Source organism: Micromonospora sp. II (assembly GCF_001709195.1).
Taxonomy (GTDB): Bacteria; Actinomycetota; Actinomycetes; order Mycobacteriales; family Micromonosporaceae; genus Micromonospora; species Micromonospora chalcea.
The window spans coordinates 173,014-230,684 of record NZ_LYXF01000024.1; the positions used below are offsets into that span (position 1 = coordinate 173,014).

A 57,671-nucleotide genomic window follows, 5' to 3' on the forward strand; every position below is an offset into this window, starting at 1 on the left:
GCACGAGCAGGGCGATGCCGAACACGCCGAGAAGCAGACCGAGGACACAGACCTCGGTGCGGTGCTGGCGCCAGATCAACCACGTCATGCCGCCACCTCCGACGGGACCGCGGCGCCCGGCTCGGACGGCCGGCGCAGGTACGCCAGCACCAGGTCCTCCAGCCCGACCGGCTGGGCCTGCCAGCCCGGCGCGGCCGGGATGCCGCCGTCGCGTACCAGCAGGGTGGTGTGCCGGTCGCTGTGGACGGCGTCCACGACGGCGCCGGCCCGGTCGAGGTCGGTGGCCGTGCGCGGGCCGACGAGCAGCCGGTGCTCGGCGAGGAGGGTGTCGATGTCACCGGTGAGCGTGACCCGGCCGTGGTTGAGCACGACCAGGTGGTCGCAGACACGTTCCAGCTCGTGCACGACGTGGGAGGAGAACAGGACCGTCACCCCGCCGTCGGCCACCGCGCCCATGAGGACCTGCAGGAATTCGCGCCGGGCCAGCGGGTCGAGGCTGGCCACCGGCTCGTCGAGGACGAGCAGGTCCGGCCGTTTCGCCAGGGCCAGGGCCAACGCGACCTGGGCCTGCTGCCCGCCGGAGAGCGAGCCGGCCCGGCGGTCCAGCGGGATGCCCAGCTTCGCCAGCCGGCGCTCGGCCAGCCCCTGGTCGAAGCGGAGGTTGCAGGCCCGGCCGAAGCGGAGCATCTCGGCGACGGTGAAGCGCTTGTACAGCGGGTGGTCCTGGGCCAGGAACCCGATCCGGGACAGGGTCTGCGGGGTGCTGGCGGTGACGTCGTGGCCGAGGACCTCGACGGTGCCGGTGCTCGGCGCCAGCAGTCCGACGATCAGGCGCAGCAGCGTGGTCTTGCCCGCGCCGTTCGGCCCGACCAGGGCGATCACGCCGCCCGCCGGCAGGGTCAGGGTGCAGTCGCGCAGCGCCCAGCCCTTCCGGTACCGCTTGCCCACGCCGTCGGTGCGCAGCGCGATCTCGGTGTCTGTCACGCCACGTCCTCGTTTCTCGTCTGCTGGTGGACGGAGGTGAAGAGCGCGTCGACCGCCTGCTCGTCGAGGCCGGCCTCGTAGGCGCGGCGCAGCCACGTCGCCAGGCCGCGGCGCAGCGACGTGTACGTCGACGGCGACATCGCGGCCGACTGCTGCTCGGTGACGAACGTGCCCTGGCCGGGCCGGCCGGTGACCAGGTTCTCCTGCTCCATCTGCCGGTACGCCTTGGCCACGGTGTTCGGGTTGATGGCCAGGTCCTCGACCACCTCGCGGATGAGCGGGAGGCGGTCGCCGGGTTGGAGGAAGCCCAGCAGCACCGCCTGGCGAACCTGCTGGACGAGTTGCAGGTACGGCGGCACGCCGGAGTGGGTGTCGAGCCGGAAGACGAACACGGTGTCCCTTCGCTGCTTTACTAGTACCGTAGTAAAGCAGCAGGTGGGCGGTCAAGAAGGGCGGGTTGGCCGCGGCTGGGGGATCGACATGATCGCCGATGGCTGTATCGTTGCCGACGCCGCATCCCGCAGGCCGCTTCCACCAAGGACGACCATGACCGCCTCCACCGTCACCGCCGTCATTGACCTCGACCTGACCGGCCCCACCATCTCCCGCCACGTCTACGGCCACTTCGCGGAGCACCTGGGACGCTGCGTCTACGGCGGCTTCTGGGTGGGGGAGGGCTCCGCGACCCCGAACGAGGGCGGGATCCGCCTCGACGTGGTGGAGGCGCTGCGCCGCATCGGCATCCCGAACCTGCGCTGGCCGGGCGGCTGCTTCGCCGACGACTACCACTGGCGCGACGGGATCGGCCCGCGCGAGCTGCGGCCCCGCATGGTCAACTCGCACTGGGGCGACGTGGTCGAGGACAACTCCTTCGGCACGCACGAGTTCATGGCGCTGTGCGAGCTGCTGGGCGCGGATCCGTACGTGTCCGGCAACGTCGGCTCGGGCAGCGTGCGGGAGATGTCCGAGTGGGTCGAGTACCTGACCCGCGGCGACGACTCTCCGATGGCCGCCCTGCGGCGGGAGAACGGGCGCGACGAGCCCTGGCGGGTCCCGTTCTGGGGACTGGGCAACGAGGCGTGGGGCTGCGGCGGCAACCTGCGCGTCGAGCAGTTCGCCTCGCTGGCCCGCCAGTACGCCACCTACGTCCGCGACCACGGCGACAACACCGTCTACCGGATCGCCGCGGGCGCGAACAGCGACGACTACCACTGGACCGAGACGTTGATGCGCTCCTTCGACGACCTGGCAGCGCCGGACTCCCGCGCCTGGCCGTTCCAGGCCGTCTCGCTGCACTACTACACGATGACCCGGGGCTGGTCGTCGAAGGGCGCGGCGACCGGCTTCGACGAGGAGGAGTGGTACCTCGCGCTGCGGAACGCGACCCGGATCGAGGAGCTGGTCTCACGCCACGAGGCGGTCATGGACCGCTGGGACCCGCAGCGCAAGGTCGGCCTCGTCGTGGACGAGTGGGGCACCTGGTGGGACGTGGAGCCGGGCACCAACCCCGGCTTCCTCTACCAGCAGAACACGCTGCGCGACGCGCTGGTGGCCGCGGTGCACCTCGACACGTTCCACCGCCACGCGGCGCGCGTCGTGATGGCGAACATCGCGCAGACGGTGAACGTGCTCCAGGCCATGATTCTCACCGACCCGGAGACGGGCGCGCTGGTGCTCACGCCCTCGTACCACGTGTTCGCGATGAACCGGGCCCACCACGACGCGGCGTCGCTCGCGGTGACCTTCAAGGGCGAGGTCCCGGTGCGCGAGGTGGCGGGGGATCACCTGGCGACGCTCTCGGCGTCCGCCTCGACGCGCGGCGACACGGCGCTGGTCTCGCTGTCGAACCTCGACGCGCGGCGTCCGGTGACCGTCGTCCTCGACCTGCGCGGACGGGACGTCACCGCCCACCGGGCCACGATCCTGACCGCCGACGCGCTCGACGCGCACAACACGCCGTCGACCACGGGCGTCGCGCCCCGCGAGCACGCCGGGGTCACGGACCACCCGCGTGGCCTGGAGGTCGAACTGCCGCCGCACGCGTACGTCACGGTGGCGCTCGACCTCGCCTGACCGCCGGACACACGGCTCCGCGCACGGCCGCGTGACGACAGCGGTCTGGTGACGCCTGCGTTCCTCTCCTCACTCCGGCGCCTGGGGCCAGGAAATTGCCAGTGACCTCGGTCGATCGAGTTCGCCCAGTGGCGCGCTGCTCGGTCCGATAATTTTCGGTGCTGTGTCGGTCGGAACGTCTGCCTCTTGCTCGGTGCTACCGCAGGCAGCGGGGTCGTTGACGGATGGCGGGGCACTTAGTAGCCTCAGCGCACACAATCCTGGCATGTAAATATCTCGATAAGTTTCGGAGACGACGACCTCGCCTGCGGTGCCCACCGCCGGAGGGACCGTCGCGCTGATTCGCCGCGGTCACCCGACCACCGCCGCGCACGATTACCGCATGGAGGGCCGTTGAAACGCGTCCGGAGCACCGTAGTCATCATCGCCACCGCCGCGCTCCTCCTCGGCGGATGTGGCGGATCAGACGGCGAATCCGACTCGAAGACCTTCGAGTTCTGGTCGTTTGCCAACATCAACCAGAAGGCCGACGTCGACGTCTACACCAAGGCGCACCCCGATGTGCGCATCAAGCTCACCGAGGTCGGCAGCACCACCGAGACCGCGCAGGCGCTCACCGCCGCGCTGGCCGGTGGCAAGGTGCCCGACCTGGTGCTCATCCAGGCCGACGACCTGCCGAAGTTCATGCAGTCGCCGGACAACTTCGTCGACCTCACCACGCTGGGCGCCGGCGACATCAAGGGGAACTACCTCGACTGGGTGATGTCGCAGGCGACGACCAAGGACAACAAGATCATCGGGGTGCCGACCGACGTCGGCGGGCTGGCGGTCGCCTACCGTACCGATCTGTTCAAGGCGGCCGGCCTGCCCACCGACCGGGACGAGGTCGCCAAGCTCTGGCCGACGTGGGACGAGTTCATCAACGTCGGTAAGCAGTACGTCCAGAAGACCGGGAAACCGTTCGTGGACAACACGCCGACCAGCGTCTTCTTCCAGGCGGTCAACCAGGGCAGCCAGCGCTACTACAGCGCCGACCGCAAGCTCGACTACGACAACGAGCAGGTCAAGGCGGCGTTCGACGTGACGCTGAAGGCCTTCGAGGCGGGCATCTCCGCCAAGCAGGGGTCGTTCTCCTCCGGCTGGACCGCGGCCATGAAGAAGGGCGACTACGCGGTGGTGTGCTCACCGTCCTGGATGCTCAGCCAGATGAAGACGAACGCCCCCGAGACGAACGGCAAGTGGGACATCGCCACGATTCCCGGGGGTTCGGGGAACTGGGGCGGCAGCTTCCTCGCCATCCCCAAGCGCGCCAAGAACGCGAAAGCGGCGTGGAACTACATCTCCGAGATGCAGTCGCCGAAGGGTCAGCTCGAGCACTTCCTGATGCAGGGGTCGCTGCCCACCACGCCGTCGGTCTACACGGATCCGCAGCTGGTCGGAAAGACCGACCCGTTCTTCAGCAACGCGCCGATCGGCAAGATCTACACCCAGTCGGTGCTGGGGATCAAGCCGTTCTACTTCGGCCCGCAGGACGGCCCGATCGGCACCGAGTTCCTCAACACGCTCACCAGCGTCGAACAGGGCAAGGTGAGCCCGGCGAAGGCCTGGGACACCGCGCTGACAAACGTCAAGAACGCCGTACGCGAATGACCGAGGGCTGACGTGCGGCAGCCGGGCACCGCCCGGCTGCCGCCCATCGCGGAGGTGACGCTTTGACCACCATGCTCAGCCCGGCCACGGCCCCGCCGGACCTCCGGCGCCCCCATCGCAGACGGCGGATGCAGCAGGGCGTACGGGAGTTCCTGGCGCCGTACGCGTACATCGCGCCGTTCTTCGTGCTCTTCCTGATCTTCGGTCTCTTCCCGCTGCTGTTCACCTTCTACATCTCCCTGTTCGACTGGGATCCCATCGGTGAGCACCGTTTCGTGGGGCTGGACAACTTCACCGAACTCCTGCACGACCCGCGCTTCTGGGGCGCGTTGCGGAACACGTTCAGCATCTGGGTGATGTCGACGGTGCCGCAGTTGCTCCTGGCGCTCGGCCTGGCGCATCTGCTCAACCACGCGCGGCTGCGGCTGGCCGCGTTGTTCCGGATGTCGGTGCTCGTCCCCTACGTCACCTCGGTCGCGGCCACGACCATCGTCTTCGCGCAGATGTTCGACCGCGACTACGGCATGATCAACTGGTTCCTCGGGCTGCTGGGCTTCGACCACATCGACTTCACAGCCTCGCTCTGGGGCAGCCACGTCATGATCGCCACGATGATCGCCTGGCGCTGGACCGGGTACAACACGCTGCTGTACCTCGCCGCGCTGCAGTCGGTACCCCGGGAGCTGTACGAGGCCGCCGCCGCCGACGGCGCGAACGGCTGGAAACAGTTCCTGCACATCAGCATCCCGTCGTTGCGGCCGATCATCGCGTTCACCGTCGTGACGTCGACCATCGGCGGGTTGCAGGTCTTCACCGAGCCGCTGCTGGCCAACCCGGTGGGCGGGCTCACGTGCGGGGCGGCACGGCAGTGCCAGACCGTCACCCTCTACCTCTACGAGCAGTCCTTCGGGCAGTTCCACTTCGGCTACGGCGCGGCGGTCGGCGTCGCGCTCTTCGTCATCGTGGTCGCCTTCTCCGGACTCAACTATCTGCTGGCCACCCGCGTCCGCTCGGAGCGCCCATGAAGCCCGCACCCTCGACCGCCGCGCCCGTACGGACCCGGCGGCGCTCGGCCAACCGCGTCTCGATCGCGGTGTACGCGCTGCTCACGCTCGTGGCGCTCGCCAGCGTCTTCCCGCTCTACTGGATGTTCGTGGTGGCGACGACGGACTCCGCCACCGCGACGACCCTCCCGCCGACGATCACACCCGGCGGCAACTTCCTGCACCTGGCGGAGCTGGTCTTCACCATCGTGCCGTTCGTGCAGTCCCTGCTCAACAGCGTCATCGTCGCCGGCACGATCGCCGTGGGCCAGGCGGTGCTCTGCGCGCTGGCCGGGTTCGCCTTCGCCAAGCTGTCCTTCCCCGGCCGCAACACGCTGTTCCTCATCGTCGTGCTGACCATGACGGTGCCGGCGCAGCTGGCGGTGGTGCCGCAGTACCTGATCATGTCCCAGCTGGAGTGGGTCGACACCCTGCAGGCGGTGATCGTTCCCGGTCTGGTCAGCGCGTTCGGCATCTTCTGGATGCGTCAGCACATCGGCAGCACCATCGACGACGAGCTGATGGCCGCGGCGCGTGTCGACGGCGCCACCACCTGGCAGATCTTCTGGCGGATCGCGTTCCCGCTGGTCCGCCCGGCGGCGTACGTGCTGGGGCTGTTCACGTTCGTCTACGCGTGGAACGATTTCCTGTGGCCGTTCATCGTCCTGAAGTCGCCGGAGAACTACACCGTCCAGATCGCCATCAAGGCGCTGCAGCAGAACCGGGACATCGACCTGGGGCTGGCCATGTCCGGCTCGTTCCTGGCCACCATTCCGCTGCTGGTGCTGTTCGTGTTCGTCGGACGCCGTCTGGTGCAGGGAATCATGGAAGGCGCATTCAAGGGGTGAGGTCCGTCTCGGTCCCGTCAGCCGGCCGGCCGGTAGTCGAACCAGTCGAAACCGGCGCTTCCCTCGGTGACGTACATGCCGATGACCCGGCCGGTGAACCCGGAGGCGACCTCGGTGGACAGGTAGCGCCCGTCGAGCTCCGCCAGGCACGACCAGCCGTCGCCGGTCTCGACCTCGAAGCTGATCGTGTCACTGCCGGCCGCCGTGACGCCGACGAGGCCCGCCCGCGCCAGGTCGCCGGACGAGGTGACCGTCGGGGGCAGCACGCCGGTGGTCCGGATGGCCAGCGCCACGGTCACCGCCCCCGCGGGCACCGGGCACTCCCCGAACACCTGCCGAAACGGTCCGACCCGGCCGACGACCCGGGCCTGCCCCCGGGCGAGCTCCAGGTCGTAGTGGTGGGCCTCGTCGATCCTGATCGTCAGGCCGGACCGGCCGGAGCCGGGATCGAGGCGGGCGCTGACCCGGCAGTCGTGGTGCTGCTGGCGGCGGCCGACGACGGTGGCGCCACTGCGGTCGAGGCTGTCGCCGGTCGCGTGCAGCGTCAGCCAGCCGGGCCGGTCGGTCAACGACCACGCCGAGTCGGGCCGGCTACGGGGCGAGATCCACTGTGGGCCGAGCCGCTCGTCGTCGAAGTCGTCCCGCTCGGCCCACCGGCTCGGCCCATCCGGGCCGTTGGCGATCGAGACCGGGTCGACCACCGGCCACCCGTCGACCCAGCGCACCGGCGCCAGGAACGTCTCCCGTCCCAGGACGTGGTAGGGCGGCCACTGGCCCTTCGGCCGGATCCCCAGCAGAACCATCCACCAGCTGCCGTCGGCCGCGTCGACCATGTCGGCGTGCCCGGTCGCCTGCACCGGCCGGTCGGTGCCGCGATGCGTCAGGATCGGATTGGCCGGCCCGGGCTGGAACGGCCCGCGCGGCGAGCGGGCGCGAGCGACACTCACCGCGTGGCCGGTGTGGGTGCCGCCCTCCGAGACGAGCAGGTACCACCAGTCGCCGACCCGGTACAGATGCGGCGCCTCCGGGTACTGGCCACCCGTCCCCGACCACATCGGCACCGGCCCTTCCAGGACCTCTCCGGTGCGCGGGTCGATCCGGTACGACTCGACCCCGGACACCGTCATCCAGCAGGTGCCGTCGTCGTCCCACGCCAGCGACGGGTCCACGTGGGGCAGATCCAGGTAGACCGGGTCCGACCACGGGCCGGCCGGGTCGGTCGCCGTGACGATCAGGTGCCGGTCGAGCGTGACGTTCGTCGTGACGACCCAGAACCGGCCGTCGTGGTGGCGGATCGTCGGCGCGTAGATGCCCCGCGAGGCGAGCGTGTCGGCCGGCAGACGGAGCTGATCGGCGCGGTCCAGCACGTTGCCGATCTGCCGCCAGCTGACCAGGTCACGACTGTGGAAGATCGGCACACCGGGCGCGTACTCGAAGCTCGAACACACGAGGTAGTAGTCCTCACCGGCGCGGCAGATGCTCGGATCGGGCCAGAAGCCCGGGAGGATCGGGTTGCGGTAGCCGTCGTCCGCAGGCTCCGGTTCCATTTCCGCTCCTTCTCGTACGGGCACAACGCCTCCACGAGTGTCGATGTCGCGAACCGTGTCGGACAACCCGCGAGTGCGCGATGACAGTTCTCGGCCGCCTCCTGTCCCGGCGCCCCCGTCGCGACGCGGCCACGGAGTTCCCGTACACCTTCACCGTGCGGCGCGGGCTGCGCGTGCCGATGGACGACGGCGTCGAGCTGGTCGCCGACCTCTACCAGCCGGTCGGCGTGGTGGAACCGCCGTTGCCCACGATCGTCGTCCGCTCCCCGTACGGCCGGCACGGCTCGCTGACCCACGCGCCGGCGCTGGTCCGCGCGGGGTTCACGGTGCTGGTGCAGAGCTGCCGCGGCACCGGTGGCTCCGGTGGCAGTTTCCGGCCCCAGCTCGACGAGGAGCGCGACGGCATCGCCACCCACCGGTGGGTACGCCGCCAGCAGTGGTGCGCCGGCACCGTCGCGACGTACGGGGAGAGCTACCTCGGCTACACCCAGTGGGCGGTGGCCGGACGGATGTGCCGTGACGATCCCGGCAACGCCCCGGACGCGCTGTGCCTGAACGTCACGATGGCCGACTTCGGCCCGATTACCTGGACCAACGGCGCGTTCTCGCTGGAGGGCTCGCTCGGCTGGTCGCGCCGGATGGACCTGCGGGGCCTGCGCGGCGCCCTGGTCCGGGCGTGGCTCGCGCGGCGGCCGGACCGGAAGCTGGCCGCGGCCTTCGACGTGCTGCCGCTGTCCGGTGGCGACACCGCGGTGGCGGGCCACCCGATCAGCTGGTACCAGGACTGGCTGGCCCACGAGAAGCTCACCGACGACTACTGGACCCGGCAGTCGCACACCGCGTCGGTGCCCGACGTCACCGCGCCCGTGTACATGGCCACCGGCTGGTACGACATCTTCCTGCCCTGGCAGCTGCGCAACTACGCCCAACTCGCCGCGGCCGGCCGTCCGCCCCGGCTGACCATCGGCCCGTGGGGCCACAGCAGCGCGCAGAGCCCGTTCCTTCCCGAGTCCATCGCGTTCCTCAGGGAACACTTCGCCGGCGCGCCCACGACCCGGCCGGCACCGGTGCGCGCCTTCCTCACCGGCGCGGAGCAGTGGCACGATCTGCCCGCGTGGCCACCGCCGGGCACCGTGGCGCAGCGGTGGCACCTGCACCCCTCGGGGCTGCTCGACCCGGCCGTCCCCGGCGCGGGCAGCACCCGCTACACCTACGATCCCGACCGGCCCACGCCCGCGCTCGGCGGCCCCGGCATGGGCCCGTCCCCGGGGCCGGTCGACAACAGCGCCCACGAACGCCGCGCGGACGTGGCCGTCTTCCGCAGTCCACCGCTGGCGCACGCGCTCGTACTCGCCGGGGAGCCGACCGCCCATGTCCGGTTCCGTTCGACGGCGGCCAGCGCGGACGTGTTCGTGCGGATCTGCGACGTGCACCCCGACGGCCGCTCGATGAGCGTGTGCGACGGGATCCGCCGCTTCGGCGGCGTCGGTACCGCGGCTACCGACCCGCAACCGGACGAGGACGGGTTCGTCGAACTGGAGGTGCCGCTGTGGCCGGCGTTCCACCGCTTCGCCGCCGGCCACCGCGTCGCCGTGCAGGTCAGTTCCGGAGCGCATCCGCGCTACGCCCGCAATCCCGGCACCGGCGAGCCGGCCGCCACCGCGGCCAAAACGGTACGGGCGGAGCAGGAGATCTCCCACGGCGGCGACCACCCGTCCCGGATCGACCTGCCGGTATGGACCTGAACAGACATCTCCAGAAGGGACCCCCGGATGGCGTCCGTATTCCATGTGGCGACAAGCGGTTCCGATCGCGCCGACGGCTGCGCCGAGCGGCCGTTCCGGACGATCAACCGGGCGGCCGGCGTCGCCCAGCCCGGTGACACGGTGGTGGTGCACGCGGGGGAGTACCGCGAGTGGGTGAAGCCACGCCACGGCGGTCTCAGCGACTCCCGCCGCATCACCTACGAGGCCGCGCCCGGCGAGCACGTGGTGATCAAGGGATCGGAGCGCGTCACCGGCTGGGAGCCGCTCGGCGGGACGGTGTGGCGGGCACGAGTCGACAACGCGCTGTTCGGCTCGTTCAATCCGTTCGCCGAGGAGGTGACAGGTGACTGGATCGTCCACCGCACCGGCACGCCACCCAAGCACCTCGGCGAGGTCTACCTGAACGGCCTGAGCTTCTTCGAGGTGGGGAGCCGCGCGGAGGTCGAGGACCCGCCCCGGCGTACCGAGGTCGTCGACGACTGGACCGGGGTGACCCGTCCGGTCGGCGATCCCGACCAGACCCGGCTCGTCTGGTACGCCGAGGTCGGTGAACAGACGACGATCTGGGCCAACTTCCAGGGCGCCGACCCGAACACGGAACTGGTCGAGATCAACGTACGCCGCAGCGTCTTCTACCCGGAACAGCCGCACCTGGACTACATCACCGTCCGTGGCTTCGAGTTGGCGCACGCCGCCAGCCCGTGGGCGCCACCGACCGCCGACCAGCCGGGCCTGATCGGACCCGGCTGGGCGAAGGGCTGGGTCATCGAGGACAACGTGATCCACGACGCCAAGTGCTCGGCGATCTCGATCGGGAAGGAGGGCTCCACCGGGCAGAACTTCTCCGCTCTGCGCGGCGACAAGCCGGGCTACCAGTACCAGCTGGAGTCGGTCTTCGCGGCCCGCCGGATCGGGTGGGACCGGGAGCACATCGGCTCGCACGTGATCCGCCGCAACACGATCTACGACTGCGGCCAGAACGCGATAGTGGGTCACCTCGGGTGTGCGTTCTCCACCATCGAGGACAACCACATCCACCGCATCGGCCTGAAACGCGAGTTCTACGGGTACGAGATCGCTGGCATCAAGCTGCACGCCGCCATCGACGTGGTGATCCGGCACAACCGGATTCACGACTGCTCGCTCGGCACCTGGCTGGACTGGCAGGCGCAGGGCACCCGGGTCTCCCGCAACGTCTACCACGACAACTGCCGGGACCTCTTCGTCGAGGTCAGCCACGGTCCCTACCTGGTCGAACACAACATCTTCGGCTCACCCGCCGCGTTGGAGCTGTTCAGCCAGGGCGGTGCCTTCGTCAACAACCTGATCTGCGGCACGGTACGGCTGGAGCCGGTGCTGGACCGCGCCACCCCGTACCACCTGCCGCACAGCACGCAGGTCGCCGGGTACGCGGTGATCTACGGTGGGGACGACAGGTACGTGGGCAACCTCTTCCTGGGCGGCGATCCGGGCGCGGCCTACGCGACGGGTGCGGAGGGTCGGGGGACGCCGCTGGGCGGCACCGCCGGATACGACGGCCATCCCGCGTCGTTCGCGGAGTACCTGGCCCGCCTGGACGAGCAGCCGCCCAGCGACCAGAAGAAGTACCTCGACGTGAAACAGCCGGTGTACGCCCGGGCGAACGCCTACGCCGCGGGCGCCCGGCCGTTCGCGGGCGAGCGTGAGCCGTGGGTGCTGGGCGCCGCGACGGTGACGGTCGTCGCCGAGGGCGACGCGGTCTGGCTCGTCACCGATCTGCCCGAGACGTTCGACGAGGCCCGTGTCGGTGTGGTCACCGGCCGGGATCTGGAACGGGTCCGGTGCGCCGACGCGGATTTCGAGGAGCCGGACGGCAGCCCGGCCGTCATGGGCGTCGACCTGGTCGGGGAACCCCGGCAACCGGGACGCAACGGCGCCGTCGGCCCGATCGCGGGCCTCGCGTCCGGGTCGCGCCGCACGCGCGTCCTCTGACGGCGGACCCGCCCGTACGCGAACGGAGACGGTGACGCCGGGCGGCGTCACCGTCTCCGTCTGCCTCAGCCGCGCGCGGCCCAGTCGCCGAGGGCCCAGTCGCGCACCTCGGGCATGTCCTCCAGGTGCTCCACCACGTACGTCTCGTGGCGGTCGAGCTGGCTGCGGCACCACGCCTTGAGGTCGGCGGCGCCGCGTGGGAGGCGCTTGGCGTTGTTGATGGCGTCCATCACGAGGTGGTACCGCGACGCCTTGTTGCGCACCGTCATGTCGAACGGGGTGGTGGTCGTGCCCTGCTCGATGAAGCCACGCACGCGGAACCGGTCCGCGTCCGGGCGGCCGTGGACGAGCTGGTGGATCGCGCCGGGGTAGCCGTGGAAGGAGAAGATCACGTCGACGTCGTCGGTGAACAGCTCGGTGAACAGGGTCTCGCTCATGCCGTGCGGGTGGTCCTTGGGCCGGACCAGGGTCATCAGGTTGACCACGTTGACCACGCGGACCTTGAGCCCGGGCAGCCGCTCGCGCAGGATCTGTGCCGCCGCGACCGTCTCCATGGTGACGACGTCGCCGGCGCAGGCCAGGACGATGTCGGGATCGCTGGTGCCGTCGTCGGTGCCGGCCCACTCCCAGATCCCCGCGCCGCGGGCGCAGTGTTCGATCGCCTCGTCCATGGACAGGTACTGCAGCTGCGGCTGCTTGTCGATGACGATCAGGTTGATGTACGACCGCGACCGGAAGCAGTGGTCGGCCACCGACAGCAGGGTGTTGGCGTCCGGCGGCAGGTAGACCCGGGCGACGTCGCCCCGCTGGGTGAGCACCACCTGGATCAGGCCCGGCCCCTGGTGGGAGAAGCCGTTGTGGTCGTTGCGCCACGCCGTCGAGGTGAGCAGCACGTTGAGGCTCGGCACCTTCGCCCGCCAGGGCAGGTGCTTGGCCTCCTGCAACCACTTGCCGTGCTGCACGGTCTGCGAGGCGCTGACCATCGCGAACGCCTCGTAGGTGGCGAACATGCCGTGCCGGCCGGTCAGGTTGTAGCCCTCCAGCCAGCCGTGGCAGTTGTGCTCGCTCAGCACCTCCATCACCCGGCCGTCGCGGCCGATCGCCACGTCCTCCGGTGTCACCCGCTCCATGAAGGCACGGTCGGAGACGTCGAAGACGCTGCCGAGGCGGTTGCTGTTGGTCTCGTCCGGACAGAACAACCGGAACCGGTCGGCGTTGCGCGTGTAGATGTCGCGGATCATCTCGCCCAGCTTGCGCGTCGACTCGGCCCGCTGCTGCGCCGGCCGGGGCACCTCGATCGCGTACGACCGGAAGTCCGGCAGGTCCAGGTCCCGGGTCAGCAGTCCGCCGTTGGCGTGCGGGCTGGCGCTCATCCGCAGGTCGCCGTCGGGGGCCTGGTCCCGGATCAGCGCCACCGGCGCGCCGGTGGAATCGAACAGCTCCTCCGGACGGTACGACCTGAGCCAGCGCTCGAGCAGCGCGAGGTGCTCCGGGTTGTCCTTGACGCCGGACAGCGGCACCTGGTGCGAGCGCCACGTGCCGGTGACCGGCGTCCCGTCGACGGTGTCCGGGCCGGTCCAGCCCTTCGGCGACCGCAGGACGATCAGCGGCCAGGTCGGGCGGGTGCCGTCCCAGGAACCGTCACGGGCGGCGGTCTGGATGTCGCGGATCCTCGTCCACGCGGCGGCGAGCGCGGCGGCGAAGCGGTGGTGCATGCCGGGCAGGTCGGAGCCCTCGACCTCGATGACGTCGTAGCCGTGGCCCCGCAGCAGGTGGCGTACCTCCTCGGGGTCCTTGCGCCCGAGTACGGTGGGACCGGAGATCTTGGCGTCGTTGAGGTGCAGGATCGGCAGGACGGCGCCGTCGCGTTCGGGGTTGAGGAAGGACACGCCCTTCCAGGAACCCTCGAGCGGCCCGGTCTCGGCCTCGCCGTCGCCCACCACCGCGATGGCCAGCAGGTCGGGGTTGTCCATCACCGCGCCGAACGCGTGGACCAGGACGTAGCCCAGCTCGCCACCCTCGTGGATGGAGCCCGGGGTGGTCACCGACACGTGCGACGGGATGCCGCCCGGGCTGGAGAACTGCCGGAACAGGCGCAGCATCCCGGCCTCGTCCTGGCTGACGTCCGGGTAGATCTCGCTGTAGGTGCCCTCCAGATAGCCGGCGGCCACCAGCGCCGGCCCGCCGTGGCCCGGGCCGGCCAGGTAGATCGCCTGCTGACCGGTGTGCCGGATCAGCCGGGAGACATGCGCGTAGATCAGCGACAGGCCGGGGCTGGTTCCCCAGTGGCCGAGCAGGCGCGGCTTGATGTGCTCGGTCGACAGCGGCTCGCGCAGCAGCGGGTTGCCCTGCAGGTAGATCTGCCCGATGGTCAGGTAGTTGTTCGCCCGCCACCACGCGTCCAGACGGGCGAGTTCGGTGTCGTCGAGTTCGGCGAGCGTACGGATTTCGGATTCGACCGCGGTCACCGTGCTTCCTTTCACTGATCTCGTCATGTCCGGACCCAGGTTAGGCCCAGCCGGGCTCGTTCACCGGGGGCCGCAGACCGCAAGCCGCGGGACCTTCGGCCCTCTCGATCCGTAGTACGCGGCGCGCATCAGTTCCTGCATGTCGCCGAGCATCGGCATCCGCGGATTGGCCGGCGCGCACTGGTCCTCGTACGCGTTCAGCGCCTGCTGCGGCAGCGCGGCGAGGAAGGCCCGCTCGTCCACCCCGACGGCCGCGAACGACGGCTCGATGCCGACCTCGTCGCGCAGGCGCTCGATCGCCGTGGCCAGGGCTTCGACCGCTTCGGCGTCGGTGGCCGCGGGCAGCCCGAGGGTACGGGCGATGTCGGCGAAGCGCTGCGGCGCCCGGTACGTCTCGTACCTGGGCCAGCCGGTGAGCTTGCTCGGCACGGTCCCGTTGTACCTGATGACGTGCGGGAGCAGGATCGCGTTGGTGCGCCCGTGTGCGACGTGGAACGTGGCACCCAGGGTGTGCGACATGGCGTGCACGATGCCGAGGAAGGCGCTGCCGAACGCCATGCCGGCGATCGTGCCGGCGTTGTGCATCTTCTCGCGGGCCGCCGGGTCCGCGGCGCCCTGGTGCACGGCCCGGGCGAGGTTGCCGAAGATGAGCCGGACGGCGTGCAGGGCCAGACCGTCGGTGAAGTCGTTGGCGTAGACCGACACGTACGACTCGATGGCGTGGGTGAGCGCGTCGAAGCCGCTGTCCGCGGTGACCACCGCCGGCAGGTCGGCGGCCAGGACCGGGTCGACGATCGCCACGCTCGGGGTGAGCGCGTAGTCGGCGAGCGGGTACTTCTTGCCGGAATCGGTGTCGGTGATGACCGCGAACGGGGTGACCTCGGCTCCGGTGCCGGAGGTGGTCGGAACGCAGACGAGCTGGGCCAGCGCGCCGAGGGTGGGGAACTTGAAGGCGCGTTTGCGGATGTCGAAGAACTTCTCCCGCAGATCGGCGAAGACCACCTCGGGGTGCTCGTAGCGCAGCCACATCACCTTGGCGGCGTCCATCGCCGAACCGCCGCCGAGCGCGACGATGGTGTCCGGGCGGAACGAGCGCATCAACTCGGCGCCCCGGTCGACCGTTTGTACGCTGGGCTCCGGCTCGACGTCGTCGATGATCTGCAGGGCGACCTGCTCGCGGCGGCGGTGCAGCACGGACAGCACGCGGTCCACGTACCCCAGTCTGGTCATGGTGTGGTCGGTCACCACGGTGACCCGGCGGACGCCGGGCATGTCGGCGAGGTAGCGGATCGCGTTCGGCTCGAAGTAGATCTTCGGCGGCACCTTGAACCACTGCAGGTTGTTCGTCCGCCGGGCCACCCGCTTGATGTTGATGAGGTCGACCGCTGTGACGTTGTGCGACACCGAGTTGTGGCCGTAGCTTCCGCAGCCCAGCGTCAGCGACGGCAGGAAGGCGTTGTACATGTCGCCGATGCCGCCCTGCGAGGCCGGCGCGTTCCAGATGATCCGGACGGCCTTGACCCGGCGGCCGTACGCCTCGGCCAGGTCGGCGTCGCGCGTGTGGATGACGGCGCTGTGCCCCAGGCCGTCGAACTCGACCATCTGCTCGGCGTACTCGAATCCCTGGTCGTGGCCGGTGGCGGGCAGCAGGGCGAGCACCGGGCAGAGCTTCTCCCGGGTCAGCGGCTCGGCCGGGCCGACCCGGCCGACCGGAACCAGGATGATCGAGGTGTCCGGGTCGACCGGGAATCCGGCGTGTTCGGCGATCCAGGTCACCGGCTGCCCGACCACGTCCGGGTTGAGCTTCCCGGAGCCGAAGAGCAGCTTCTCCAGCAGCGACTTCTCCTCCGGCGTCGCGATGTGGGCGTGCAGTCGCCGGAACTCGGCGAGGGCGGCCGGCCGGATCGCGTCGTCGATGATGACGGCCTGCTCGGAGGCGCAGATCATGCCGTTGTCGAACGCCTTGGACAGCACCACGTCGTTCACCGCGCGGGCCACGTCGGCCGACGCCTCCAGGTACGCGGGGACGTTCCCGGCGCCGACGCCCAGCGCCGGTTTGCCGGTGGAGTAGGCGGCCCGGACCATGGCGTTGCCGCCTGTCGCCAGGACCACCGAGACGTCGGGATGGCGCATCAGCTCGTTCGTCGCGGCCACCGACGGCTCGTCGATCCACTGGATGCAGTGCTCCGGCGCGCCGGCGGCGACGGCGGCGTCGCGGACCGTGCGGGCCGCTTCCTGGCTGCACCGTTGCGCCGCCGGGTGGAAGGCGAAGATGACCGGGTTGCGGGTCTTGAGGGCCAGCAGCGCCTTGAAGATGGTGGTCGAGGTCGGGTTCGTCACGGGCGTCACCGCGGCCACCACGCCGACCGGCTCGGCGATCTGGGTGATGCCCGTGATGTCGTCCTGAGCGATCACCCCGACCGTGCGGACGTCGGCCATGTGGTTGGTGACGTGTTCGCAGGCGAAGATGTTCTTCACCGCCTTGTCCTCGAACACGCCGCGACCGGTCTCCTCGACCGCCAGCATCGCGAGTTCGGCGTGCCGGCCGAGCGCCGCCACCGACGCCTTCTTCACGATCCCGTCGATCTGTTCCTGGCCGTAGGAGTCGTAGGCGGCCAACGCCGTGAGACCGTTCTCCACCAGGGTTCCGATCATGCTTCCGCCCTCCATCGGTCGTCACCCCGAACATAGATCCGCGGTGATCGATGCGACTATGGCCGGTGGGCCCGCGAGGACGGGACCACCGGCCCGCGCTTGGCCCGCTGGATCTGCTCGTAGACGTGGGTCCGCAGTTCGGTGAACCGGGGCAGGGCCCGGGTGGTGAGCTGATCGCGTTCCGCCGGGAGGTCGATCACCAGGTCCTCCTGCACCCGGGTCGGTGAGTTCGACAGGACGAGCACGCGCTGGCCCAGGTAGACGGACTCGTCGATGTCGTGCGTCACGAAGACGGTGGAGATCCCCCGGGTCAGGTGCAGTTCGCGGACGAGGTCCTCCAGGTCCGCGCGGGTCTGCGCGTCCACCGCGGCGAACGGCTCGTCCATGATCAGCACGTCCGGCTGGTACGCGATGGCGCGGGCGATCGCCACCCGTTGCTGCATTCCGCCGGAGAGCTGCCACGGGTGGCTGCGCGCCGACTGCGGCAGCCCGACCGCGTCGAGGGCGTCGGCGACCAGCCGGGCGCGTTCGGCGCGGGAGAGCTTCTTGTGGCGGAGCGGAAGCTCCACGTTGCCGCGGACGGTCAGCCACGGGTAGAGGCTGCGGCCGTACTCCTGGAAGACCACGGCCATCGCCGGGCTCGGCCCGGTCACCGGCGAGCCCTCCATCTCGACCAGGCCGCTGGTGGGCCGCAGCAGTCCGGCGAGGCATTTCAGGAGCGTGGTCTTGCCGCAGCCGGAGGGACCGACGACGCACAGCAGCTCACCGGGATCCATGGTGAAGCTGAGATCCCCGATCGCCTCGACCTCGCCCCGGCCGGAGGCGTAGACCTTCCGCAGGTGCTCGACCCGCAACAGGGGGGTCCCGTCAGGCACGGGTGATCTCCTTCATTCCGTGGTACCAGCGCAGGACGCGGCGTTCGACGACACCGAAGGCCACGGCGAGGAAGACGCCGATGAGACCGAGCAGGAGGATGCCGCTCCACATCTCGGCGATGAGGTAGTTCCGCTGGAAGTAGGCGATCCGGTAGCCGAGGCCCGCCGACGACGCGAACATCTCCGAGATGACCATGAGGATCAGGGCCACCGAGAGCGCCTGCCGTACGCCGGTCATGATGCGCGGACTCGCCGCCGGGAGGATCAGCAGCCACAGCCGGTCCCACCGCGAGATCCGGAACGAGCGCGCGGTCTCCAGCATCACGCTGTCGGTCGACCGGACGCCTTCGATCGTGTTCAGCAGGATCGGCCAGATCGCGCCGGAGGTGATGACGACGACCTTCATGGTGTCGGTGATGCCGAGCAGGAGCATCGCGACCGGGATCAGCACCGGCGGCGGAATCGCGCGGAAGAACTCCAGCAGCGGTTCGAGCATCTCGCGTAGCGGGCGGAGCCGACCGATGACGACGCCGGCGGCGACGCCGAGCAGGATCGACGCGAACAGGCCGATCAGGAGCCGGTACACGCTCGGCAGGACGTCCTCGACGAACGCCGGGCCGATCCAGGTCTGCCGGAACGCGTCGAGGAGCGTGCCGGGGCCGACGAGGAACCGGCTCGTCGACCGGGTGGACCAGACCGCCCAGAGGCCCACGGCCAGGATCGGAAGGCCGACCGCGAACAGGAGGTTCTCGGCGACCCTGACGCCCAGGTCACGAGGGCGGGCCTTTGCCGCGCCGACGGCGGTCATCGGGCCGCCTCGTCCGCGAGCACCGACTGGTGCCAGGCCAGCGAGCGGCGTTCGACGAAGCGGAACACGACGTTCACCAGCAGGCCGAGCATCCCGGTGACCACGACGAGGCCGTACAGGCCGACGGCGTCACCGGCGGAGCGGGACAGCTCGATCATCCGACCGAGGCCGGGGTTGCCGATCACCATCTCGGCGGTGACGGCCAGGATGAGCGCGACCGCCGCGCCGAGGCGCAGGCCGGTCATCAGGTACGGCAGAGCGGTCGGCAGGATGAGGTAGCGCAGCCGCTCGGCGCGGGTGAGGCCGAAACTCCGCGCGGTGTCCCGGGCGACGCTGTCGACGTCGGCGACGCCGTAGATCACCTGCACGAACACCTGCCAGAACGCCGCGTAGACGATGATGACGAGCGCGGCGCGCATCTGCAGGCCGAACATCAGCACGGCCAGCGGGATCAGCGCGACCGACGGCACCGGTCGCAGGAACTCGACTGTCGTGTGGGTCGCGCGACGCAGGAACGGCACCATCCCGACCACGGTGCCCAGCGCGACCGCCGCGAGCGTCGCCACCGTCAGACCGATCACCCACGACGTCATGGTGAGCCGGACCCGACGCCAGAACGCCAGGTCGCGGACCTCCTGGGCCAGCCGTCCGAACACGTCGGTGGGGTACGGCAGGTAGTCCGGGTCGACCAGCCCCAGCGCCGGGATCAGTTGCCAGACGACGAGGAACCCCAGCAGGCCGACGGCGCCCAGCAGGATCTTGCGCATCGGCCGGCTACTGCTGCTGCTGGATGAGGCGGTCGAAGTCGGGGCGCCGGTCGAGCACGCGGTACTTCTGGGCGAGCGTCGCCAGTTGCTCCAGGCCGGCCCGGTCGAGCTCCCACCCGAACGACGGGAGCCGCACGGAGTCCGCCACCGCCTCCGGCAGTTCGAGGTTGTCCTTGATGGCCTGGCGCAGATCCTTCTCGTTGGCCGGATCCTTGGCCCAGGCGAGCGTCTTCTTCATCGCCGCCGAGAAGTCCGCGACCAGGGCGGCGTCGGAGTCCTTCAGCTTGCTCGACGTGATCGTCGTCAGGGTGGTGAGTCCGGGGACGGTGGCCTGGTACGGGGCGACCACGAGGACGTCGCCGCGCTTGCGCATCTGGGTGATGAACGGCTCGGTCACCCAGGCGGCGTCGATGTTGCCGGCGGCGAGCTGGGCGGGCGCGTCCGGGAAGGCCACCTCGACGAACTTGACCTTGGTGGGGTCGCCGCCGTCCTTCTCGACCGCCGCCATGATCGTGACGTCGCCGGCGGCACCCAGGCTGTTCACCGACACCTTGCGCCCGGCGAGCTGGGACGGCCGGGTGATGCCGGATTTCGCCGACGCCAGCACGGCGTTGATGTCGTCACCGTCGGCGTAGGACGACGCGTAGTTGCCGATGATCACCACGCCGAGGTTCTGCAGGTCGGCCCGGAACGGGCCGAACGGCTGACCGATGGCGAAGTCGATGTCGCCGTTGATCAGGGCCGGGATGGCCTGGGCCCCGCCCTGTGCGGGCACCACTTCCACGTCGAGCCCCTGCTCCCGGAAGATGCCCGCCTTGATGCCGCCCCACAGCGCGGCGGTCTCGCTGATGGGCAGCGCCGCCACGCGGACCTTGCGCAGCTCGCCGCTCGACCCGGGGGACGGATCGGTGGCGTCGGAGTCGGTGCAGCCGGTCAGGGCGATCGCGACGCTGGCGAGAACAGCCAGGGCGGTGACCTTCTTCATGGACGAGCCCTTCCGTGCGAAGCGCTGGTGCATCCGGAGGAGTGGGGGCGGGCGAACAGAGGTGAACCATCCGACCGCGTCGATCAGCGTCGTGCAGAGTTGATTGATTGTCAAGAATTCTGATAAGGCCACTCGCATTGCGACCGAAGTGGTCCGACCTCGATGACAATGCGTCTTGACGAACGACGATTTTGTGACCAAACTGTGCGGTGGCGGAGGGGGCGACGACTTGGCGATCGTGATCGTGGGCGCTGGTATCGGTGGCCTCACCACCGCGCTCAGCCTGCACCGGGCCGGCTTCCGTGACATCGCCGTCTATGAGCGCGCCGACGCGCTGCGCCCACTCGGCGTCGGGATCAATCTGCTTCCGCACGCCGTCCGAGAGCTAACCGAATTGGGTCTCGGAGAACGCGTGGAAAGGCTGGGCGCCGCACCCGGCACACTGGCTTACTACAACCGGCACGGTCAGCAGATCTGGAGCGAGCCGCGCGGACTGGACGCCGGATATCGCTGGCCGCAGCTTTCCGTGCACCGCGGCCGGTTCCAGATGGAACTGCTCGCCGTGGTGCGGGAACGGCTGGGCGCCGACGTGGTGCGCACCGGGCACCGGCTCGTCGGCGTCCACGACGGCGTCGCACGCTTCGCCACGGCAGCGGGAGAGGTGAGCGTCGCGGCCGACCTGATCGTCGGCGCGGACGGCATCCACTCCGCGCTGCGCCGGCAACATCAGCCCGACGAAGGGCCGCCGATCTGGAACGGGCTGACACTGTGGCGGGGGACGGCCCGGGCACCCGGATTCCTGGACGGGCGAACCATGATCATGGCGGGGGACGCGGAGCAGAAGTTCGTCGCGTACCCGATCGGTCCCGGCGTGATCAACGTCGTGGCCGAGCGGCGCGGCCCCGGCTTCGCCGGGCCCAACGCGGACTGGAACCGGACCGTCGACCCCGCGCCCGTCGTCGCGCTCTTCGCGGACTGGCGTTTCCCGTGGCTCGACGTGCCGGAACTGCTGGCCGCTGCCGACGAGATCCTCGAATACCCCATGGTGGACCGCGACCCCATCGACACGTGGACCCACGGGAACACGACACTGCTCGGAGACGCGGCACACCCGATGTACCCGAACGGCTCCAACGGGGCGTCGCAGGCGATCCTGGACGCGCGTACCCTCGCCTTCCACCTCGCCACCGCGACGACGGTCCCGGCGGCGCTGGACGCCTACGAGGCGGACCGGCGGCCGGCGACCACCGCGCTCGTGCTGAGCAACCGGCGGCAGGGCCCGGAGCAGGTGATGGTGCTCGCCCGCGAGCGCGCGCCGGACGGGTTCGCGCACATCCACGACGTCATCCCGCCGGAGGAGCTCACCGAGATCGCCACCGGCTACAAGAAGGCGGCCGGCTTCCTGCCCGCCGATCTCAACGAACGCGCCTCCCTGACGCCGACGGTCTTCTCCGGTGTCCTGCCGTGACCGGCCCCGAATCGGCCGAACTGGACGCGGCACGCCTGGCCTCGGTCATCTCACCGCTGCGCCGCACGCTGCTCGCCGCCGCCCGGGCCGCCGAGCACCTGCCGGAGATCCCGGACGCGCAGATCGAGATCGTGCGGGCACTGCCCCGCGGCACCGTGTCCGGCCCCGGTGAGCTGGCCGAACGACTCCGCCTGAGCCGCTCGACGGTCAGCAACCTGCTCACCACGATGGAGGGCAACGGCCTGGTCGAGCGCCGCCCCCGTCCCGGCAACCACCGCCACGTCGACGTCCTGGCCACCCCGAAGGCCCTCGACCTGTTCGACCGCTTCGACCTCGCGAGCGGAGACCTGGTCGCCCGCGCCGCGGCCACCCTGTCGGCGGCGGACCGCGCGGCCCTCGCCGCCGCGGTGCCCGCGCTGGAGCGCCTGCGCGACGCGCTCGCGGACACCAAGGACACCCCATGAGTACGCGTCGACCCGCGGTCAGCGCCCCGGCGGTGCCCGGACTGGAGGCCGCGTTCGACGTGGAGGTGCGGCTCGGCGCGCTGGAGGACCACGGGGTGACCCGCGCGGGCCACCGGCGCGTGGTGCCTGTCGTCGGCGGCCGGGTCACCGGCCTGTTCGACGCCGACATCCTGCCCGGCGGCGCCGACTGGCAGCTGGTCCGCCCCGACGGCGCGATCGAGATCGACACGCGCTACTCGGCGCGCACCGCCGACGGCGGCCACGTCTACCTCCGGACGTTCGGCGTCCGCAGCGGCCGCCCGGAGGTCCTCGCGGCGTTGTTGCGCGGCGACGCGGTCGACCCCGCCGAGTACTACTTCCGCCTGGGCGTACGACTGGAGACGTCGGTGCCCACGCTGGCCGCGCTGGAGCAGTCGATCTTCGTGGCGTCGGCGATCCGCGAGGCCGACCGGGTGCGCTACACCGCCTACCGCGTCACCTAGGTGGTCCCGGGCGGCGGGTTGTGCGCGATCGCCCTCCCCGTGCCCGGCCCCTGTGCTATCCCATCTACTATGCGCCTGTAGTAGATGCTCGAGCCTGCGGAGGGGGTGGGATGGGACGCACTCACCCCCTGCTGCGGCTGGCGTTGTTCGTCGCCGTGGCGTTCGGGGTGTTCGGCATGCACACCTTCGGCCATCCGGCCGGACCCGACGCCGCCCACGCGAGCGCCGCACACGGGAGCACCGGCCACGGCGTCGGTGCCGCCCACGAGATCGCCGCCGCGCCCGGCGTCGCACACGAACCGGACGGCTCGCCCGGGCATCGCGACGGGGCGCACGCGTTCACCGTGTGCCTGGCGGTGCTGGGTGGCGCCCTGGTCCTCGGCGTCCTGGCCCTGTTGCGCCGACGCCACCGGGGCGCCGGCACACCGACTGGCCCCTGGTCCCGGATGAACCGCCCGGACCGGGGCCCACCCCGCCCGACCATCGGGCTGCGACTGCGAGCCGTAACGGTCCTGCGGACGTGAGGAGAGCACGGTCCGGCGTCTCGCCCGGACCCGACGACTCCGTTCCGGAACACCTCACGACAAGGACCACGTACTGATGAAACCGACCATCCTGCGCCGCGCCGCCCTCGCGGGCGTCGCCCTGTCCGCCCTGCTCGGCACCGCCGCCTGCGGCGGCGCGGACGACACCGGCGGCATGACGCACGGCACCGGCAGCAGTTCCGCAGCGGGCGCCTCGCCCTCGGCCGACGCCACCGTCAACGACGCGGACGTGATGTTCGCCCAGATGATGATCCCGCACCACCAGCAGGCGGTGACGATGGCCGACCTGGCCCCGACGCGCGCGAACGACCCCGAACTGAAGGCCCTGGCTGCCAAGATCAAGGCGGCGCAGGATCCGGAGATCGCCACCATGAAGGGGTGGCTCACGGCCTGGGGCAAGCCCACGGACCTGCCCAGCGACCACAGCATGCCCGGCATGAGCGCCACGCCCGGGCACGGCATGCCGGGGATGGACTCGGGGATGCCCGGCATGATGTCCGAGCAGCAGATGAAGGACCTCGCCGCGGCGAATGGCGCTGCCTTCGACAAGATGTTCGCCGAGATGATGATCGCCCACCACAAGGGTGCCATCGACATGGCCAGGACCGAACAGGCCGACGGGAGCAACCCCGAGGCCAAGGCGCTGGCCGCCAGGATCGCCTCGGATCAGGCCGCCGAGGTGCAGACCCTGCAGAAGATCCTCGACCGCCTGTAGGCGACCGGGTGCGGCCGGCCCTGGCGTCGGGACCGGCCGCACCGCCACGACACCTGACGTACCCTGACCGGCACGAAGGGAGAGCGCGTGGCGGAACTGGGCCGACTCGAATCGGCAGTGATGGACGTCCTGTGGCGTGCGCCCGAGCCCGTGCTCGTGCGCGACGTCCTCGACGCGGTGACCACCGACCGGGTCCTGGCGTACACGACGGTTCTGACCGTGCTGGACAACCTGCACCGCAAGGGCTGGGCCGTACGGGAGAAGGACGGCAAGGCCTACCGCTACCGTGCCGCCGGTACCCGCGAGGAGATCATCGCGCGGACACTGCGCCGGGTCGTCGAGACGAGCACCCACCCCGACCTGGTGCTCCTGCACTTCGCCCGATCCGCCTCCGACCGCGAGCTGCACATCCTGCGGCAGGTCCTGGACGAGCGGGAGTCCGGGAAGTGAGCCTCGCGCTCGCCCTCGTCACCGGCGCGGCGATGGTCGCCTGGTGTGGCCCCGCCGCGTTGCGGCTGTGCTTCCGGCACGTCGCCGACCCCGTCGCGATGCTGCTCGGCTGGCTCGGCCTGATCGTCGCGGTGTTCGCCACCTTCGTCCTCGCCACCGTGATGCTCCTCGCGCCGGGCAGCACCCGGCAGTGGGCGCTGCACGATCTCGCCCGCATCTGCTGGCACTGGGCGCAACCCAGCCGGCCGCCCGCCGTCGACGAGATCGTCGGGGCGACCGGCGCGCTGCTCCTGCTGGCCCTGCTCGCCCGGTTCACGGCGACCTGCACCCGCCGGGCGCTGCGCGCCCGCCGTGCCCGCCGCGCCCACGCCGACCTGCTCACGCTCGCCGGCGACCCGCCGGAGCGCGGCGAGGCGGCGGTGCTGTGGATCCCTCACCCGACCCCGATGGCCTACAGCCTCGGCGGATCCGGCGGGCTGACGGTGCTGGCCAGCGCCGCCGGTGACCTGCCGGCCGAGCAGCTCGCCGCGGTGCTCAGCCATGAGCGGGCACACCTGCGGGAGCGTCACCACCTCCTGGTGGCCGCCGTGGATGGGCTCGCCGCCGCCGTACCGTGGCTGCCCCTGACCCGCCAGGCGCCCGCGGCCGTGCGCCTGCTCGTCGAACTGCGCGCCGACGCCGCCGCCGTCCGCGAGTGCGGCCCGACCGCCGTCCGCGACGCGCTGCTGACCTTCGCCGGCGCGCCGCACCCGCCGTCCGCGCTGTCGATGGCCGGTGCCGATGTGGCCATCCGGCTGCAGCGCCTCCAGGGGCGCCGCCCGCACCGCCGTAACCTGCTCGCCCGTGCCGTGCTCGCCTCGACCACCCTGGCGGCCCCGCTGGGCGCCGGTGTGGTCACCGGCATCCTGTTCTGCCTGTAGACCCCGGGACCACCCGGGCGTCGCGGCCTACGTGCCGGTGTTGACCAGGATCGCGGTGGCCAGCAGGACAGCCACCATCAACACCGCCTCCGCCAGCACCGTGCGGCGCAGGCGACGCATCCCGTCCGGGGTGGGGTCGTCCAGCCGGGGCACCACCCGCCTGCTGTTGTAGAGCCCGACGACGGCCACGACCGCCACCAACGCGACCTTGACCAGGAGCACCCGTCCCCAACCGGTGCTCACCAGGTGACCGGGCCGGTCCAGGATCGCCACTGTCAGTGCGACGCCTGCGACACCCGTCAACGCCACGGCGGCGCTGGCCGGAACGGAGAATCGCACCGCCATCTCGGCGGCGCCCGTCGGCACACCGAGACGCGCACGCCCGAACAGCAACGCCGCCAGGAGCAGAACCCCGCCGACCCACACCGCCGCGGCGAACGTGTGCGCGACGTCCGCCGCCACGACGATCATCCGCGGTCCCGCGGTGACGGTGTGCCCGTCGAACAGGAACGAACCGAGCAGCAGCGCCACTGTGACACCGAGGAGCACCGGCCGGACCGCTCGCGCGCGTATCCGCTGCGCCTCGCCGCCGCTCACGTCACCGGCGGGCGGCACGACCAGGGGACGAGGGGCGGTCGGGATCGCGGCGACCGTCGCCACGGCGTGCCGCCCGACCGCGTGCCGGCCCCGGATCAGCGCCGCCTCCAGGGAACCGGCCACGAGTAACCCGGCCGCACCGGCGAACCGCAGGCCCAGCCCGGCGGCCACCGGCGTACGGCCGAGCGCGGTCAGCGCCGGTACGCTGACCGCCGAGGTGAGACCGCCCCCGCCGAACACGGCCGCCAGGGCCGCCAGTTCGAGCACCACACCGGCCGCCACAGTCAGCCCGGCGACGCGTACCCAGACCTGGACCAGCCGGATGTCGCTGCGCGTACCCACCAGTGTGGTCAGCGCGAAGACCAGACCACCCACACCGAGCAGGATCGCCCCGTAGGACAGCCACCGCCCCGCCGTGCCGACGAACCGCACCGAACCCTGGTCGGCGTCAGCCGTGTGACCCACCGCGTGCCCAGCGGAATGGGCCGGTGGGGACGCCGACGGAACGGCCGGTCCACCGTGACCGGTGTGCCCGTGCGAACCGGCCGTGGGCCGGGGGGTGGCCGTCGCGCCCGGTGGCGCGTCGGCCGGGACCACGGTGAACGTGACATCGCCGGTCAGGGGATGGGCGTCCGGGGCGGCCACGCTCCAGCGCAGCGTGAACTCCCCGTCGGTCAACGCGGCGGAGGGGTGGACCAGCCAGGTACGGCCCCCGTCGGGGGTGTGAGTGGTCACCGGAACGGCCGCACCCTCGCGGGAGAGCCGGAAGCCGGCCGCGGTGGGCGTGCCGGGGGCGCTGAACGTCAGCCGGATCTCCGCGACCGCGGCGTCCACGCGCGTGCCGTCCGCCGGTACGACCTTGAGCAGCTTGAAGTGCGCGGCGGCGGGCGACGCGAACCCGAGCACCACGAACACGGCGGGACAGCACGCCAGCCACACCAGCAGCACCCACCGTGCCGCGCCGCGCGCCGGTGACCGATGACGCCCCGGGAAAGGCACCGCTGATCCCTTCGTCGAGGAGGCGTGGAGCCGGCGCCCATCGCTCCGACCTGATGCGGTCGCCATCCTAAGGGAACTACTAGCAGTTGGTAGTAGAGAGCTGGCCTGGTCAACGGAGCAGTGCGTCTTCGTGGCGTCGGCGATCCGCGAGGCCGACCGGGTGCGCTACACCGCCTACCGCGTCACCTAGGTGGTTTGCGTTCCGGGCCTCAGGCCTGCGCTCCCGCGTAGATCCACGGCACGATCAGCGCGTACCCGAGCAGGAGCGCGCCGACGGTGACGACCGGTGAAGGTCATGTGGGTGCCGGGTACGCCAGGGCGCGCTTGTCCGGCTTGCCGCTCGCCGCCACCGGAACCCGCTCGATGGCCTGGATCGTCTTCGGTGCCGACGAGTCGCCCAGCGCCTCCGTCACCACGGCACGCAGCCGCCCGGCATCGATGTCGTGACCGGCGGCCGGCACCACGTACGCGTGCACCGCCTCCCCGGTGACGTCGTCGGGACGGCCGACGACGTACGCCTCGGCGACCGTGGGATCGGCGGCGAGCACCCGCTCGATCGGGCCGGCGTACACCAGGTTGGCATGCACGATGATGACGTCCCGGATCCGGCCGAGCAGGTGCAGATAGCCGTCGCCGGCGAGCCGGGCCAGGTCGCGGGTGCGCACCCAGCCGTCGACGAACACGTCGGCGGTCTCGGCCGGGTCGCCCCAGTAGGCGGTGGCCTGCGCCGGTGTCCGTACGAACAGTTCCCCCTCGGTGGCGGGCCGGCCGTCGGCGTCCCGGATGGACAGCGCGGTCACCGCCGGTGGGCGGCCGACCGAGGCGAGCGCGGCCGGGGACGCCAGCATCTCGGCCGGCGTCACCATCGTGATCATCCCCGTCTCGGTCTGGCCGTAGCCGTGGAAGACGACGGGGCCGAGCACGTCGAGCGCCTCGGCCAGCCGGCCCGGTGGGAGTGGGGAGCCGGACACCAGCAGGGCCCGCAGGCTGCTCAGGTCGACCGGATCGGCGCGCTGGTCGCGCACGAGCTGGTACAGCTTGCCCACGGTGATGACGCTGGCGGTCGCCCGGTGCCGGGCGATCATGCCGGGGAAACCCGGGGGCCGGGCCGCGACGAGGGTGCCGCCCGCGGCCAGGGTGAGGATGCCGTACTCCAGCATCACCTGGCTGCTCAGCGAGCCGAAGACCAGGTAACGCTGGAGCCGGGTGGCGAGGTCGGCGATCGCCGGGGGCCACCGGTCCGGGTACGGGGCCCAGGCCGCGCTCATCGCCGCGTACGTCTGCGCGCAGCCCTTCGGGCTGCCGGTGCTGCCGCTGGTCCAGACGATCCGGGCGACGTCGTCCGGGCGACCGGCGGCGATCAGCGGCCTTCCGTCGTCGGGGGTGCCCGCCAACTCGGCGACCCGGGCGTCGTCGACCAGCAGCGTGTTCTCGCCGAGTTGCCAGGCGCTGTGGGCCGGTGTCAGGTCGGGGCGGATTCCGGATACCCGGGCGCCGACCGCGAACGCCGCGATGATCGCCGCGAACGCCTCCGCGGTGACGCCGAGCCGCAGGGCCACCCCGACGCCGGGGCCGGCCCCCGCGGCCCGGAGCCCGGCGGCGATGCGACGGACCAGCCGGTACATCTGGGCCGTGGTGACCCTCCGGTCGCCGTCCTCGAAGACCGGCCGGTCGTCACCGGTGGCGAGCAGGTCCAGCACGGGCTGCGGCCAGACCTCAGCCGGCATCGGAGAGCACGCCCTTGACGAAGAGCACGAGCGGCTGGTGGTGCACGTCCGGCAGATTCCAGTGGTTCTCGAGGTTCTCCGCGAGGTGGTGCGTCGCGACGACCCGGCCGCCGCGATGGACCCGGACGACCGGGTGCAGGTAGCTGGCGTCGTGCGCGTGCGCGGCGTCGTTCTCGGCGATCCGGGGCACCGTGACGTCGAACGGGTCGACCTGGTCGTGGTCCGGCCCGTACTCCAGGGTGACCACGAACGCGAACGGCTCCGGGCCCAGGCCGCCGTCGTGCACGTACGCGACGGGCACCTCCTCGTGGTAGCGCGCGGTGTCGCCGTCGACGACGACGACGTCGCCGAGGACCGCGAACTGCTGCCACAGCGCGGAGGTGCGGTTGATCCGGGCGATGACCGCGTCGGCGATCGCCTCCGGGGTGGGTTCCAGCGGCGTGGCCGGCCACGGGGTGTCGTGGTGGCGGGCGCCGAGGATGCGGTGCAGGGCCCGCACGCCGTACCGGAAGCCGTGGATGAACCCGTTCGTCGAGCGCTTGAAGTCGCGCTGCTGGGTGAGGGTGCCGGCGAAGTAGAGGCCGGGCACGTTCACCGACTCGTACGCCGGGGTCTGCTCGGGGAAGCGGTCGTTGATGACCAGCCGCGGCCGGGCGGACGGGTCGAAGATGCTCGCGTCGAACCGGAATCCGGTGCAGAGGATGACCCGGTCGTAGTCGATCTGCCGGATCGCCTCGACCGTGCGGGCGTACCGGAAGTCGATCCGGTAGCCGCCGTCGTCGCGCCGGGCGATCCGCTCGACGACGCCGTCGAGGACCGCGTTCTGCGACTTGAGCTGGTACGTGTCGAGGAAGTTGTTGTTCACCGCTCGCAGGTGCCCGACGTAGTGCGACTGCCACGCCAGCTTGATCGAGTGCGGGCCGGCGACGTGGATGACAGCGGCCGTCTCGACCAGGGCGTCAGCGGTCTCGAAGGCCGAGTTGCCCTTGCCGATGATGAGGACGCGCTGGTTCGTGAAGTCGTCCGGGTCGACGCTGACCGTGTCGTACCGCTCGGCGAGCGCGGCGCCCTCGATCGGCGGGACGTACAGCTGGGACACGCCGGTGGCGACGACCACCCGGCGGGCGGTGAGGGTGTCGTCGCCGGTGTCGACGGTGAACAGGTCGCCGTCGCGCGCGATCCGGGTGACCCGGGTGTCGTATCTGACCCGGAGGCCGCGTGCGAAGTCGGCGAGGTAGCGCACCAGGTCGGCCGCGTCCGGGAAGTACCGGCGGCTGTAGTTCTTGAACAGCAGCGCCGGATCGTCGGTGAGCAGCGAGTTCCAGTCCGCGCGCAGGTTGAACTCCGGATCGTCGGACCCGGTCCAGACCTTGTTGATCGAGATGAGTTGCCGGTGCCGGGGGTAGGTGGTGAAGAACGTGCCCGGCGCCGGGCCGGCCTCCAGGACCAGGTAGTCGCGGCCGTCGCGCTCCAGCAGGTGAGCGAGCTGCAACCCGGCCGGTCCGGCTCCGATGATCAGATAGTCGACCGTCATGCGCCGCAACGTAGCGACTCGATCTCAGAGCGTTCTGAGAATTCGTCTCTAGGGTGCGATCGCATGACGACAGAGGTGGACCTCGATGTCCCACTGCGGATCGCCGACCTCCGTGCCGCCCGTGACCCGGTCAAGGTCGTGGTCGGAGCACAGGCCAGGGAGCGCGTCACGGCCGCCCGTACCTTCCTGTCCGCGGTGCTCGGCGACGACCGCGCGGTGTACGGCGCGACCACCGGCTTCGGCGCTCTCGTCGGGTACGCGGGCCGCGCCGACCTGCGCGACCAGGCCGACAACACGCTCGCCCACCTCGGCGCGGGGCAGGGCCCGGAACTCGACCCGGAGGTGGTCCGCGCGACTCTGCTGCTGCGGGCGGCGTCGCTGGCCCGGGGCGCGTCGGGGGTCTCGCCGCACGTCATCGACGCGCTCGCGGCGATGCTCGCGACCACGTTCGTCCCCGTGGTGCCCCGGCTGGGCTCGGTCGGTGCCAGCGGTGACCTGATCCCGCTGGGCGCCGCCGCCCAGGCGTTACGGGGCCGGGGGCACGCCTACCTGGACGGGGTACGGCTACCGGCGGCCGAGGCGCTGCAGCGGGCCGGCCTGGAACCGCTGCCGCTGGACGGGCGGGACGCGCTCGCCCTGGTCAACGGCACGTCGCTGACCACCGCGGCGACGGCGCTGGCGCTGGACGCGGCCCGCTGCGCGCACCGGGCGGTCCAGGTGCTCACCTGCCTGCTCGCCGATCTGCTGGGCAGCGACACGCAGTTCCTCGACGCCCGGCTGCTGGCCGCGTACGGCCATCCGGGCGCGGTCGACGTGGGCGCGCGGATGCGGCGGGTCGGCGCCGGGATCGTCGCGTCCGGGGCGCGCCCGTTGCAGGAGCCGTACAGCATCAGGTGCGCGCCGCAACTGCTCGGCGCGGCCGAGGACGCGCTGCGCTACGTCGACGCCGTCGTCGGGGCCGACCTCGCGAGCGTGACCGACAACCCGCTGTTCTTTCCCGACGAGGACCTCGTCGTGCACGGCGGCAACTTCTTCGGGCAGCCGGCCGCGTTCGCCGCCGACGTGCTGTCGATGGTCGTGGCGCAGGTCGGCAACCTCGCCGAACGGCAACTGGATCTGCTCGTCGACCCGAACCGCAACGGCGGCCTGCCGCCGATGCTGGCCGCCGGCCCGGGACAGCAGCACGGGCTCCAGGGCGTGCAACTGGCGGCGACCGCCCTGATCACCGAGATCCGCCGGGACACCATGCCCGCGAGCATGCAGAGCGTGCCGACCAACCTGCACAACCAGGACGTCGTCCCGCTCGGCACCCAGGCCGCGCTGCGGGCGCTGGACCAGACCCGGCTGCTGCACCTGATCGTCGGATCGCTCGCGGTGGGACTGCGCCAGGCGGCGTACGTCGGCGCGCGTGCGCCGACCGCGCCCGGCTGCGCCGAGGCGCTGGCCGCGGTGGCCGCTGTCGTACCGCCGATCGACCCGGACCGGCCGCTGGACGCCGACGTGCGGCGCGCCGCCGATGTGATCGCCGATTTCTCCGTTTCCTTCTCCTGAGGTGGACGCACATGACGCTTGACTACCTGATCGTCGGAGCCGGACCGGCCGGCCTGCAGCTCGCGGCCCTGCTGGAAGCCGACGGCAAGCGCGACTATCTGGTCCTGGAACAGGCGGGGATACCGGGGGCGTTCTTCGCCACCTTCCCCCGCCACCGGCAACTGATCTCCATCAACAAGCCGCACACCGGCTCCGACGACCCGGAGCTGAACCTGCGGCTGGACTGGAACTCGCTGCTCAGCGACGACCCGGCTCTGCGGTTCACCGGCTACACCGAGCGGTACTTCCCCGACGCCGACGTGATGGTCCGCTACCTGGCCGACTTCGCCGCGAAGACCGGGGCGCGTGTCCGGTACGGCTGCCGCGTGACGTCGGTCGGCAAGGTCGACGGGGTGTTCGAGGTCCGGGCGGGGGAGGAGGTGTTCCGGGCGCGACGGCTCGTCGTCGCCACCGGCGTCTCGCAGCCGTACCGGCCGGAGATCCCGGGCCTGGAACTCGCCGAGCAGTACGCGGAGATGTCCGTCGACCCGCGCGACTACCTGGACCAGAAGGTGCTGATCATCGGCAAGGGGAACTCCGCGTTCGAGACCGCGGACAACCTGATGGAGACCACCACGCTGATCCACGTGGCCGGGCCGAGTTCGATCCGGATGGCCTGGCGCACGCACTACGTGGGACACCTGCGCGCGGTGAACAACAACTTCCTGGACACCTACCAGCTGAAGTCGGCGAACGCGATCCTCGACGGCGACGTCAAGCGGATCGAGCGCGACGGTGACGGCTTCACTGTGACCTTCTCGTTCTCCCGCGCCGACGAGGTGGTCAAGGAGCTGCGGTACGACCGGGTGCTCGCCTGCACCGGGTTCGCCTTCGACGCGTCCATCTTCGACGACACCTGCCGTCCGCAACTCGCCATCCGGGACCGCTTTCCGGCGCAGACCCCGGAGTGGGAGTCGGTGAACGTGCCCGGCCTCTACTTCGCCGGCACGATCAGCCAGGAGCGGGACTTCAAACGCTCGACGAGCGGCTTCATCCACGGTTTCCGGTACGCCGTCCGGGCGCTGCACCGGATCCTAAAGCGGCGGTACGGGGACACGCCGTGGCCGGCGGAGAAGCTGGACGCCACCGGGGAGCTGATCGCCGACGCCGTCGTCGCGCGGGTCAACCGCACCTCCGCGCTGTGGCAGCAGTTCGGTTTCCTCGCCGACGTGGTCACCGTCGCCGGGTCCGACGCGCGCTACCACGAGGAGGTGCCCGTCGAGTACTTCACCGGCACCGGCCTGCGTACCCCCGACCACGACTACGAGCACGCCTTCGTGGTCACCCTGGAGTACGGTCCCGAGCACGACCAGGTGGACCCGTTCGACGTCACCGTCAACCGGGTCGCCCAGGACGTCGCCGGCCAGGCCCACGACGCCGCCTATCTGCATCCGGTCGTCCGCCATCACCGGGCGGGCCGGGTCGTCGCCACCCACCACCTGGCGGAGAACCTGGAGAACCGGTGGGACCGGCCGGAGACCCACGTCGCGCCGCTCGTCGCGTTCGTCGACAGCTGCCTGAGCAGTGCCGAGAGCTGAGATGCGCCCGCTCGACGCGGCGCTGGACGGTCCGGCGCTGAACCTGGCCGAGCTGGCCGCCGACGCGCGGGGCCGCCTGGACCCGGTGCACTGGGACTTCTTCTCCGGCGGAGCCGGCGAGGAACGTACGGTGCGCGCCAACGAGGCGGCCTTCGCCCGGCGCTACCTGGTGCCCCGCGTCCTGCGCGGCGCCGCCCGGCGCGACCTGCGGGTCTCCCTGTTCGGCAGCCGGATCTCGATGCCGGTGCTGATCGCGCCGACCGCGTTCCACCGGCTGGCCCACCCCGAGGGCGAGGTGGCCACCGCCCGCGCCGCCACCGAGGCGGGCACGATCATGGTGGTCAGCATGGCGGCCACCCGCCCGGTCGAGGAGATCGCCGCCGCGGGCGGGCCGCTCTGGTTCCAGCTGTACCCGCAGCCGGACCTCGACTTCACCGCATCGGTGGTACGGCGGGCGGAGGCGGCCGGGTGCAGCGCTCTGGTCGTCACCGTCGACTCGCCCGTGTTCGGCCGGCGCGAACGCGACCTGCGGCACGGCTTCGTCGACCTGCCGGCCGGGCTGAGCTGCGAGAACATGCGCGACGCGACCGGCCGGGTGCGGGACATCGAGATGGACGCCGGGCTGGACTGGGCCCGGATCGCCCGGCTGCGCGAGATCACCGCGCTGCCGATCCTGCTGAAGGGGGTGCTGCATCCGGCGGACGCGGCGCTGGCCGTCTCGTACGGTCTCGACGGTCTGCTGGTCTCCAACCACGGGGGCCGGCAGCTCGACGGCGCGCTGGCCACCCTGGACGCGCTGCCCGCGGTGGTCGAGGCCGTCGGCGGGCGGCTGCCGGTGCTGCTCGACGGCGGTGTCCGCCGGGGCGCCGACGTCCTGGTGGCGCTGGCGCTCGGCGCGAGCGCGGTGCTGGTCGGCCGTCCGGTGCTGTGGGGGCTCGCGGTGGGCGGCGCCGCCGGGGTACGCCACGTGCTCGACCTGCTCCACGCCGACCTCGACCGGACGCTGACGCTGGCCGGCGTCACCGGGCCGGCCGACCTTCGCGACGACCTGGTCGCCACGGTGGCGTGCGGATGAGCGCCCTGATCGTCCTGCTGGTCCTGGCCGGGATCGGGTGGACCGTGCCGTACTGGCTGCCCCGCACCGTGGTCCGGCTGCGGGAGTGGGTGTTCGTCAGAGTCAACGGTGTCGAAGGTGTTCCGGTGCCGGGCCCCGTCGTCGGCATGGAGCACTTCGAGCGGGTGTACGCCGATCCTGCGGCGGACGGACGCAGCCGCGGGGCCGGGCTGTCGGACCTGTTCTGGTACTGGCTGGCGCCCGGACCGCACATGCACCAGGAACATCTGGAGCCGGGGGAGCGCTACCGCACCGTCGCCGCCACGACCCGGCGGGTGCTCGCGGTACGCCGCGAGCGCTGCGACGCTCTCGCCACCGCCGCCACCCGGCGGGTGCTCGACCTGTTGCCGGCCGACCGGACCAGCCACGTCCGGCTGCGTGACCTGATGATGCCGGTCTGGGCCGAGGTCTACTACGAGCTCGTCTTCGGCGAGGCGTGCCCGCCGCACGCGCGGGCGCTGATCGTCGCCAACGCCGACGACGTGGTCAGCGGGCTGAAGTGCACCGGACTGCGGCACATGCGCCGGCGCGAGCGGCTGACCGGGTATCTGCGCGACCGGATCGAGGCGGGCACCTGCCCGGTGACGCTGCCGCCGCCGTTCACCGCCCAGGAGACGGCCTGGTATCTCCAGGGCGCGTTCTTCAACACCGCCGTGGTGCAGATGTCCGAGGCGATGGCGCACGTGCTGCTCGCCCTCGCCACGCACCCCGACGTGCAGCGCGGACTGGACGGTGACGACGCGCTGGACCGGGTGATCGACGAGACGCTGCGGGTGCACCCGCTCTTCGGCGTCGCGCACCGGATCACCTCGGCGCCGATCACGCTGCCCACCGGCGTGTCGCTGCCGGCCGGAACGGTGCTGCTCTTCAACTACCTGGCGTTCCACCGCGGTGGGGCCGCCGGTGACGACCGGTTCGACCCGGACCGGTGGCTGACGCTCAAGCGCGGCGACGCGCACTTCATCCCGTACGGGGTCACCGCGAACCGCGCCTGCCCGGCCCGCGGCGTCGCGCCGGTGATGATGCGCGCCGCGACCCGCGAGGTGCTGCGCCGCTACGTGCTGACCTCCTCCGTCTCACACACCCGGTCGCTGCCCAGCCGGGGCCCGGCGTATCTGACACCGGTCGGGAGCCCCCCGCCGGGGCGGCTGCGGCTGGCCGCGATGCGGTCGCGGGACCGGTGGGCCGACGTGGGCCGCAGTATCCGGCAACTGGTGTTCGGCACCTGGATGGTGGTCGACGCCCGCCGGCAGCGGTTGTGCACCGACTACTTCGAGAGGGCTGTCCGATGACACCAACGGAGCTGGCGCCACGGTTCTTCATCGCGGTCACGGTGATCCTGATCTTCTGCAAAGGGGTCGCGTGGCTGCTCGGCAAGGCGGGCCAGCCCGCCGTGGTCAGCGAGATGCTCGCCGGCGTACTGCTCGGCCCGTCGCTGCTCGGGCTCCTCCTGCCGGACGTGCAGAACGCCCTGTTCCCGGCCCCCCTGCTCCCGGTCCTCTACATCGTGGGTCAGGTCGGCCTGGTGCTGTTCATGTTCCAGGCCGGGTACGCGTTCAGCAGCCATCGGGTCACCGGGCTCGCCGGCACCGCCGGCGTGATCTCGCTGGCCGGAGTCACCGCGCCGCTGCTGCTGGGGGCGCTGCTGGTGCTGGTGACGGCGGGCGTTGTGCCGATCCAGGCCGACGGGACGTCACTCGGGGTCTCGGCCGCGTTCGTCGGCGTCGCCCTGGCCATCACCGCGTTCCCGATGCTGGCCCGGATCATCACCGAGAAAGGGCACGCCGGCACCCGGCACGGCACGCTCGCCCTGGCCAGCGGCGCGATCGACGACGTGGTCGCCTGGATCATGCTGGCCGCCGTGCTGGCGGTCGCGTCCGGCCGGGCCGGTCCGGCGATCGTCACCGCGGGCGGAGCGGTCCTGTTCGGGCTGGTGCTCTGGTTCGGCGGGCGTACGGCCGCCGCCACGCTGATGACCCACCGGGCCCTCAACGACCGCGCCCGGCTGCTCGGCACCGTCGCCCTGCTGTTCCTGGTCGCCTGGTACACCGACGAGATCGGGCTGTACGCGGTCTTCGGCGCGTTCGCGGTCGGCGTGGTGATGCCGCGCACCGACAATACCGACAAGGTGGTGGATACGCTCACACCGGTCGCCGCGACGCTCTTCCTGCCGTTGTTCTTCACCTACTCGGGCCTGCGTACGGAGTTCGGCCTGCTCGCCTCGCCGCCGGTGCTGTTGTTCGCGCTGGCCTGCGTGACGGCGGCGATCGCCGGCAAGTTCGGCGCCTGCTGGGCGGCGGCCCGGCTGCGGGGTGAGCCGTCGAGCGTCGCGATGCGGGTCGGCGCRCTGATGAACGCCCGTGGCCTGATGCAGCTCATCGCGCTGAACGTCGGGCTGGAGGCGGGCATCGTGAGCCCCGCCCTGTTCACCGTGCTGGTGCTGGTCGCGCTTGTCACCACGCTGATGACGACGCCGGCGCTGAGCTGGATCGAGCGCCGGGAGGCGCGGCAGCCCGACGGCGTACGGACGCCCGCGCTGGCGGTTTCAGATAGTTGAAGAGGCAAGTACTGACCCTTCCATCGTCAACCATCTATGAGATCGTTAACATATGCGGGGCGGAACATCGAACCGGCTGTTGCTGGTCGAGGACGACGCGGATCTGACCGAGATGCTCACCGAGACGCTCGGCCACGAAGGTTACCTGGTCGACCAGGCCTTCGACGGCCAGCGCGGGCTGCATCTCGGGCTGACCCGCCCGTACGACGTGATGGTCATCGACCGGATGCTGCCGGCGCTCGACGGCCTCGACCTGGTCACCCGCCTGCGCGCCCGGGCGGTCCCGGCCCGGACCTTGATGCTCACCGCCCTCGGCACCGTCGACGACCGGATCGCCGGGCTGGACGCGGGCGCCGACGACTACCTGGTCAAACCGTTCGACCTCGACGAACTGAGCGCCCGGGTCCGGGCGCTGTGCCGGCGCCGGCCCGAGCCGACCGACGTGCTGCGCATCGGCGCCGGGCGACTCGACCTGGGACCGCGCGAGGCGGTGCTGCCCGACGGCACCCGGGTGGCGCTGTCCACCCGCGAGTTCGAGCTGCTGCGGGTGCTGGCGGCCCGGCCGAACGCCGTCCATCCGCGAGCCGTGCTGCGCCGCAAGGTCTTCGAGGAGGCTGCCGGCGCATCGATAGTGGACACGTATGTCTACTACCTGCGGCGCAAGCTCGGCCGCGCGGTGGTACGCACCGTGCACGGTCTCGGCTACCGCCTCGGGACCCTCTGATGGAGGCGGTCGAGAAGGCGATCGTCAGACGGGCCCGGCTACGGATCGGCCTGCTCGTCGGCCTCACCATCGGCGGCCTGCTCCTGCTGGCCGGTGGCATCTCCTACGCGGTCCTGGTCCGCGGCCAGGAGGCGCAGATCCAGCGTGAGCTGGCGTGGGGCACGGAACACGGGACGATCGCCGGGCCGCCCGCATGCAGTTGGATCTTCCGGTACGACGGCGCCACCGTGCGCACCGGCGCGAACCCGCCGCCACCGGGCTTCCCGTTGCACGACACGCTGGCCACCGTGGCGGCGAACCGGACCACCGAGATCACCACCGTCGCGCGTAACGGCACCACGTACCACGTACGCACCGAGGCGCGCGGCGACACCGTCGTCCAGGCGGTGTTCGACGCCCGCTTCCAGCTCTCCGACCGCCGGCACCTCCTGCTCGCGTTCAGTCTCGCGGCGGTGGCCGGGCTGCTCGCCGCCGTGCTCACCGGTGTGCTCGTCGGCCGCCGTGCCGTCGCGCCGCTCGCGGAGGCGCTGACCCGGCAGCGCCGCTTCGTCGCGGACGCCAGCCACGAGCTGAGGACGCCGATCGCCCAGGTGCACACCCGGGCCCAGCTGATCGCGCGCCGGGCACGCAACGACGGCGCCGCCACGAACCTGGACGACCTGGAACGGCTGATCGGCACCACGCGCCGGCTCGGCGAGATCGTCGACGACCTGCTGCTCTCCGCCCGGCTCGCCGCCGCGCCCGCCGACCGGGAGCCGGACCCGCCGGTCGACCTCACCGCGCTGATCGGTACGACAGTCGCCGCCGAGGGTGACCGGGCAGCCGAGCGCCAGGTCACGCTCGTCCTGGACGTCCCGGGTGACCCGCTGCCGGTGCCGGGTGTCGAGTCGGCCCTGCGCCGGGTCGTCGGCGAACTGCTGGCGAACGCGCTCGCCCACACCCCCGCGGGAGGCCGGATCACCGTGACGCTGCGGGCGGTGGACAACGCCGCGGAGTTCGTGATCGCCGACACCGGCAAGGGCTTCGACCAGGCGGACGCCCGGCGGATCTTCGACCGGTTCCACCGTGGCGCGGGCGCCGGAGACCGCCGCTTCGGCCTGGGACTGGCGCTGCTTCAGGAGGTCGTCACGAGCCACCACGGCACAATCGAGGCGGAGGGTCATCCGGGCCGGGGAGCCCGCTTCACGGTGCGCCTTCCCACGGCGGGATCGTCGGCTACCACGGGTCGGGCCGCGCGGATCAGGAACCTTCGGATGTGGCAGCTCGGCGCCGGTACGTGATCGCCGGACGGGACGGATTGCCACACCGGGACGCCGCGTGGTCGCTCCGAGCGCACTGGCCGCCAGTGCGCTCGGAGCGACGGATGAGATCGCCGGTGCGAACCCGGGCATCCCCCGGCCCGCGGTGCCGGGTCAGATGCCGAGCGACCTCCGAGTGGCCCGCACCGTGTCGGACAGTTCCTCGTAGCAGTCGAATCCCCGCTCGATGCAGTCCATGTCGACCCCGCATTCGCGCTGCCGCGCCCGCAGCAGTGACTCGTCCGCCACGTACACCGGAAAGGTCAGGAAATCGACGTCGGGAACCCGTTCCCGGAGCACGGCTACCTCGTCCTGCCCGTCTTCCCTGACCTGGAGCCAGCCGTTGAGGTCATCGTGGACGACCGCGCCGGCGGCGATCCCCTTCGTCCAGCCGGTGAAGAGCGCGGCGAGGCTGGTGGCGGCACGAGCCGAACCCCAGACGTCGGGGGTGAACTCGTAACGCCAGATCTCGCCCTCGTACTCGCCGGCGAGCACGAACGTGTAGACCAGATGCTCGAAGTTGAACAAGCGCACCTGGTGCCGCCACGGGAACGGCGTGCCGATCGAGATGGCCAGGGTGTCGAGTTCCTCGCCCCCGTCGGCCGGCCACGGCATGATCCAGCCGCCGTTGGGAAGCAGCCGCCGGGGCGGCCAGTTCTGTGACTGGAACCAGGTCAGCTGCTCCGCGACGTGGTCCACGCCGAAGATGCGGTAGACCGAGCCGGGCGGCTGCCCGGCGGGCGCCTCGGCGTGCTCGGGCCAGTCGAGGCCGGCCGCGGTCGCCGCCGCACGGTACTCCGCGACGGCGTCACGCAGTACGCGCATGTCGTCGAGCATCAGGGAGCCGCCGCCGGCTTGGGGCTCATGCACATGCTGGCCCCGCCCTCACTGACCCGGAACCCGAAGCTCGGCCCGTTCGCCGCGACCCACGGCTTCACCGGCAGCACGATGAACCGCTCTCCGTCGGCGACCTCGCACTTGCGGAAGAACGCCGACATCTCGGTGCCCTGCGGGCTCGACTCCGACGGTGGAACCGGCTTCAGGGAAGCGCGCTCGCCCGACAGGTTCACCGCCTGGTTCGTCACCCAGAACGGGAACTCGTCGCACACGGTTCCCGGCGCGCGCCCGGTGCACTCGTTCGGCGTGAAATGGGTGTTGAACCACCGGCGTGGATAGCCGGCGTCGATGGCGGCCCGACCGCCCTGGCTGCGAGCCGGGTAGAACCACTGGGCCCGCGTCGGTGGCTGCGGATATCCACCGTCACCCATCGCCGTCACGATGTGGGTCCCGGTCTCCTTCATGGGCCGGAGGTCGTAGGACACGCCACCTGGGACGTAGACGGCGAAGCCGTTGTCGCAGCCGGCCGTACCCTGGGTGCCACGCTGGGCGGTGCACGCCGCATCGATGATCCGCTTGAGCCGGCCGTCCTCGGCGTTGGTCCAAGCGAAGGGAATGCCGTCCCGGTCGGCCACCAGCTTCGTCGTCTTGATCACCTCCGCGTAGATCTTCAAGCTGTTGTACCACTCGCCCTCGTCCGCGCCCCAGTTCTCGAACGTGTCGAAGTCGGTGTCGTGGCGGATCGGGTACTCGAGGATGCCGTGGATGCCGATCTGACCGGGGAAGAGGATCTCGAGCAGCGCCCAGAGCGCGAGTCCGATGCCGATTCCCGAGAGAGCGACGACGACCCAGGAGGTGCCGACGGCGGCAGCGGGCGCGACTGCGACGAGCCGGACGGCCTGCGCGGCAGGCGCCAGCACGAGCGTGCACGTGGTGGTGTTCTGGGCGCACCAGGTGATCGGCATCGTCGCATTGCCCGGATCGAACAGCGTCGAGACGCGACCGGGGACCGGGTCCACCGAGGAGATCACCGGACCACGGCCGGGCGGTGCCGCCGAGAAGAGAAGCTGGGTGAGGCTGTCCGCGCAGTTGACGAGCTTCTCCCCGGACGGCGGTAGGAAGGCGTCCAGGCAGCTGTCGTTCGAGACGGTGTAGCAGCCCGGGAACAGCTCCGTGCTGCCGGCCGGCACCGTGACACTGGTACGCGAGTCCGCAGCGAGGTAGAAGTCTCCGCCGCTCCCGGCGCACTGAGAGCCTTCGCTTGCCGCCTGCTGGGTGGCGGCGGGAGACACCTCGTCCGTATTGATCATGGTGGTGAAGTCGGCGGAGAGCTCACGGGCCACCGTGCGGTCGGCGCGTAGCGCCTCGACCCGGAACGTGTACGGCGTGTACTCCTCCAGGGGGCCGATCGGAAGGGCGATGCTGTTCCCCGCCGTGCACGGGTTCGCCGGATTGCCGTCGGCGTCCTGGCAGAAGTGGGTCAGCGAGAACTCGTCGTACAACTGGCCGTCGAGGTAGGCGCGGTAGCTGGTCTCGGTTGCGGGGTCGGGATGCCATGTTGCCGTGGCGGCACCCTGCTCCGGGTCGAGGACCAGGTCGGCGTCGGGATCCGGTGGCGGCGGGGCGGCGGCCGTCGTGAAGGACGCCGTGGCGCGGGTCGCGGACTTGTTGCCGGCCAGGTCGACGGCGACCACGGAAACCGTGTGGTTGGTGGACGGCGACAGCCCGGTGATGGAGTACGACCGGGTGCCGATGGTGGTCCGGTGCGGGGTTCCGCCGTCGACGGTGATCTCGTACCCGGCAAGGCCGTAGTTGTCCGTGGCCTCGCCCCAGGTCGCCTTGGCCGTGGTCGCCGTGATCGCGCCGACGGTCAGGTCCGGGACGGCGCTCGGCGGGAGCAGGTCCACCACGGTGACGGACCGCAGGATCCGGGCGTAGCGTCCGGGTTCGCGTTCGGCGCGGGCGCACACCTCGTTCTCGCCCAGTTCCGCCGGGCGAAGACTGGCGGTCCACGACGCCGACCAGTCCGACACACCGGCCGGCGGCGGCCCGAGGGTGATGTCGGTGGTGGTCAGCCGGCCGACCGAGACGTCGACCATGGTGGCGTTCTTGTGCAGGAAGCCGCTGAGAGCGATCTTCCCGTGCTCGTCAACCGCGACCTCGGTCCCGGTCGTCGGCCCTTCGAGCCGGATGGAGGCGTGGTTGACGTCCTCCGGCACCGACGGGTCCGCGCACGCGGGAAGTTGCTCGGCCGGAGTCGCCTCGGCAGCCGGCTGGCTCACCAGGCCGACGGGGAGGATGAGCGAGACGGCGAGCGCCGTAGCTCGTAAGAATCTGCTGAAATGCCTGTCGTGCCCATGGTTGGCCATGCCTACCCCCGTATGAATGACGCCAATCAATGGTTGGGCGGACATTAGCAAGGCGCGGTCCATCGTGGTGGCCCCCTCGTCGCCCGGTCGCACCAGGCGACGTGGCCGGAGCGGAGGTCACTAATCGGTTGCCCGTCGCGGTGAGGGCTGCCTAGATTGCCGATCATGTACGACATCGACGGGCGTTCCGGATGAGCAGCCGTCTCCGCGAGATCGCCCGGCAGACGGTCGCGATCGCCGAGTCGGGGCGCTACCGCAACAATGCCGGCGAGGACATTACGATCGAAGCGGCGGTACGCGCCGCGGTCGACGGCACCCGCGAGCACCTGCCGGACGAGGTCCTCCACCTGGACGGCGCGAAGCCCGGCGCCGACACCGTCGAGGTGACGTACGAGTCGACGTTGCAGGCGGCCCGCCGGCTCGGACCCGGCGCGGCGTGTCTGGTGTTCGCGTCGGCGAAGAACCCGGGTGGCGGGTTCCTGGGCGGGGCGAAGGCGCAGGAGGAGAGCATCGCCCGCTCGTCGGCGCTGTATCCCTGTCTGCTCGCCGCCCCGGACTTCTATGCCTTCCACCGGGGGCAACGGGATCTGCGCTACAGCGACCGCGTCGTCTACTCCCCGGGCGTGCCGGTGTTCCGTGACGACAAGGGGAACCTGCTCGACCGGCCGTACACGACGTCCTTCCTGACCGCGGCGGCGCCGAACCTGGGCGCGATCGTGCGCAACCAGCCGGAGCGCGCGCCGGACGTGCCGGCGGTGCTGGGCCGGCGGGCCCGGCGGGTGCTGGAGGTGGCGGCCGCGCACGGGCATCGGACAGTGGTGCTGGGCGCGTGGGGGTGCGGGGTGTTCCGCAACGACCCGGCCGTGGTGGCCGGCGCGTTCGCCGACGCGCTCCGGGTGGTCGACCGGTTCGACCTCGTGGTGTTCGCCGTGCGCGACGGGCTGCCGGGCACACCGGTCTACCGCACGTTCGCGGAGCGCTTTCGGTAGGTTCGTCGCATGAGTGAGGACACGCTCCGGTCGGTGGAGATCGAGCGCACCAGCGTGGGCAGGTACGTCGTGCGCAACGCCCGTGGCGGCGAGCTGTCGATGGGTACGGGGGAGGACGCGACCTTCACGCCCGTGGAACTGCTGCTGGCGGCGCTCGGCGGCTGCACCGCCGTCGACGTCGACCTGGTGACCAGCCGGCGCGCCGAACCGACCCGGTTCGCCGTCACGGTGAGCGGTGACAAGATCCGCGACCCGGAGGCCGGCAACCGGATGGAGAACCTCACCGTCACCTTCGCGGTGGCGTTTCCGGCCGGCGCGGACGGTGACCGGGCCCGCGAGGCGCTGCCCCGATCTCTGCGGCAGTCACACGACCGGCTCTGCACCGTGTCCCGCACGGTGGAGCTGGGCACCCCCGTCACCATGGTGGACGCGAGCGACAGGGGCCCGGCCGAGCCTCGGTGACCGCCGGAGACCCGGTGCCACCCGGGCCGATCCGCCAGGTCTGTTAACGCTAACCATTGCCGAGGCAGTGTCCCGGCATGGGTCGCCATCCGGCCACAGAAAAGCCTTCGGAAAGCTTCGACCCCCCGATTACCTTGACAGCCGTCTATGTTATCGAAAACATGACTGGTAACCCGGACGTAACGCCGCTGCCATGATCGCTCGCCCCGTCTCGTGATCTCGGGAGCGGAAGCGACCAAGCGCGGGAGGTTTCGGTGGCACGGACCGCTCAGACGACGCGGACGGTTGCGGTGGTGGTCTCGGCGACCCTGGCACTCGGCGCGGGGGCGCTGGCCGGGGTGCCGCCCGCGTCTGCGGCGACGGTGGACACGACCGCGTCGTACGTGTTCGTGAACCTGCACAGCGGCAAGGCGATGGACCTGTACGACTGGTCGACGGCGGAGAACGCGCCGGTGAACCAGTGGACGCGCAACGACCTCGCGGTGCAGCAGTGGCAGTTCGTGGACGCCGGTGGCGGCTTCTACAAGGTGCGGTCGCGGCACAGCGGGAAGGTGCTGGAACTGCCGAGCGGCAGCGACGGCACCCAGCTGGTGCAGTCCACCGACAGGTCGTCGGCCACGCAGCAGTTCCGGTTGCAGGACTCCGCGGGCGGGTTCGTGCGGTTCGTGAACCGCCAGTGGAACAAGGTGATCGACGTGTGGGGCTGGTCGACCGCCGACGGCGGCCGGCTGGCCGGCTACTCCGACCTGGACGGCGGCAACCAGCAGTGGCAGCTGATCCGCCTGGGCGGCGGGACGCCGACCACCCCGGCACCCACCACTCCGGCGCCGGCGTATCCGCAGCCCGGCCGGGTCACCGGCGACATCGGCGTGCACGACCCGACGGTGGTCAGACGACCCGACGGCACCTACCTCGTCGCGCACACCGGTGACGACATCGCGTTGAAGACCTCCACCGACCGGGTGGCCTTCCGCAACGCGGGCACCGTCTTCCCCGGTGGCGCGCCGTGGACCACCACGTACACGGGTGGCGCGCGCAACCTCTGGGCGCCCGACCTGTCGTACCGCAACGGGCGCTATCACCTGTACTACTCGGCGTCGACCTTCGGCTCCAACCGTTCGGCGATCTTCCTGGCCACCAGCGCCACCGGAGCCTCCGGGAGCTGGACCAACGAGGGGCTGGTCGTCGAGTCGCGGACCACCGACGACTTCAACGCCATCGACCCGAACCTCACCGTCGACGACCAGGACCGCTGGTGGCTCACCTTCGGCTCGTTCTGGTCCGGCATCAAGATGATCCCGATCGACCCGGCCACCGGACGCCGGCTCGGCACCGCCATGTACGGTCTCGCGAACTACGGCCCCGGCATCGAGGCGCCGGTCCTGGTCAAGCGCGGCGCCTGGTACTACCTGTACGTCTCGTTCGACAGATGCTGCCAGGGCGCCGCCAGCACGTACCGGATCATGGTCGGCCGTTCGGCGAGCCCGACCGGGCCGTTCCTGGACCGCGCCGGCCGGGACATGCTCGCCGGGGGCGGCACCCAGATCCTCGCCTCGCACGGCAGCGTGCACGGGCCCGGCCACCAGGCGGTCCTCGCCGACACCGACGGCGACGTCCTCTTCTACCACTACTACGCCGACAACGGCGCGTCGCTGCTCGGCGTCAACCGCATCGGCTACGACGCCGACGCCTGGCCCTACGTCTACTGACCCGGGACCACCGATACCTGGCCCACCTGGGAGGGCACATGCCGCTTCGACACCTGCTCCGCACGGCCCACCGGGCCGGCGCGGCGCCCGCACGCCGTCGCCTGCGGCCGATGCTGGCCGCGGCGCTCGCGGCGATCGCCGTGACCGCCGGCCTGCCGGTGGCCGGACCCGCGCAGGCCGCACCGGCGGTGAACCACACCAACCCGCTGGTCAACCAGCGTGCCGATCCGCACATCGTCAAGCACACCGACGGCTACTACTACATGACCGCGACGGTGCCGGAGTACGACCGGATCGTGCTCAGGCGGGCCACCACCCTCCAGGGACTGGCCGGCGCCGCGGAGACGACGATCTGGCGCCGGCACACCAACGGAGAGATGGGCGCCCACATCTGGGCGCCGGAGATCCACTTCATAAACGGCAGGTGGTACGTCTACTTCGCCGCCGGACGCACCGACGACGTGTGGCGGATCCGGATGTACGTGCTGGAGAACGCGAGCGCGAACCCGCTGTCCGGCTCGTGGACCGAACGCGGCCGGATCACCACGCCGTGGGACACGTTCAGCCTGGACGCCTCCACGTTCGTCGTGAACGGGGTGCGGTACCTGACCTGGGCCCAGCAGGAACCCGGCGTCTCCACCAACTCCAACGTCTACCTCGCCCGGATGGGCGCCAACCCGTGGCAGATCACCGGCACGGTGACCCGGCTGGTGGTGCCGACGTACGACTGGGAGACCCGGGGTTACCGGGTGGCCGAGGGCCCGACGGTGATCCAGCGCAACGGCCGGGTGTTCCTCACCTACTCGGCGAGCGCCACCGACGCCAACTACTGCCTCGGCATGCTGACCGCGTCCGCCGGCGCGAACCTGCTCGACGCCGCCGCCTGGAGCAAGAGCCCGACCCCGGTGTTCGCCAGCAGCGCCGCCACCGGCCAGTACGGCCCCGGACACAACTCCTTCACCGTCTCCGAGGACGGGCAGAGCGACATCCTGGTCTACCACGACCGCAACTACCGGGACATCAGCGGCGACCCGCTCAACGACCCGAACCGGCGGACCCGGATCCAGAAGCTGTACTGGAACGCCAACGGCACCCCGAACTTCGGCATCCCCGTGCCCGACGGGGCCACCCCGGTCCGGCTGCGGTCACACGACCTGACGACGAGCTACGTCCGGCACTACGACTACCGCGCCCGCGTCGAGCCGAACGTGACGAAGCTGGCCGACTCGCAGTTCCGCATCGTCCCCGGCCTCGCCGGCGGCGGATCGGTGTCGCTGGAGTCCACGAACTTCCCCGGCTACTACCTGAGGCACCGCGCGTTCGCCCTCTACGTCGAACGCGACGACGGCTCCGCCCTGTTCGACAACGACGCGAGCTTCCAGCGCCGTCCCGGCCTGGCCGCGCCCGAGGCGCTCTCGCTGGAGTCGCAGAACTACAGCGGCCGGTACGTCCGCCACCGCGACGGACTGCTCCAGCTCGAAGCGGTGGACACCAGCGCCGACCGGGCCACTGCCACCTTCCACCTGGAGTAGGCGCCCGCAAACCGGCGTACCCCCTTTGGAGGTCCACGATGCTCAACCCCGCAGTGACGTCGCCGCCCGGCGCCCGACGGCGCCGGCGGGCCGGCCTGGTGCTGGCCCTGGTGGCGGCGGTGGCCGGCGCGATCGGCGTGGCGGCGGTGGCCGCGCCGCCGGCGCAGGCCGCCGCGATCGACACCAGCGCCTGGTACGTGCTGGTCAACCGCAACAGCGGCAAGGTCCTCGACGTCCGGGACACCTCGACCGCCGACGGCGCGGTGATCCAGCAGTGGTCCCGCAACGACGGGGCCTGGCAGCAGTTCCGCTTCGTCAGCTCCGGCAGCGGCTACTACCGGCTGCAGAACCGCAACAGCGGCAAGGTCGTCGACCTGTGGGAGTGGAACACCGCCGACGGCGCCGAGTACCGGCAGTGGCCCGACCTCAACGGCACGAACCAGCAGTTCCAGGTCCTCGACTCGGACAGCGGCTACATCCGTCTGATCAACAGGCACTCCAGCAAGGCCCTGGAGGTCTGGGAGCGGTCGACCGCCGACGGCGCCCGGATCAGCCAGTACGCCGACCTCAACGGGTGGAACCAGCAGTGGCAACTGGTGCCGATCGGCGCTGGCAGCCCCGGCACGCCCCAGACCGGGCTGGTCGGCTGGGCCACCCAGAACGGCGGCACCACCGGCGGCGGCAACGCCGCCGTCACCACGGTGACCAGCGCGTCCGCCCTGTCCAGCGCGCTCGGGTCGTCCAGCGCCGCGGTGATCCGGGTGTCCGGCACCATCTCCTGCTCCGGCATGCTGCGGGTCCGCTCCAACAAGACGATCCTCGGCAACGCCGGCGCGACGATCTCCGGCTGCGGATTCACCGTCAGCGGCGACCGCAACGTCATCGTCCGCAACCTGAACTTCCGCAACTGGAACGATGACGCGATAAACGTCGAGCAGTCGGCCACCAACATCTGGATCGACCACAACAGCTTCACCAACGGGTACGACGGCGCTGTCGACATCAAGCGCGGCTCCGACTTCGTCACCGTGTCCTGGAACCGCGTCTACGGTCACGACAAGTCGATGCTGCTGGGCCACAGCGACGACAACGGCAGCCAGGACGTCGGGCACCTGCGGGTCACCTACCACCACAACTGGTTCGACGGCTCCAACCAGCGCCACCCGCGGGTGCGCTTCGGCAACCCGGTCCACGTCTACAACAACCTCTACAGCAACGTCGGCGGCTACGGGGTGGCGTCGACGATGAACGCCGGGGTGCTCGTGGAGGGCAACTACTTCGAGAACACCGCCGACCCCTACCACCGGGGCGAGGGCTCCTCCGGCCCCGGATCCCTGGTCGCACGCAACAACTGCTTCGTCAACTCGGGGGCCGGGCAGGCCGGAGGCAGCGTCGCCGGCATCCCGTACCCGTACACGATGGACGCCGCCTGCGACGTGAAGTCCGTCGTGACGGCGGGCGCCGGCGCCGGCCGGATCAGCGTCTGACCGCGCGCCGCCTGGCGCCACCACGTCACCGGCTGGGCCGGCCCGGGCTTTCTCGGGCCGGCCCAGCCGCCGGAAGCAGGGCCGGGCCGGGCTCTCATTGCGGGGCCGCCGAGGGGGTGACGGGATGAACTATCGGAAGAAGTTCCGGAAACAGAAAGCGCTAACAGAACACAGATGTACTGGTCGTCGACATTGTCACTAGAACGCTTCAACGGATAGTCTGTGCCGGTCGGGCGATCGAAGTTCGCCGAAACTTTCGACAAGCTACCGCTACGGAGAAGCGACATGACGACCGCAACAAAGAGCCCCGAAACAGCCGGGCCCCACGGCGGCGAGGTGCGCGGCCGTCTGATCCGAAATCCGGTTCTTCCCGGCTTCAACCCCGACCCGTCGATCTTGCGCGTCGGCACCGATTACTACATCGCGACGTCGACCTTCGAGTGGTACCCGGGTGTCCGCCTGCACCACTCGACCGACCTGGTGCACTGGCGCCCGCTCGGCGGCGTCCTCACCGAGCGGCGTCTTCTCGACCTCACCGGAGCGGGTGACTCCTGTGGCGTCTGGGCGCCCGATCTGTCCTATGTGGATGGCGAATTCCATCTCCTCTACGCCGACGTCGCCAGCTTCGCCAGCGGGTACTGGGATCCCCAGAACTACCTGGTGACCGCGTCCGACCTGGCCGGGCCCTGGTCGGATCCGGTGGTGCTGCACGGGCGCGGGTTCGACGCGGCGTTGTTCCACGACGAGGACGGCACGACCTGGATGCTGTCAATGACCGCGGACTGGCGGCCCGGCCGCGACCGGTTCGCCGGCATTCAGATCCAGCAGTACGACCGTGAGGCCCGTCGCCTCGTCGGCACCGAACGGGTCATCTTCCACGGCACCACGGTCGGCGTCACCGAAGGGCCGCACCTGTACCAGAAGGACGGCTGGTACTACCTGGTGACCGCGGAGGGTGGCACGTCCTGGACGCACCAGGTGACAGTGGCCCGCTCGCGTAGCCTGTTCGGGCCGTACGAGGTCGATCCGGCCGGCCCGATGCTCACCTCGCACGGTCGTCCCGAGCTGGAGCTGCAGAAGGCCGGCCACGGCAGTCTCGTGTCCACGCCGGACGGGCGTTGGTACCTGGCGCACCTGACCGCCCGGCCGTACACCCCACTCGGCCGGTGCGTGCTCGGCCGGGAGACCGCGATCCAGGCCGTGCAGTGGCCGGAGGGGGAGTGGCCGCGCATCGAGGGCGGGGTACCGGCGGTGACGGTGCCGGTGCCGGGCGAAGCCGAGCCGGCAGAGGATCCGACGGAGGACCGGGACGACTTCACCGGGCCGGTGCTCGGCCCGGAGTGGTCGACGCTGCGCCGCCCCGCCACTGCGGACTGGGTGGACCTCACGTCGCGTCCGTCGTACCTGCGGATCCAGGGCGGGCAGTCGCCGGTCGGCCGCCAGCGTCCGAGCCTGGTCGCGCGCCGTGTGACCGCGCAGCAGTGCGAGCTGACCGCGCACATGCGCTTCGAGCCGGCCAACTACCGCCAGCTCGCCGGCGTCACCGCCTACTACAACACCCGCAACTGGCACTTCGCCTACGTGACCGCCGACGACGACGGGCGGCCGGTACTCGAGGTGATGTCGTCCGACAACGGCCGGCGGGCCATGCACGACGCGTGCCGCGTCGAACTGCCGGAAGCGGGGGAGATCACGCTGCGGGTCACCTTCGACGGTCCCCGTGTCACGTTCGCCTATCAACCAGCCGGCGCGGCGCACTGGATCGGGCTGCCGGCGGAACTGGACGCCACCATCCTGTCCGACGAGTACGCGGCGACGCTCGTGGACGGTGAGCCGGAGGGCTGGGGCTTCACCGGCGCGTTCGTCGGCCTGTGGGTACAGGACCTGGGCGCCGAAGGCGGATACGCGGACTTCGACTGGGCCTCGTACCGCTCCTGGTGACTAGTGGCCGGCCTGATCGCGGCCGGGTGTGTGCGCCGTCCCCGGCGTCCGCGCCCGGCCGCGTCGCGTTGCGCACCCGGTCGGTCGACGTCTCGGCGCGGCACGTGGAAACATGGTCGACGTACGTCGATCGATCGAACGGGGGATCATCGTGACGACGCAATTGTCAAAGGCCGCCGTCGTGCCGGGTCCGGCCGGGCATCCGCTCCTCGGCATGCTGCCGGCGCTGCGCCGCGACCTGCTGGGCACGATTCTGGACGGCTTCCACACGTATGGCGACGTGGTGGCGTACCACGTCGGACTGCCCCAGGGGCCGCGCGCCGTCAGCATGGACGTGGTGAACGTGCACCACCCCGACGGCATCCACCAGGTCCTCACCACGCCGCAGGTGTTCAGCCGCCGCGCGAGCGCGTACGAGATCCTCCGCGAGTTCATCGGAGAGGGCCTGCTGACCAGCGACGGAGACCGGTGGCTGCGACAGCGGCGGACGCTGCAACCGCTGTTCACGCCGCGCCGGGTGGCCCGCTACACCGAGCTGATGACCGAGGAGGCAGCCCGCGTCGCCGACGACATGGCGCTCACCACGGGATCCGTCGTGGACCTCTACCAGGTGATGCAGCGCTACACCATGCGTGTCGTCGGCCGGGCGCTGTTCGGCGACGACATCGACGAGGTCGTACCCCGTCTGCAGGAGCTGATGCCGATTCTGGGCGACCTCGCGCTGGCGCGCGCCCTGCAGGTGGTCAAGCTGCCGCTGAGCTGGCCGACGCCGCGGGCACGCCGGATCGGGCAGGTACGCGCGAGTCAGTACGAAATCGTCGACCGCATCATCGCCGACCGACAGGGCCGGGCGGTCGGGGAGGGTAAGGAGGATCTGCTCAGCCGGTTGTTCGCGGCCGAGGATCCGGAGACCGGGCAGGCGCTGTCCATCGAGGAGATCCGGGACCAGGTCCTGGTGTTCCTGCTCGCCGGCCACGAGACGACCTCGGCCGGGCTGGCCTTCACCATGCACCTGCTGGGCCGCCATCCCGACGTGCAGGAGCGGGTCGCGGCCGAGGCCGCCACGGGCGACGGGGAACTGGTGCGGGCCGCGGTCCTGGAAGGCATGCGGCTGTACCCGCCCGTGTACAGCATGGAGCGGATGTCCGAGACGGACGTCGTCGTCTCCGGTCACCGGATTCCCGCCAACACCAAGGTGGTACTCGCTCCCTGGGTCACGCACCGGCACCCGGAGTTCTGGCCCGACCCCGAGCGCTTCGAGCCCGACCGGTTCCTCGGCCGGCAGGAGCGGCCGCGCTATGCGTATTTCCCTTTCGGTGGCGGGCCGCGTAGCTGCATCGGGGAACACTTCGCGCTGCTGGAGATGACCGTACTGCTGAGCGCGTTGCTCGCCCGCTATCGCGTCGACACGCGCGACGAGAGGCTGGAGCTCGTACCGATGGTCACTCTGCGTCCGGCCGGCGCGGTCCGGGCCACGCTGACCGTCCGGTGAACCGGCGCCCTGGCTGATCCGACGGGGTCAGCCAGGGCGCGTCCGGCTCCGGTGAGGGTCGGTCGCTACGTGACCCGCGACCCTTCGCCCTTCGCGGCGGGCACCGCCTCGACGGCTGGTGGAGCGCCAGTCACCGCGGCGGGCCGGGGATCGGCGGCACGCCTGCGGGACCTGGCGAACCGGCGCATCATCGGCCGTTCCACGCTGACGTGCAACAGCGACGCGAGGCCGAGCGTCACCAGGTACGCGCCGACCATGACGGCCAGCGCAGCGGCGACACCGAAGCCGTTCGCGGACATGTTGCCGGCGCCGTACAGCACCAGGATGTGGATGAGATAGAAGGCGAAGGACGTGTCGCCCAGCCAGCCGGCGACCGGCCCGCGCAGTGGTGAGCGGTGCCCCTCGACGTCGGCCCGGGCTGCGGCGGCCACCAGCAGCGCGAGCGGGACGACCATCGCCGCGACGACCGAGTAGAGCAGCGGCACGACCTCGGAGACGCCGTAGAAGGCCAGCGTGACAAGTGCGGCGGCGGGCAGGCTCAGCCGGAACCACAGGCCCTGCATGACGAGCCGGGCGATGACGATCCCGAGGAGGAAGTCCAGCATCCGGATCAGCGGAAACTGTTGCACGAACCAGAACTGCGGAAATGCCGCATCCGCATAGGTGTACGTCGGCTCGGCGGGAAGGAACGCCGTGGAGACGACGGGGGCGACGAGCATCGCGGCGACGATGCCACCGGCGATCCACCACAGCCAGGCGGCGGAGAGCCGCCGGAACCCGGCGAGCAGCCACGGGAACGACGCATAGAAGAAGATCTCACAGCTCAGCGACCAGCTCGGCGGATTGATTCCGTTGAAGATGAACTCGTCCGGAATCCAGCTCTGCACCAGCGTGATGTTCGCCAGCGTCGGCCACAGCGGCGCGCCGCCCCGGATCAGGACCATGAGAACGACGACCGCGGCGCACACGACCAGATGGTTCGGCAGGATCCGGGCGGCCCGGCGGCGCCAGAACTGGCGCTTCGGCTCGTGCTCCGGAGCTGACCAGGTCAGGACGAAGCCGCTGAGGATGAAGAAGAAGCCGAGGGCGGCAGAGCCGGTCCGGCTGAGGACGGCGAACCACCAGTCGTCGATCCGGTCGTCGGCGAAGAAGCCGAACAACGTCGTGTGGGAGAAGAAAACCGTCACGGCCGCGATCCCCCGCAACCCGTTGAGCGTCGGCAACTGCCGGGCCATGCGGCCCGCCTGCTGTGTCATCGGCGGCCACCCTCCGTGGTGTCGGACAACTCCTGTCGGCGTACCGGCCGGCGCGTCCGGAACGCCTGCTCCGCGATGTCGGCCGCGCGCCGTACGCCGTCCAACTCCGCGATCCTGCGCTTGTAGTGCTGGGCCTTCGCCCGGTAGGCGGGGTCGCCGCTCACCCTGTCGACGGCCGCACGAAGCCGCCCCGGAGTCACCTTGTGCACCGGGATGAACTCGCCCGCGCCGAGGTACTTGAGCCGGGCCGCCACGCCCGGCTGGTCGTTGCCCACGGGTAGCGCGACCATCGGCACGCCGTGGGCGAGGGACTCCAGCGTGGTGTTGATTCCGGCGTGCGTGATGACGAGGGACGCCCGCGCCAGCAGGTCGAGCTGTGGTGCGTACCGCACCACGATCGGGTTGCCGGCCAGGTCGGCCGGCGGCTCGACATCCGTGCTGCCGAGGGAGACGACCAGTTGCGCGTCGAGTCCGGAGCACGCCTGGGCGATCGCCCGGAAGATGTGCGGGAGGCGGTTCTGGAGGGTGCCCATCGACGCGTAGATCAACGGGCGACCGTCGAGCTTCTCCCACGGGAAGGACACCGGCTCGGTGCTGTCCTCGTCATGGAACGGCCCGGTGTAGTGGAACGTGTCCGGCAACCGGGTGCGCGGGAAGTCGAAGAACGGCGGCTGCTGGGTGATCTGGGCGAGGTCCGAGCCGTCGTTGACTCCCTTGACCGGCGGCAGGCCCCATGCGGCGCGACGTTCGTTGATCCGTTGCACCACCGGCCGGATGACCCAGGCGATCACCTGGTCGCCCAGCATGTTGCGCACGCGCGCGAGCAGTGAGGGATGGTACGGCCACGCCGTCATGAACGGTGGTACACCCGGCTCGGTGTTCAGCGCCAGCGCGTTGCAGACGTTCACGACCGGAAGGTCGAGGTGTTCCGCGACGGAGTTGCCCGCGCCGTAGACCTGGTCCACCAGCAGCGCGTCAATGCCGTGCCGCTGCACCAGCCCCGGTAGGTCCCGCAGGAGGACCTCGACCTCCCGTACGTAACCGCGGACGATGAAACGGATCGCGGCCAGACCGGTCAGCCGGCCCTGTTCCTCGGAGAAGCGGGCCAGTGTGCCGACCGGAAACTCGCGCTCGCCGATCGGTGCGAAGGCGAACCCGGCCGTGAACGACCTCGTCCCGGCGTCCGGCAGGGAGACCAGGGTGACCCGGTGGCCGCGTCGGAGCAGTTCCCTGCCGAGCGTCGCCATCGGGCTGAGCTGACCGGTGTAGTCGGGGACCACCAGTCCGATGTGGAACGTGTTCGGGGCAGGCACGTCTCGCTCCCTCGCTGGGCTCATACCACAGTCGTCAGACGCGACTGATGTATCGAAAACTCGGCCGGGGTACGTCCGACGATCTCGCCGTCCACCTCCACCGGCAGCGGGCTGTCCGCGTCGACACGCACGGTGCGCACCTCCTGCCGGTGGATCGCCGGGTGTCCCGCGGCGGCGCCGCGGAACACCCGCCACATCAGCCCGGCCACGCCGGCCCGGCCCACGCCGGCCACCCGCACCGCGTCCAGGTAACCCGCCCGCGGCGGCTCGGCGCGGCCGAAGGTCAGCCCGCCGGCGAAGTACGGCACCTTGAGCACGGCCAGATTGGTGATGATCTGGTGCGACGGTTCGCCGTCGAGTTCCAGCCGCACCGCGACGGGCCGCCAGCGGGCGAGCGTCCGGATGCTGGACGCCGTCTCGGCGAGTTGGAGGTTGAGCCGCTTGAGGACCCGGTTGGCGGGTGTCTTCTCGGTGAACCGCTGGCCGATCACGCTGATCAGCCCGACCGTGCAGCTGACGAGGAAGTACCTGTGGCCCCGGGTGCCGTCGGGCCGGGTGAAGGTCACCTCGCCGACATCGGTCTCCCGGTCGCGGGCGCGGTCGAGCAGACCGCCGAGGTCGGCGACCGGCCGCAGGCCGCGGGCGAAGTCGTTGCAGGTGCCGGCCGGCACGTACGCCAGCCGCACCTTCTCCCCGCCCGCCACCAGCACCCCGTTGGCGACCTCGGACAGTGTGCCGTCACCACCGACCGCCACCACCGTGCCGTACCCGTCCTCCACCGCCTGTCGCCCGAGCGCGATGCCGTGCCCGGGGTGGCGGGTGAACCAGCAGTCCGCCTCGGGTAGCTCGGTGGCGATCCGCTGCTCGATCGTGCGCCCGCGCTGGACCCCGGAAGCGGGGTTGACGATGCAGACGGCCGGGCCGCGCTCACCGGCCGCCATGTGCCTGCTCCTTCGTCAGGTCCGCCAGGGAGTGGCTCAGCGCCTCCGCGAAGCCGACCCGTGGTGAATAGCCGATCGACCGGATCCGGCCGACGTCGTACCGCATTCCTCCGGCGACGGACCGGACCGCGTAACGGGTGAGCAACGGCCGGCCCGACCCGGTGCCGATGCCGGCGAGCCCGGCCAGTTCGGACAGCGCGCCCACGGCCAGCGCCGCGCCGAACGGGACCGACGAGGTCGGTGGCCGTGCCCCGATCCGCTCGGCCACCGCGACGAACAGCCGCCCCAGGGTCAGGCCGTACGAGTCGCCGACGATGAACCGCCCACCCGCGCACCCGGGTGCGGTGCCGGCCAGCACGATCGCGTCGGCCAGGTTCGCGCTGTACGTCAACTCGATCGGGGGCGCGCCGCGGTCGAACTGGACGAGCTTGCCGTCTCGCAGTCCGCGCACGAGCTCGGGCAGGAAATTGCGGTCACCGGGTCCGAAGACCCAGGCGGGGTACACCACAGTGACGTCCAGGCCGTTTCCGTGGTACGACCACGCCACGTCTTCCCCGGCAGCTTTCGACAGCGGGTACGGGTATCGCGGCACCCGCCGCGGTGACGCCTCGTCGATGACCTTCGCGGCGTCGAAACCGAAGACGTCGACGGTGCTCAGGTAGACGAACCGGGAGACGCCGCAGCGTCGCGCCTCGTCCAGCACCGCCCGGGTGCCGTCCCGGTTCACCTGCCAGATGCGAGGGCCGGGCCGCCAGTCGGTCAGATCGGCGGCCGCGTGCACCACGAGGTCGACGCCCGCGCAGGAGCCACGCAGCGAGTCCGGATCGGTCAGGTCACCGAGGTGCGCCGCGTACGTCGCGTGGTCCGGTGCGGGCGTCCGCACCAGCCCTCGTACCGACCAGCCGTTCTCCGCGAGCGCGGCCGCGACCGCGCGGCCGACGCAGCCGGTGACACCCGTCACCAGCGCGACACGGGACCCCATCACGAGCCGCCCGTCAGCAGTGCACGCAGGTCGGCGAGCAACGACCCGGCCGGGTCGAGCGCCCGCATGCGCGGCAGCAGGGTGCGCAGGTCCCGGCGCTGGCCTGACTCGTCGATCAGCAGCAGTTCCGGGCCGGCGACGAACTGTCCCACGTGCGCGGGCTGGAGGCCGCGCTCCGACATCGCCCGGGAGCATCGCTCCGCGTCGGCCGGATCGATCGCGTACAGCAGCTCGAATTCGCCCCACTCCGCGGCAGCCGAGCACCACCGGGGCAGGCGGGCCGCCTCCGCGACGGCGGAGGCGATCGGCGCGTACACCTCGTCGTGCAGCACCACCTCGACCCCCAGGCCATTGAGCTCGGCCAGGCTGACCGCCGCGCTCAACAGGCCGTCGCTGGTGTCGATGCACGCCCGGGCGTACCGGCGCAGTGGATCGCCCGCGGCCACCCGCGCCTCGGGCAGCCACGGATCGCCCGCCGCCGTGCCGCCCAGCGCCAGGGTGCGGAATCCGACCGCGTTGCCGGCTCCGACCGGACCGGTCACGTAGAGCGCGTCACCGGGCCGGGCGCCGAGCCGGCTCAGGACGGAACCGCGGCGCAGCGTACCCAGGGCACACGAGGTGAAGCTCTCCTCGTTGGCCCAGTTCGTGTCACCGCCAACGACGTGGCAGCCGTAGCGTTCGGCGGCCTCGGACGCGCCGCGCCCGAACTCGCGGGCGTCCTCGAGAGTCCATCTGTCCCGGCGCAGCGAGCAGGAGACGAGCACGGCGACCGGGTCGGCGGCCACCGCGGCGAGGTCACTCACGCTGACGGTGGTGGTCAACCACCCCTTCGCGTACGGCGTGGTGGCGGTGGCCAGCTCGGCGCCGTCGTTCAACGTGTCGACGGTCAGTGCCAGGAGCCCGCCGGCGCCCAGATCGAGGAGTTCGGCGTCGGCCTCGAAGGCGTTGTTGAGCTGCCGGGGCGACCGGACCATGCACTCGCGTATCGCAGTGATCAGGCTGCCCTCGGCCGCGTTCAGGGACAGCCGGTTCCAGGCGGTGGAGGTCATGTCATGCCTGCCGGGAAGACTGGGTCGCGCGCAACGTCAGCTCCAGATAGGCCATCATCGGAACGGCGACGACGAGGAAGAGCGTCGGCCGGTGCAGCGCGCCGAGCGACAGGAAGAACAGCGTGGTCGCCCTGATGAACCAGACCAGCG

48 protein-coding genes (2 of these 48 only partly in view) are annotated in these 57,671 nt (G+C 71.1%); 27 read left to right on the forward strand and 21 right to left on the reverse strand.

Features of this window, described 5'->3' with window-relative positions; translation table 11 throughout:
* The 3 genes in view from A8711_RS12710 to A8711_RS12720 are tightly spaced (each overlapping or abutting the next) and all read right to left on the reverse strand, a layout consistent with a single transcriptional unit that may run on beyond the window.
* On the reverse strand, positions 1-88 hold the start of the coding sequence (locus tag A8711_RS12710; RefSeq protein WP_064445471.1) for an ABC transporter permease subunit. It extends 878 nt beyond the left edge of the window; the window shows 88 of its 966 coding nt (coding positions 1-88); the start codon lies at positions 86-88; the stop codon falls past the left edge of the window.
* Positions 85-984, reverse strand: a complete 900-nt coding sequence (locus A8711_RS12715; protein WP_064445472.1) for an ABC transporter ATP-binding protein — start codon at positions 982-984, stop codon at positions 85-87. Before A8711_RS12715 ends, A8711_RS12710 begins: the two co-directional genes overlap by 4 nt.
* A complete protein-coding gene (locus tag A8711_RS12720) occupies positions 981-1,376 on the reverse strand; it encodes a GntR family transcriptional regulator (RefSeq protein ID WP_043322934.1) in 396 nt (131 codons plus the stop codon). The genes A8711_RS12715 and A8711_RS12720 overlap by 4 nt, the downstream gene beginning before the upstream one ends.
* A gap of 154 nt (positions 1,377-1,530) precedes the next feature.
* Between A8711_RS12720 and A8711_RS12725 the strand changes: the two genes are divergently transcribed.
* From A8711_RS12725 to A8711_RS12740, 4 genes are all read left to right on the forward strand, one after another.
* Positions 1,531-3,057 carry an alpha-N-arabinofuranosidase gene (locus tag A8711_RS12725; RefSeq protein ID WP_069088315.1) on the forward strand — a complete coding sequence of 509 codons (1,527 nt, stop codon included), beginning with the start codon at positions 1,531-1,533 and terminating at the stop codon, positions 3,055-3,057.
* A 393-nt stretch (positions 3,058-3,450) separates the two neighbouring features.
* Complete coding sequence (locus A8711_RS12730; protein WP_069088316.1) at positions 3,451-4,707, forward strand: ABC transporter substrate-binding protein; 1,257 nt, start codon at positions 3,451-3,453, stop codon at positions 4,705-4,707.
* A 128-nt stretch (positions 4,708-4,835) separates the two neighbouring features.
* Positions 4,836-5,732 carry a carbohydrate ABC transporter permease gene (locus A8711_RS12735; RefSeq protein ID WP_069088317.1) on the forward strand — a complete coding sequence of 299 codons (897 nt, stop codon included), beginning with the start codon at positions 4,836-4,838 and terminating at the stop codon, positions 5,730-5,732.
* Positions 5,729-6,598, forward strand: a complete 870-nt coding sequence (locus A8711_RS12740) for a carbohydrate ABC transporter permease (protein ID WP_043322941.1) — start codon at positions 5,729-5,731, stop codon at positions 6,596-6,598. Before A8711_RS12735 ends, A8711_RS12740 begins: the two co-directional genes overlap by 4 nt.
* 17 nt (positions 6,599-6,615) lie before the next feature.
* On the opposite strand, the gene A8711_RS12745 is transcribed toward A8711_RS12740, so the two are convergent.
* Positions 6,616-8,145 (reverse strand): glycoside hydrolase family 43 protein, encoded by a 1,530-nt coding sequence (locus A8711_RS12745; protein ID WP_083296999.1) that lies wholly within the window; start codon positions 8,143-8,145, stop codon positions 6,616-6,618.
* 80 nt (positions 8,146-8,225) lie between these two features.
* Here A8711_RS12745 and A8711_RS12750 point away from each other — a divergent pair, with 80 nt between their 5' ends.
* Together A8711_RS12750 and A8711_RS12755 are read left to right on the forward strand one after the other, a co-directional pair.
* Positions 8,226-9,890, forward strand: coding sequence for a CocE/NonD family hydrolase (locus A8711_RS12750; protein WP_069088318.1), 1,665 nt, complete (start codon positions 8,226-8,228; stop codon positions 9,888-9,890).
* A gap of 27 nt (positions 9,891-9,917) precedes the next feature.
* On the forward strand, positions 9,918-11,882 hold the full coding sequence (locus A8711_RS12755; RefSeq protein WP_069088319.1) for a right-handed parallel beta-helix repeat-containing protein: 1,965 nt from the start codon (positions 9,918-9,920) through the stop codon (positions 11,880-11,882).
* Between the two features lie 65 nt (positions 11,883-11,947).
* On the opposite strand, the gene A8711_RS12760 is transcribed toward A8711_RS12755, so the two are convergent.
* Genes A8711_RS12760 through A8711_RS12785 form a run of 6 tightly spaced genes read right to left on the reverse strand, consistent with a single transcriptional unit; the run spans position 11,948 to position 20,440 of the window.
* Entirely contained in the window at positions 11,948-14,377 is a 2,430-nt protein-coding gene (locus A8711_RS12760) for a phosphoketolase (RefSeq protein WP_069088320.1), read from the reverse strand.
* A gap of 33 nt (positions 14,378-14,410) precedes the next feature.
* The gene (gene adhE, locus A8711_RS12765; protein WP_233607835.1) at positions 14,411-17,005 is read right to left on the reverse strand and encodes a bifunctional acetaldehyde-CoA/alcohol dehydrogenase; all 2,595 of its coding nucleotides are present in this window, start codon (positions 17,003-17,005) and stop codon (positions 14,411-14,413) included.
* A 56-nt stretch (positions 17,006-17,061) separates the two neighbouring features.
* The gene (locus A8711_RS12770; protein WP_043322950.1) at positions 17,062-17,880 is read right to left on the reverse strand and encodes an ABC transporter ATP-binding protein; all 819 of its coding nucleotides are present in this window, start codon (positions 17,878-17,880) and stop codon (positions 17,062-17,064) included.
* Complete coding sequence (locus A8711_RS12775; RefSeq protein ID WP_051610846.1) at positions 17,873-18,688, reverse strand: ABC transporter permease; 816 nt, start codon at positions 18,686-18,688, stop codon at positions 17,873-17,875. The genes A8711_RS12770 and A8711_RS12775 overlap by 8 nt, the downstream gene beginning before the upstream one ends.
* A complete protein-coding gene (locus tag A8711_RS12780; protein ID WP_069088322.1) occupies positions 18,685-19,455 on the reverse strand; it encodes an ABC transporter permease in 771 nt (256 codons plus the stop codon). Before A8711_RS12780 ends, A8711_RS12775 begins: the two co-directional genes overlap by 4 nt.
* A gap of 7 nt (positions 19,456-19,462) precedes the next feature.
* Positions 19,463-20,440, reverse strand: coding sequence for an ABC transporter substrate-binding protein (locus A8711_RS12785; protein WP_069088323.1), 978 nt, complete (start codon positions 20,438-20,440; stop codon positions 19,463-19,465).
* Positions 20,441-20,678: 238 nt separating this feature from the next.
* Between A8711_RS12785 and A8711_RS12790 the strand changes: the two genes are divergently transcribed.
* From A8711_RS12790 to A8711_RS12820, 7 genes are all read left to right on the forward strand, one after another.
* Entirely contained in the window at positions 20,679-21,908 is a 1,230-nt protein-coding gene (locus tag A8711_RS12790) for a flavin-dependent oxidoreductase (RefSeq protein ID WP_223201402.1), read from the forward strand.
* The gene (locus A8711_RS12795) at positions 21,905-22,372 is read left to right on the forward strand and encodes a MarR family winged helix-turn-helix transcriptional regulator (protein ID WP_198033248.1); all 468 of its coding nucleotides are present in this window, start codon (positions 21,905-21,907) and stop codon (positions 22,370-22,372) included. The genes A8711_RS12790 and A8711_RS12795 overlap by 4 nt, the downstream gene beginning before the upstream one ends.
* Positions 22,369-22,854, forward strand: coding sequence for a DUF3237 domain-containing protein (locus A8711_RS12800; protein WP_069088324.1), 486 nt, complete (start codon positions 22,369-22,371; stop codon positions 22,852-22,854). The genes A8711_RS12795 and A8711_RS12800 overlap by 4 nt, the downstream gene beginning before the upstream one ends.
* A gap of 110 nt (positions 22,855-22,964) precedes the next feature.
* Entirely contained in the window at positions 22,965-23,378 is a 414-nt protein-coding gene (locus A8711_RS12805; protein ID WP_064445481.1) for a DUF6153 family protein, read from the forward strand.
* Between the two features lie 76 nt (positions 23,379-23,454).
* Positions 23,455-24,114 (forward strand): DUF305 domain-containing protein, encoded by a 660-nt coding sequence (locus tag A8711_RS12810; RefSeq protein ID WP_064445482.1) that lies wholly within the window; start codon positions 23,455-23,457, stop codon positions 24,112-24,114.
* Positions 24,115-24,201: 87 nt separating this feature from the next.
* Complete coding sequence (locus A8711_RS12815) at positions 24,202-24,564, forward strand: BlaI/MecI/CopY family transcriptional regulator (RefSeq protein ID WP_082930889.1); 363 nt, start codon at positions 24,202-24,204, stop codon at positions 24,562-24,564.
* Positions 24,561-25,484: a M56 family metallopeptidase gene (locus tag A8711_RS12820; RefSeq protein ID WP_069088325.1), complete on the forward strand. Its 924-nt coding sequence runs from the start codon at positions 24,561-24,563 to the stop codon at positions 25,482-25,484. The genes A8711_RS12815 and A8711_RS12820 overlap by 4 nt, the downstream gene beginning before the upstream one ends.
* A gap of 27 nt (positions 25,485-25,511) precedes the next feature.
* Here the strand turns inward: A8711_RS12820 and A8711_RS12825 are convergent, their stop codons facing one another.
* From A8711_RS12825 to A8711_RS12835, 3 genes are all read right to left on the reverse strand, one after another.
* On the reverse strand, positions 25,512-27,020 hold the full coding sequence (locus A8711_RS12825) for a CopD family protein (protein WP_338104091.1): 1,509 nt from the start codon (positions 27,018-27,020) through the stop codon (positions 25,512-25,514).
* Between the two features lie 353 nt (positions 27,021-27,373).
* Positions 27,374-28,807: a class I adenylate-forming enzyme family protein gene (locus A8711_RS12830; protein WP_069088327.1), complete on the reverse strand. Its 1,434-nt coding sequence runs from the start codon at positions 28,805-28,807 to the stop codon at positions 27,374-27,376.
* The gene (locus A8711_RS12835; protein ID WP_043322960.1) at positions 28,797-30,341 is read right to left on the reverse strand and encodes an NAD(P)-binding domain-containing protein; all 1,545 of its coding nucleotides are present in this window, start codon (positions 30,339-30,341) and stop codon (positions 28,797-28,799) included. Before A8711_RS12835 ends, A8711_RS12830 begins: the two co-directional genes overlap by 11 nt.
* Before the next feature lie 63 nt (positions 30,342-30,404).
* On the opposite strand from A8711_RS12835, the gene hutH reads away from it, so the two are divergent.
* Genes hutH through A8711_RS12870 form a run of 7 tightly spaced genes read left to right on the forward strand, consistent with a single transcriptional unit; the run spans position 30,405 to position 39,144 of the window.
* Positions 30,405-31,892 carry a histidine ammonia-lyase gene (hutH, locus tag A8711_RS12840; protein ID WP_064445487.1) on the forward strand — a complete coding sequence of 496 codons (1,488 nt, stop codon included), beginning with the start codon at positions 30,405-30,407 and terminating at the stop codon, positions 31,890-31,892.
* Between the two features lie 11 nt (positions 31,893-31,903).
* Complete coding sequence (locus A8711_RS12845) at positions 31,904-33,469, forward strand: NAD(P)-binding domain-containing protein (RefSeq protein WP_069088328.1); 1,566 nt, start codon at positions 31,904-31,906, stop codon at positions 33,467-33,469.
* A 1-nt stretch (position 33,470) separates the two neighbouring features.
* A complete protein-coding gene (locus A8711_RS12850; protein ID WP_064445489.1) occupies positions 33,471-34,544 on the forward strand; it encodes an alpha-hydroxy acid oxidase in 1,074 nt (357 codons plus the stop codon).
* Positions 34,541-35,875 carry a cytochrome P450 gene (locus tag A8711_RS12855; protein WP_069088662.1) on the forward strand — a complete coding sequence of 445 codons (1,335 nt, stop codon included), beginning with the start codon at positions 34,541-34,543 and terminating at the stop codon, positions 35,873-35,875. Before A8711_RS12850 ends, A8711_RS12855 begins: the two co-directional genes overlap by 4 nt.
* Complete coding sequence (locus A8711_RS12860) at positions 35,872-37,140, forward strand: cation:proton antiporter (protein ID WP_064445490.1); 1,269 nt, start codon at positions 35,872-35,874, stop codon at positions 37,138-37,140. Before A8711_RS12855 ends, A8711_RS12860 begins: the two co-directional genes overlap by 4 nt.
* A 52-nt stretch (positions 37,141-37,192) precedes the next feature.
* Positions 37,193-37,864: a response regulator transcription factor gene (locus A8711_RS12865; RefSeq protein ID WP_104112254.1), complete on the forward strand. Its 672-nt coding sequence runs from the start codon at positions 37,193-37,195 to the stop codon at positions 37,862-37,864.
* Positions 37,864-39,144, forward strand: a complete 1,281-nt coding sequence (locus tag A8711_RS12870; protein ID WP_069088329.1) for a HAMP domain-containing sensor histidine kinase — start codon at positions 37,864-37,866, stop codon at positions 39,142-39,144. The genes A8711_RS12865 and A8711_RS12870 overlap by 1 nt, the downstream gene beginning before the upstream one ends.
* A gap of 132 nt (positions 39,145-39,276) precedes the next feature.
* On the opposite strand, the gene A8711_RS12875 is transcribed toward A8711_RS12870, so the two are convergent.
* Together A8711_RS12875 and A8711_RS12880 are read right to left on the reverse strand one after the other, a co-directional pair.
* Positions 39,277-39,987 (reverse strand): hypothetical protein, encoded by a 711-nt coding sequence (locus A8711_RS12875; RefSeq protein WP_233607837.1) that lies wholly within the window; start codon positions 39,985-39,987, stop codon positions 39,277-39,279.
* An 11-nt stretch (positions 39,988-39,998) separates the two neighbouring features.
* A complete protein-coding gene (locus A8711_RS12880; RefSeq protein ID WP_255365612.1) occupies positions 39,999-42,431 on the reverse strand; it encodes a NucA/NucB deoxyribonuclease domain-containing protein in 2,433 nt (810 codons plus the stop codon).
* 128 nt (positions 42,432-42,559) lie between these two features.
* Here A8711_RS12880 and A8711_RS12885 point away from each other — a divergent pair, with 128 nt between their 5' ends.
* The 7 genes from A8711_RS12885 (at position 42,560) to A8711_RS12915 (ending at position 51,980) form a co-directional block, all read left to right on the forward strand.
* Positions 42,560-43,357: a TIGR02452 family protein gene (locus A8711_RS12885; protein ID WP_069088332.1), complete on the forward strand. Its 798-nt coding sequence runs from the start codon at positions 42,560-42,562 to the stop codon at positions 43,355-43,357.
* A 9-nt stretch (positions 43,358-43,366) separates the two neighbouring features.
* On the forward strand, positions 43,367-43,819 hold the full coding sequence (locus tag A8711_RS12890) for an OsmC family protein (protein ID WP_064445493.1): 453 nt from the start codon (positions 43,367-43,369) through the stop codon (positions 43,817-43,819).
* 254 nt (positions 43,820-44,073) lie between these two features.
* Positions 44,074-45,528: a family 43 glycosylhydrolase gene (locus A8711_RS12895; RefSeq protein WP_069088333.1), complete on the forward strand. Its 1,455-nt coding sequence runs from the start codon at positions 44,074-44,076 to the stop codon at positions 45,526-45,528.
* 38 nt (positions 45,529-45,566) lie between these two features.
* On the forward strand, positions 45,567-47,060 hold the full coding sequence (locus tag A8711_RS12900) for a family 43 glycosylhydrolase (RefSeq protein WP_069088334.1): 1,494 nt from the start codon (positions 45,567-45,569) through the stop codon (positions 47,058-47,060).
* A gap of 38 nt (positions 47,061-47,098) precedes the next feature.
* The gene (locus tag A8711_RS12905) at positions 47,099-48,547 is read left to right on the forward strand and encodes an RICIN domain-containing protein (RefSeq protein ID WP_083297001.1); all 1,449 of its coding nucleotides are present in this window, start codon (positions 47,099-47,101) and stop codon (positions 48,545-48,547) included.
* 285 nt (positions 48,548-48,832) lie between these two features.
* A complete protein-coding gene (locus tag A8711_RS12910; RefSeq protein WP_176722807.1) occupies positions 48,833-50,488 on the forward strand; it encodes a glycoside hydrolase family 43 protein in 1,656 nt (551 codons plus the stop codon).
* A gap of 151 nt (positions 50,489-50,639) precedes the next feature.
* On the forward strand, positions 50,640-51,980 hold the full coding sequence (locus tag A8711_RS12915) for a cytochrome P450 (RefSeq protein WP_158629871.1): 1,341 nt from the start codon (positions 50,640-50,642) through the stop codon (positions 51,978-51,980).
* A gap of 65 nt (positions 51,981-52,045) precedes the next feature.
* On the opposite strand, the gene A8711_RS12920 is transcribed toward A8711_RS12915, so the two are convergent.
* The 6 genes in view from A8711_RS12920 to A8711_RS12945 are tightly spaced (at most 20 nt apart) and all read right to left on the reverse strand, a layout consistent with a single transcriptional unit that may run on beyond the window.
* Positions 52,046-53,236, reverse strand: a complete 1,191-nt coding sequence (locus A8711_RS12920; protein WP_083297003.1) for an acyltransferase — start codon at positions 53,234-53,236, stop codon at positions 52,046-52,048.
* Positions 53,233-54,549 (reverse strand): glycosyltransferase, encoded by a 1,317-nt coding sequence (locus A8711_RS12925; RefSeq protein ID WP_104112261.1) that lies wholly within the window; start codon positions 54,547-54,549, stop codon positions 53,233-53,235. The genes A8711_RS12920 and A8711_RS12925 overlap by 4 nt, the downstream gene beginning before the upstream one ends.
* A 20-nt stretch (positions 54,550-54,569) precedes the next feature.
* Positions 54,570-55,490: a diacylglycerol kinase family protein gene (locus tag A8711_RS12930; RefSeq protein ID WP_043322980.1), complete on the reverse strand. Its 921-nt coding sequence runs from the start codon at positions 55,488-55,490 to the stop codon at positions 54,570-54,572.
* Positions 55,477-56,472 carry an NAD(P)-dependent oxidoreductase gene (locus tag A8711_RS12935; protein ID WP_069088337.1) on the reverse strand — a complete coding sequence of 332 codons (996 nt, stop codon included), beginning with the start codon at positions 56,470-56,472 and terminating at the stop codon, positions 55,477-55,479. Before A8711_RS12935 ends, A8711_RS12930 begins: the two co-directional genes overlap by 14 nt.
* Complete coding sequence (locus A8711_RS12940) at positions 56,472-57,521, reverse strand: thiamine-monophosphate kinase (RefSeq protein ID WP_069088338.1); 1,050 nt, start codon at positions 57,519-57,521, stop codon at positions 56,472-56,474. Before A8711_RS12940 ends, A8711_RS12935 begins: the two co-directional genes overlap by 1 nt.
* A gap of 1 nt (position 57,522) precedes the next feature.
* On the reverse strand, positions 57,523-57,671 hold the 3' portion of the coding sequence (locus A8711_RS12945; protein ID WP_069088339.1) for a UbiA family prenyltransferase. Its footprint extends 838 nt past the window's final position; 149 of the gene's 987 nt are visible here — the last part of the coding sequence; its start codon lies off the right edge, out of view — the gene reads right to left on this strand; its stop codon occupies positions 57,523-57,525.

Bases quoted from the DNA above. Each gene is read 5' to 3' on its own strand.
- A8711_RS12725 (WP_069088315.1), top strand. From the start codon at position 1,531: ATGACCGCCTCCACCGTCACCGCCGTCATTGACCTCGACCTGACCGGC.
- A8711_RS12735 (WP_069088317.1), top strand. From the start codon at position 4,836: ATGCAGCAGGGCGTACGGGAGTTCCTGGCGCCGTACGCGTACATCGCG.
- A8711_RS12740 (WP_043322941.1), top strand. From the start codon at position 5,729: ATGAAGCCCGCACCCTCGACCGCCGCGCCCGTACGGACCCGGCGGCGC.
- A8711_RS12745 (WP_083296999.1), bottom strand. From the start codon at position 8,145: ATGGAACCGGAGCCTGCGGACGACGGCTACCGCAACCCGATCCTCCCG.
- A8711_RS12750 (WP_069088318.1), top strand. From the start codon at position 8,226: ATGACAGTTCTCGGCCGCCTCCTGTCCCGGCGCCCCCGTCGCGACGCG.
- A8711_RS12755 (WP_069088319.1), top strand. From the start codon at position 9,918: ATGGCGTCCGTATTCCATGTGGCGACAAGCGGTTCCGATCGCGCCGAC.
- A8711_RS12760 (WP_069088320.1), bottom strand. From the start codon at position 14,377: ATGACGAGATCAGTGAAAGGAAGCACGGTGACCGCGGTCGAATCCGAA.
- adhE (WP_233607835.1), bottom strand. From the start codon at position 17,005: ATGATCGGAACCCTGGTGGAGAACGGTCTCACGGCGTTGGCCGCCTAC.
- A8711_RS12775 (WP_051610846.1), bottom strand. From the start codon at position 18,688: ATGACCGCCGTCGGCGCGGCAAAGGCCCGCCCTCGTGACCTGGGCGTC.
- A8711_RS12780 (WP_069088322.1), bottom strand. From the start codon at position 19,455: ATGCGCAAGATCCTGCTGGGCGCCGTCGGCCTGCTGGGGTTCCTCGTC.
- A8711_RS12785 (WP_069088323.1), bottom strand. From the start codon at position 20,440: ATGAAGAAGGTCACCGCCCTGGCTGTTCTCGCCAGCGTCGCGATCGCC.
- A8711_RS12800 (WP_069088324.1), top strand. From the start codon at position 22,369: ATGAGTACGCGTCGACCCGCGGTCAGCGCCCCGGCGGTGCCCGGACTG.
- A8711_RS12805 (WP_064445481.1), top strand. From the start codon at position 22,965: ATGGGACGCACTCACCCCCTGCTGCGGCTGGCGTTGTTCGTCGCCGTG.
- A8711_RS12810 (WP_064445482.1), top strand. From the start codon at position 23,455: ATGAAACCGACCATCCTGCGCCGCGCCGCCCTCGCGGGCGTCGCCCTG.
- A8711_RS12830 (WP_069088327.1), bottom strand. From the start codon at position 28,807: ATGCCGGCTGAGGTCTGGCCGCAGCCCGTGCTGGACCTGCTCGCCACC.
- A8711_RS12835 (WP_043322960.1), bottom strand. From the start codon at position 30,341: ATGACGGTCGACTATCTGATCATCGGAGCCGGACCGGCCGGGTTGCAG.
- hutH (WP_064445487.1), top strand. From the start codon at position 30,405: ATGACGACAGAGGTGGACCTCGATGTCCCACTGCGGATCGCCGACCTC.
- A8711_RS12845 (WP_069088328.1), top strand. From the start codon at position 31,904: ATGACGCTTGACTACCTGATCGTCGGAGCCGGACCGGCCGGCCTGCAG.
- A8711_RS12850 (WP_064445489.1), top strand. From the start codon at position 33,471: ATGCGCCCGCTCGACGCGGCGCTGGACGGTCCGGCGCTGAACCTGGCC.
- A8711_RS12855 (WP_069088662.1), top strand. From the start codon at position 34,541: ATGAGCGCCCTGATCGTCCTGCTGGTCCTGGCCGGGATCGGGTGGACC.
- A8711_RS12865 (WP_104112254.1), top strand. From the start codon at position 37,193: ATGCGGGGCGGAACATCGAACCGGCTGTTGCTGGTCGAGGACGACGCG.
- A8711_RS12870 (WP_069088329.1), top strand. From the start codon at position 37,864: ATGGAGGCGGTCGAGAAGGCGATCGTCAGACGGGCCCGGCTACGGATC.
- A8711_RS12875 (WP_233607837.1), bottom strand. From the start codon at position 39,987: ATGCGCGTACTGCGTGACGCCGTCGCGGAGTACCGTGCGGCGGCGACC.
- A8711_RS12880 (WP_255365612.1), bottom strand. From the start codon at position 42,431: ATGGACCGCGCCTTGCTAATGTCCGCCCAACCATTGATTGGCGTCATT.
- A8711_RS12885 (WP_069088332.1), top strand. From the start codon at position 42,560: ATGAGCAGCCGTCTCCGCGAGATCGCCCGGCAGACGGTCGCGATCGCC.
- A8711_RS12890 (WP_064445493.1), top strand. From the start codon at position 43,367: ATGAGTGAGGACACGCTCCGGTCGGTGGAGATCGAGCGCACCAGCGTG.
- A8711_RS12900 (WP_069088334.1), top strand. From the start codon at position 45,567: ATGCCGCTTCGACACCTGCTCCGCACGGCCCACCGGGCCGGCGCGGCG.
- A8711_RS12905 (WP_083297001.1), top strand. From the start codon at position 47,099: ATGCTCAACCCCGCAGTGACGTCGCCGCCCGGCGCCCGACGGCGCCGG.
- A8711_RS12910 (WP_176722807.1), top strand. From the start codon at position 48,833: ATGACGACCGCAACAAAGAGCCCCGAAACAGCCGGGCCCCACGGCGGC.
- A8711_RS12920 (WP_083297003.1), bottom strand. From the start codon at position 53,236: ATGACACAGCAGGCGGGCCGCATGGCCCGGCAGTTGCCGACGCTCAAC.
- A8711_RS12930 (WP_043322980.1), bottom strand. From the start codon at position 55,490: ATGGCGGCCGGTGAGCGCGGCCCGGCCGTCTGCATCGTCAACCCCGCT.
- A8711_RS12935 (WP_069088337.1), bottom strand. From the start codon at position 56,472: ATGGGGTCCCGTGTCGCGCTGGTGACGGGTGTCACCGGCTGCGTCGGC.
- A8711_RS12940 (WP_069088338.1), bottom strand. From the start codon at position 57,521: ATGACCTCCACCGCCTGGAACCGGCTGTCCCTGAACGCGGCCGAGGGC.